57 protein-coding genes, 1 tRNA gene and 2 pseudogenes are annotated in these 56,757 nt (G+C 53.7%); 27 read left to right on the top strand and 33 right to left on the bottom strand.

The window, feature by feature from the left end; all coding sequences use genetic code 11:
• The first annotated feature begins 82 nt into the window (after positions 1–82).
• The 5 genes from RSDT_RS03860 to RSDT_RS07870 all read left to right on the top strand — a co-directional run bounded on the left by RSDT_RS03860 (position 83) and on the right by RSDT_RS07870 (position 2,742).
• A complete protein-coding gene (locus tag RSDT_RS03860; protein ID WP_096399634.1) occupies positions 83–559 on the top strand; it encodes a tyrosine-type recombinase/integrase in 477 nt (158 codons plus the stop codon).
• An 84-nt stretch (positions 560–643) separates the two neighbouring features.
• Entirely contained in the window at positions 644–853 is a 210-nt protein-coding gene (locus RSDT_RS03855) for a helix-turn-helix transcriptional regulator (protein WP_096399633.1), read from the top strand.
• Between the two features lie 378 nt (positions 854–1,231).
• Positions 1,232–1,828: a very short patch repair endonuclease gene (locus tag RSDT_RS03850; protein WP_231941763.1), complete on the top strand. Its 597-nt coding sequence runs from the start codon at positions 1,232–1,234 to the stop codon at positions 1,826–1,828.
• A gap of 249 nt (positions 1,829–2,077) precedes the next feature.
• Positions 2,078–2,401, top strand: coding sequence for a hypothetical protein (locus RSDT_RS07170; RefSeq protein ID WP_197702087.1), 324 nt, complete (start codon positions 2,078–2,080; stop codon positions 2,399–2,401).
• The gene (locus RSDT_RS07870) at positions 2,398–2,742 is read left to right on the top strand and encodes an HNH endonuclease (RefSeq protein WP_197702086.1); all 345 of its coding nucleotides are present in this window, start codon (positions 2,398–2,400) and stop codon (positions 2,740–2,742) included. The genes RSDT_RS07170 and RSDT_RS07870 overlap by 4 nt, the downstream gene beginning before the upstream one ends.
• Here the strand turns inward: RSDT_RS07870 and RSDT_RS03840 are convergent.
• From RSDT_RS03840 to RSDT_RS03825, 3 genes are all read right to left on the bottom strand, one after another.
• Entirely contained in the window at positions 2,674–2,943 is a 270-nt protein-coding gene (locus RSDT_RS03840) for a DNA cytosine methyltransferase (RefSeq protein ID WP_096399632.1), read from the bottom strand. The genes RSDT_RS07870 and RSDT_RS03840 overlap by 69 nt on opposite strands.
• Before the next feature lie 1,038 nt (positions 2,944–3,981).
• Positions 3,982–5,079, bottom strand: a complete 1,098-nt coding sequence (locus RSDT_RS03830) for a type II toxin-antitoxin system HipA family toxin (protein ID WP_096399630.1) — start codon at positions 5,077–5,079, stop codon at positions 3,982–3,984.
• Positions 5,069–5,329, bottom strand: a complete 261-nt coding sequence (locus RSDT_RS03825) for a helix-turn-helix domain-containing protein (protein WP_096399629.1) — start codon at positions 5,327–5,329, stop codon at positions 5,069–5,071. Before RSDT_RS03825 ends, RSDT_RS03830 begins: the two co-directional genes overlap by 11 nt.
• Before the next feature lie 1,416 nt (positions 5,330–6,745).
• Here RSDT_RS03825 and RSDT_RS03820 point away from each other — a divergent pair.
• From RSDT_RS03820 to RSDT_RS03805, 5 genes are all read left to right on the top strand, one after another.
• Positions 6,746–7,030 carry a hypothetical protein gene (locus tag RSDT_RS03820; protein ID WP_096399628.1) on the top strand — a complete coding sequence of 95 codons (285 nt, stop codon included), beginning with the start codon at positions 6,746–6,748 and terminating at the stop codon, positions 7,028–7,030.
• Positions 7,031–7,065: 35 nt separating this feature from the next.
• Positions 7,066–8,934, top strand: a complete 1,869-nt coding sequence (gene uvrC / locus RSDT_RS03815) for an excinuclease ABC subunit UvrC (RefSeq protein ID WP_096399627.1) — start codon at positions 7,066–7,068, stop codon at positions 8,932–8,934.
• 507 nt (positions 8,935–9,441) lie between these two features.
• A complete protein-coding gene (locus tag RSDT_RS03810; protein WP_096399626.1) occupies positions 9,442–10,485 on the top strand; it encodes a molybdopterin-binding protein in 1,044 nt (347 codons plus the stop codon).
• Between the two features lie 437 nt (positions 10,486–10,922).
• The gene (locus tag RSDT_RS07685; RefSeq protein ID WP_269457524.1) at positions 10,923–11,051 is read left to right on the top strand and encodes a hypothetical protein; all 129 of its coding nucleotides are present in this window, start codon (positions 10,923–10,925) and stop codon (positions 11,049–11,051) included.
• 46 nt (positions 11,052–11,097) lie between these two features.
• A complete protein-coding gene (locus RSDT_RS03805) occupies positions 11,098–11,877 on the top strand; it encodes a hypothetical protein (RefSeq protein WP_145954807.1) in 780 nt (259 codons plus the stop codon).
• A 173-nt stretch (positions 11,878–12,050) separates the two neighbouring features.
• Here RSDT_RS03805 and RSDT_RS03800 read toward each other — a convergent pair.
• Positions 12,051–12,616: pseudogene (locus tag RSDT_RS03800) on the bottom strand (carbon starvation CstA family protein); the annotation flags it as partial.
• Positions 12,617–12,692: 76 nt separating this feature from the next.
• Here RSDT_RS03800 and RSDT_RS06935 point away from each other — a divergent pair.
• Positions 12,693–12,899, top strand: coding sequence for a hypothetical protein (locus RSDT_RS06935; protein WP_145954806.1), 207 nt, complete (start codon positions 12,693–12,695; stop codon positions 12,897–12,899).
• 295 nt (positions 12,900–13,194) lie between these two features.
• Here the strand turns inward: RSDT_RS06935 and RSDT_RS03790 are convergent, their stop codons facing one another.
• From RSDT_RS03790 to RSDT_RS03760, 7 genes are all read right to left on the bottom strand, one after another.
• Complete coding sequence (locus RSDT_RS03790; RefSeq protein WP_096399623.1) at positions 13,195–14,163, bottom strand: hypothetical protein; 969 nt, start codon at positions 14,161–14,163, stop codon at positions 13,195–13,197.
• Positions 14,163–14,798: an HAD family hydrolase gene (locus RSDT_RS03785; RefSeq protein WP_096399622.1), complete on the bottom strand. Its 636-nt coding sequence runs from the start codon at positions 14,796–14,798 to the stop codon at positions 14,163–14,165. Before RSDT_RS03785 ends, RSDT_RS03790 begins: the two co-directional genes overlap by 1 nt.
• 8 nt (positions 14,799–14,806) lie before the next feature.
• Positions 14,807–15,406, bottom strand: a complete 600-nt coding sequence (locus tag RSDT_RS03780; protein WP_231941761.1) for an acyltransferase — start codon at positions 15,404–15,406, stop codon at positions 14,807–14,809.
• A gap of 8 nt (positions 15,407–15,414) precedes the next feature.
• Positions 15,415–16,185, bottom strand: coding sequence for a 3-deoxy-manno-octulosonate cytidylyltransferase (locus tag RSDT_RS03775; protein WP_096399621.1), 771 nt, complete (start codon positions 16,183–16,185; stop codon positions 15,415–15,417).
• Between the two features lie 139 nt (positions 16,186–16,324).
• Positions 16,325–17,239, bottom strand: coding sequence for an NAD-dependent epimerase/dehydratase family protein (locus RSDT_RS03770; protein ID WP_096399620.1), 915 nt, complete (start codon positions 17,237–17,239; stop codon positions 16,325–16,327).
• A 3-nt stretch (positions 17,240–17,242) separates the two neighbouring features.
• Positions 17,243–18,034 (bottom strand): HpcH/HpaI aldolase family protein, encoded by a 792-nt coding sequence (locus RSDT_RS03765; protein ID WP_096399619.1) that lies wholly within the window; start codon positions 18,032–18,034, stop codon positions 17,243–17,245.
• A gap of 51 nt (positions 18,035–18,085) precedes the next feature.
• On the bottom strand, positions 18,086–18,598 hold the full coding sequence (locus tag RSDT_RS03760) for a nitroreductase family protein (RefSeq protein ID WP_096400494.1): 513 nt from the start codon (positions 18,596–18,598) through the stop codon (positions 18,086–18,088).
• Positions 18,599–18,834: 236 nt separating this feature from the next.
• On the opposite strand from RSDT_RS03760, the gene RSDT_RS03755 reads away from it, so the two are divergent.
• Positions 18,835–19,395: a nitroreductase family protein gene (locus RSDT_RS03755; RefSeq protein WP_096399618.1), complete on the top strand. Its 561-nt coding sequence runs from the start codon at positions 18,835–18,837 to the stop codon at positions 19,393–19,395.
• A gap of 284 nt (positions 19,396–19,679) precedes the next feature.
• Positions 19,680–20,156 (top strand): annotated as a pseudogene (locus RSDT_RS07865) (hypothetical protein); the annotation flags it as partial.
• 9 nt (positions 20,157–20,165) lie between these two features.
• On the opposite strand, the gene RSDT_RS07160 reads toward RSDT_RS07865, so the two are convergent.
• The 7 genes from RSDT_RS07160 to RSDT_RS06930 form a co-directional block, all read right to left on the bottom strand.
• A complete protein-coding gene (locus RSDT_RS07160) occupies positions 20,166–20,702 on the bottom strand; it encodes a tyrosine-type recombinase/integrase (protein WP_096399617.1) in 537 nt (178 codons plus the stop codon).
• Between the two features lie 175 nt (positions 20,703–20,877).
• Positions 20,878–20,969: transfer RNA gene (locus RSDT_RS03740), tRNA-Ser, on the bottom strand.
• A 290-nt stretch (positions 20,970–21,259) separates the two neighbouring features.
• Positions 21,260–21,406 (bottom strand): hypothetical protein, encoded by a 147-nt coding sequence (locus RSDT_RS07050; protein WP_172414409.1) that lies wholly within the window; start codon positions 21,404–21,406, stop codon positions 21,260–21,262.
• 8 nt (positions 21,407–21,414) lie between these two features.
• Positions 21,415–22,179 carry an enoyl-ACP reductase FabI gene (locus RSDT_RS03735; protein WP_096399616.1) on the bottom strand — a complete coding sequence of 255 codons (765 nt, stop codon included), beginning with the start codon at positions 22,177–22,179 and terminating at the stop codon, positions 21,415–21,417.
• Positions 22,130–23,092: a phosphoribosylaminoimidazolesuccinocarboxamide synthase gene (locus RSDT_RS03730; protein ID WP_096399615.1), complete on the bottom strand. Its 963-nt coding sequence runs from the start codon at positions 23,090–23,092 to the stop codon at positions 22,130–22,132. The genes RSDT_RS03735 and RSDT_RS03730 overlap by 50 nt, the downstream gene beginning before the upstream one ends.
• Before the next feature lie 2 nt (positions 23,093–23,094).
• Complete coding sequence (gene hisD, locus RSDT_RS03725; RefSeq protein WP_096399614.1) at positions 23,095–24,426, bottom strand: histidinol dehydrogenase; 1,332 nt, start codon at positions 24,424–24,426, stop codon at positions 23,095–23,097.
• 27 nt (positions 24,427–24,453) lie between these two features.
• Entirely contained in the window at positions 24,454–24,927 is a 474-nt protein-coding gene (locus RSDT_RS06930; protein ID WP_145954805.1) for a hypothetical protein, read from the bottom strand.
• A 100-nt stretch (positions 24,928–25,027) separates the two neighbouring features.
• On the opposite strand from RSDT_RS06930, the gene RSDT_RS03715 reads away from it, so the two are divergent.
• The 10 genes from RSDT_RS03715 (at position 25,028) to frr (ending at position 34,816) form a co-directional block, all read left to right on the top strand.
• The gene (locus RSDT_RS03715; protein ID WP_096400492.1) at positions 25,028–25,657 is read left to right on the top strand and encodes a DUF47 domain-containing protein; all 630 of its coding nucleotides are present in this window, start codon (positions 25,028–25,030) and stop codon (positions 25,655–25,657) included.
• Positions 25,650–26,654, top strand: coding sequence for an inorganic phosphate transporter (locus tag RSDT_RS03710; protein ID WP_096399612.1), 1,005 nt, complete (start codon positions 25,650–25,652; stop codon positions 26,652–26,654). The genes RSDT_RS03715 and RSDT_RS03710 overlap by 8 nt, the downstream gene beginning before the upstream one ends.
• A gap of 50 nt (positions 26,655–26,704) precedes the next feature.
• Positions 26,705–27,310 (top strand): hypothetical protein, encoded by a 606-nt coding sequence (locus RSDT_RS03705; protein ID WP_145954804.1) that lies wholly within the window; start codon positions 26,705–26,707, stop codon positions 27,308–27,310.
• 297 nt (positions 27,311–27,607) lie between these two features.
• On the top strand, positions 27,608–28,921 hold the full coding sequence (dsrA, locus tag RSDT_RS03700) for a dissimilatory-type sulfite reductase subunit alpha (protein ID WP_096399610.1): 1,314 nt from the start codon (positions 27,608–27,610) through the stop codon (positions 28,919–28,921).
• An 18-nt stretch (positions 28,922–28,939) separates the two neighbouring features.
• Positions 28,940–30,085, top strand: coding sequence for a dissimilatory-type sulfite reductase subunit beta (gene dsrB / locus RSDT_RS03695; protein ID WP_096399609.1), 1,146 nt, complete (start codon positions 28,940–28,942; stop codon positions 30,083–30,085).
• Positions 30,086–30,142: 57 nt separating this feature from the next.
• Positions 30,143–30,379, top strand: a complete 237-nt coding sequence (locus tag RSDT_RS07400; protein WP_096399608.1) for a dissimilatory sulfite reductase D family protein — start codon at positions 30,143–30,145, stop codon at positions 30,377–30,379.
• 672 nt (positions 30,380–31,051) lie between these two features.
• Positions 31,052–32,968 (top strand): biosynthetic arginine decarboxylase, encoded by a 1,917-nt coding sequence (gene speA / locus RSDT_RS03680; RefSeq protein WP_096399606.1) that lies wholly within the window; start codon positions 31,052–31,054, stop codon positions 32,966–32,968.
• Between the two features lie 228 nt (positions 32,969–33,196).
• Positions 33,197–33,439: a hypothetical protein gene (locus RSDT_RS03675; protein WP_096399605.1), complete on the top strand. Its 243-nt coding sequence runs from the start codon at positions 33,197–33,199 to the stop codon at positions 33,437–33,439.
• Positions 33,440–33,517: 78 nt separating this feature from the next.
• A complete protein-coding gene (gene pyrH, locus RSDT_RS03670) occupies positions 33,518–34,234 on the top strand; it encodes a UMP kinase (RefSeq protein WP_096399604.1) in 717 nt (238 codons plus the stop codon).
• A 21-nt stretch (positions 34,235–34,255) separates the two neighbouring features.
• Positions 34,256–34,816, top strand: a complete 561-nt coding sequence (gene frr / locus RSDT_RS03665; RefSeq protein WP_096399603.1) for a ribosome recycling factor — start codon at positions 34,256–34,258, stop codon at positions 34,814–34,816.
• Positions 34,817–35,238: 422 nt separating this feature from the next.
• On the opposite strand, the gene RSDT_RS07680 is transcribed toward frr, so the two are convergent.
• Entirely contained in the window at positions 35,239–35,364 is a 126-nt protein-coding gene (locus tag RSDT_RS07680; protein ID WP_269457522.1) for a hypothetical protein, read from the bottom strand.
• On the opposite strand from RSDT_RS07680, the gene RSDT_RS03655 reads away from it, so the two are divergent.
• The 3 genes from RSDT_RS03655 (at position 35,363) to RSDT_RS03640 (ending at position 39,102) form a co-directional block, all read left to right on the top strand.
• Positions 35,363–37,525, top strand: coding sequence for a RelA/SpoT family protein (locus RSDT_RS03655; RefSeq protein ID WP_096399601.1), 2,163 nt, complete (start codon positions 35,363–35,365; stop codon positions 37,523–37,525). The genes RSDT_RS07680 and RSDT_RS03655 overlap by 2 nt on opposite strands.
• Before the next feature lie 200 nt (positions 37,526–37,725).
• Entirely contained in the window at positions 37,726–38,046 is a 321-nt protein-coding gene (locus tag RSDT_RS03650) for a chemotaxis protein (RefSeq protein ID WP_096400490.1), read from the top strand.
• A 201-nt stretch (positions 38,047–38,247) separates the two neighbouring features.
• A complete protein-coding gene (locus tag RSDT_RS03640) occupies positions 38,248–39,102 on the top strand; it encodes a tetratricopeptide repeat protein (protein WP_096399599.1) in 855 nt (284 codons plus the stop codon).
• 45 nt (positions 39,103–39,147) lie between these two features.
• On the opposite strand, the gene RSDT_RS03635 is transcribed toward RSDT_RS03640, so the two are convergent.
• The 10 genes from RSDT_RS03635 to RSDT_RS03590 form a co-directional block, all read right to left on the bottom strand.
• Complete coding sequence (locus RSDT_RS03635; RefSeq protein WP_096399598.1) at positions 39,148–39,666, bottom strand: hypothetical protein; 519 nt, start codon at positions 39,664–39,666, stop codon at positions 39,148–39,150.
• A 16-nt stretch (positions 39,667–39,682) separates the two neighbouring features.
• The gene (locus RSDT_RS03630; protein ID WP_096400488.1) at positions 39,683–40,516 is read right to left on the bottom strand and encodes an FAD/NAD(P)-binding protein; all 834 of its coding nucleotides are present in this window, start codon (positions 40,514–40,516) and stop codon (positions 39,683–39,685) included.
• Between the two features lie 124 nt (positions 40,517–40,640).
• Positions 40,641–41,702 (bottom strand): 4Fe-4S dicluster domain-containing protein, encoded by a 1,062-nt coding sequence (locus tag RSDT_RS03625; protein ID WP_096399597.1) that lies wholly within the window; start codon positions 41,700–41,702, stop codon positions 40,641–40,643.
• A complete protein-coding gene (locus RSDT_RS03620; RefSeq protein ID WP_096399596.1) occupies positions 41,699–43,147 on the bottom strand; it encodes a hydrogenase iron-sulfur subunit in 1,449 nt (482 codons plus the stop codon). Before RSDT_RS03620 ends, RSDT_RS03625 begins: the two co-directional genes overlap by 4 nt.
• Positions 43,135–45,096 (bottom strand): CoB--CoM heterodisulfide reductase iron-sulfur subunit A family protein, encoded by a 1,962-nt coding sequence (locus RSDT_RS03615; RefSeq protein WP_096399595.1) that lies wholly within the window; start codon positions 45,094–45,096, stop codon positions 43,135–43,137. Before RSDT_RS03615 ends, RSDT_RS03620 begins: the two co-directional genes overlap by 13 nt.
• Positions 45,093–45,977: a CoB--CoM heterodisulfide reductase iron-sulfur subunit B family protein gene (locus RSDT_RS03610; protein WP_096399594.1), complete on the bottom strand. Its 885-nt coding sequence runs from the start codon at positions 45,975–45,977 to the stop codon at positions 45,093–45,095. Before RSDT_RS03610 ends, RSDT_RS03615 begins: the two co-directional genes overlap by 4 nt.
• The gene (locus RSDT_RS03605) at positions 45,974–46,558 is read right to left on the bottom strand and encodes a 4Fe-4S dicluster domain-containing protein (RefSeq protein ID WP_096399593.1); all 585 of its coding nucleotides are present in this window, start codon (positions 46,556–46,558) and stop codon (positions 45,974–45,976) included. The genes RSDT_RS03610 and RSDT_RS03605 overlap by 4 nt, the downstream gene beginning before the upstream one ends.
• Before the next feature lie 230 nt (positions 46,559–46,788).
• Complete coding sequence (gene aroQ, locus RSDT_RS03600; protein ID WP_096399592.1) at positions 46,789–47,238, bottom strand: type II 3-dehydroquinate dehydratase; 450 nt, start codon at positions 47,236–47,238, stop codon at positions 46,789–46,791.
• Positions 47,226–48,164, bottom strand: a complete 939-nt coding sequence (locus tag RSDT_RS03595) for a shikimate dehydrogenase family protein (RefSeq protein ID WP_096399591.1) — start codon at positions 48,162–48,164, stop codon at positions 47,226–47,228. The genes aroQ and RSDT_RS03595 overlap by 13 nt, the downstream gene beginning before the upstream one ends.
• Positions 48,165–48,593: 429 nt before the next feature.
• The gene (locus tag RSDT_RS03590) at positions 48,594–49,787 is read right to left on the bottom strand and encodes a pyridoxal phosphate-dependent aminotransferase (protein ID WP_096399590.1); all 1,194 of its coding nucleotides are present in this window, start codon (positions 49,785–49,787) and stop codon (positions 48,594–48,596) included.
• 208 nt (positions 49,788–49,995) lie between these two features.
• On the opposite strand from RSDT_RS03590, the gene RSDT_RS03585 reads away from it, so the two are divergent.
• Complete coding sequence (locus tag RSDT_RS03585; protein WP_096399589.1) at positions 49,996–50,424, top strand: YbhB/YbcL family Raf kinase inhibitor-like protein; 429 nt, start codon at positions 49,996–49,998, stop codon at positions 50,422–50,424.
• Between the two features lie 32 nt (positions 50,425–50,456).
• Here the strand turns inward: RSDT_RS03585 and queD are convergent, their stop codons facing one another.
• The 4 genes from queD to RSDT_RS03570 are packed head-to-tail and all read right to left on the bottom strand — an operon-like array spanning position 50,457 to position 56,631.
• Complete coding sequence (queD, locus tag RSDT_RS03580; RefSeq protein ID WP_096399588.1) at positions 50,457–50,900, bottom strand: 6-carboxytetrahydropterin synthase QueD; 444 nt, start codon at positions 50,898–50,900, stop codon at positions 50,457–50,459.
• Positions 50,900–51,067 carry a hypothetical protein gene (locus tag RSDT_RS07045; protein ID WP_172414408.1) on the bottom strand — a complete coding sequence of 56 codons (168 nt, stop codon included), beginning with the start codon at positions 51,065–51,067 and terminating at the stop codon, positions 50,900–50,902. Before RSDT_RS07045 ends, queD begins: the two co-directional genes overlap by 1 nt.
• Before the next feature lie 19 nt (positions 51,068–51,086).
• Entirely contained in the window at positions 51,087–54,572 is a 3,486-nt protein-coding gene (gene dnaE, locus RSDT_RS03575; RefSeq protein ID WP_096399587.1) for a DNA polymerase III subunit alpha, read from the bottom strand.
• A gap of 31 nt (positions 54,573–54,603) precedes the next feature.
• Positions 54,604–56,631 (bottom strand): cation:proton antiporter domain-containing protein, encoded by a 2,028-nt coding sequence (locus tag RSDT_RS03570; protein WP_096400486.1) that lies wholly within the window; start codon positions 56,629–56,631, stop codon positions 54,604–54,606.
• Between the last annotated feature and the right edge of the window lie 126 nt (positions 56,632–56,757).

Below are 56,757 nucleotides of genomic sequence, written 5' to 3'. Positions count from 1 at the left end.
TACTCTATCAAGCTCTATAAATAACAGGAAAAGATTGCAATGTAGGTATCGCCGGCGCATGACCTTCAAGGGAGGAGCAACCATGCTGAACGATACCCTCATTAAAAGTCTGAAAGCCGCTGAAACGCCCGAAAAGTATTTTGACGGCGGCGGGCTTTTCCTTTTCGTGCCTGTCACCGGCAGCAAACTGTGGCGAATGGCATACAGGTATAACAAAAAAAGCAAGCTGCTCAGTTTTGGGGAATACCCCACAGTATCCCTGAAATCAGCGCGGGAACGGCGCGACGAGGCCAAGAAACTGCTTGCCGATGACATTGACCCAAGATTGCACAAAAAGAATCTCCGCGCCGCCAGACTTGCGGATGAAGCCAATTCTTTCCAGAATATAGCTATGGAATGGTATGAAAATCAGACCCTCAACCACACGGAGAAACACAGAGGGCATATCATATTCCGATTCAACACCATCAAACAATTTTTCAAAAACTTTTCCCCAAAAAAATCAACCATTCAAGTATATTCCGGTCAAACCGGTCCAAATGACAGCGTAACTATTTGATATGCCGGTCATAAAGACATTCTCAGGGCTGTAGAAACTGATATCCTTCCGATAGTCCATACTTTTATCGGAAGGAGATTTTTTATGTCCACAGTCATACCCGCGACCGGTTTTCTCCGCTTGCGGCAAATCCTGGACATTCTCCCCATCAGCAAAAGCTCATGGTGGGAAGGATGCAAAACAGGTCGCTACCCTGAACCGGTCAAACTCGGCCTGCGCACCACCGCTTGGAGAGCGGAGGACATCGCGGCTTTGGTACAAACTCTTGGCAACCGTAACAACAAGGAGAAATGATATGAATATTATTGCTCAGCCCAACATTTTTTAACCAGCCAAGCAAATAGGCGCACTTGAAAACAGCAAGGCAGGAATTACGGCATATATTCCGTAATGTTCTGCCCTTTTTTATGAACCCATCAGGACGGGCAGCCTAATTCAGGAATAAATTTTTTGTATCTGCCTGCAACACGCATTAGCATGTATTGATATACAGCAAGCATATTTTATCATCTTATAGTATCGCGATAATAGAGCGATACAAAATAATAAAATTTACTCGCATATTTTGTGCATCCGCTAACGCATCTTAACATTCTCCATGCTTGTGCGTTTCTATGAATATTTCCCAATGCTGCTATATATGTTGGATTGAGAGGACAGGACAGAGGAAACATGCCCACTTTTATGGCCGTTTCCTATCCTGCCCTACGGGGTAGCTTCTTCGCCAAGGCTCAACGCGCAAGAAAAAAACTCAAGACCCAAGGAAAGCCCTCAACGGTTTGTGCTTTATTTTTCTCGGCGCAGAAAGCTGTTGGCAATCGACCAGAGGTGGATTATTTTTATCATATGGACAAAATAAGCAGGGAAACACGCAGCCGCAATATGGCCAACATCAAAGGCAAAAACACCAAGCCTGAAAAACTGGTGCGCAGTGTATTGCATGGGATGGGATTTCGATTTCGACTGCATGTGAAAAAGCTCCCTGGTAGCCCGGACATCGTGTTGCCGCGCTATAAAAGCCTTATCTTTGTACATGGTTGTTTTTGGCATGGGCATGAAGGGTGCAAGCGGGCGACAATCCCAACAACCAGAGCGGATTTCTGGCGTACAAAAATAAGCAGCAACAAAGAGCGTGACGCTCAAAACCTTGCCGATTTGGCGAAGTTAGGCTATCGTTGTCTGATAATTTGGCAGTGTGAAATGAAGGATACAGCAATATTGAAACAACGACTGTCGACATTTTTGCACGATACTGCGAGCCTATCATAATGGCAAAGCATCCGAGGCCGGGAAATCCGGAGAAATACCGCTTACAGCTTATTGAGCTTCTTGAAAATTTTGAAGAACATTTGAAAAGTAGTGAATTACGGGAACAAGTACTGCAACTTGTTCCTGCTATCGATTTATTGCAAAATATTGGCAGCTCATTAATCCAAGGATCAGACGGTAACAGTGCGCAGAGCCGTATTCTCGCTTATTTGAGAAAATATCCCGGACTTAATCATTACTGGCGAAGAATTGATGGTCGTAGCCGGGATTTCAGAATATGCAAGACGTATCAGAGAATTGAGAGTTCAATGTGGTGTTACAGTTAAAAATATGGATCAAGAGGATATTTCCGCTCTGTTCGGCGAGGATCATCCACGCATCAAACTGGATCAATACATTTTGCTGTCCGATAAAGAAGATCGGGATGCCGCTTTCCGTTGGAATCTCGCCAACGGGATACGAAAAGAGCGTATGGGCATGCGTGATAAAATTCTAAAATTCCTTCGCCAAAACGTCGGCCAGGAAATCACCGGAGAAGAATTGCGATATGTGGCCGGTAATCAGACTGAATGACGGAAATGGGCTGGCCCATCGTAACGCATACCAACGGCCGACCGGATCTGCCTGTAGGCATTTATGTCTTGGAAGAAGATAGACAAGCGCCACAAGCGTCGGAACATGACAGGCAAATTCCTGATGCTGTGCGCCGTGCTGTATTGGTGCGGGATCATTATATCTGTAAAGATTGCGGATGGACGCACGATCAATGGAACTCGTCAGATTCGCGCCATTTGGAAGCCCACTACTTGGAAGCCCACCACATAACAGCTCACGCCGATGGCGGTTCAAACACCGAGAGCAACTTGGTCACGCTTTGCAATATCTGCCATGATGTTCGGCACAGAAAGACGTAATCCGCTCCATGAATCAAGCAATTTGCGTACATGCCGCGCCACGGCTCTGGCCAACGGCGGAGGTACGGCATTACCTATCTGCTTGGCTATTTCAATTTTAGTTCCGGTAAATTGGAAATCATCAGGGAAGCCCATCAATCTGGCAGCTTCTCTGTGTGTTATGGGCCGGTATTGAAAAGCAATCCTAGAAACGCAAAGCATAGAGTATGCTAATATGTGCTGTCGGATGCACAAAATATGCTGATGTATGCTATGCTGTTGTAGCGTTATATTATCGCGAGACTATAGAGTTCTTGCGTGTGTTGACGGCATATCAACAGGATGCTGACGGTGGGTTGCAGGCAAATTTAGGAAATTTGCGCTGGCTTGGGGGCATGGCAATGGAAAGGGCTCTGGCGCAAGCGGTAGCCTTGACAATGATGTGAATTGATATAGCTATTTCCCATAGATATTTGCAAAGTTGGGCAGGCAGCAGGGGTTTCCTGCCTTAGATAACACCGTCTATGGCTCCTGCATGGGGCCATAGTTATCCTCTATGAACGGGATGCCTCGCCTAACTAGTATGAAATACATGCCTTGGTGGGGCGGGCACGGATAAATCATAATCTTGAGCAAGTAATCCTGCTGCAAGTTTTTTACTTGATGGCTACTTGGCTGGCACAAGGCAAATCCATTATGCTTCAAGCAGGTTAATGAAAAAGGTCCATAACTATGGCAACCAGATAGGCTTTTTGTCTATGTATGTCTGTAGGGGCTGTAATCTGCGGGCAAACTAAGTTCCGCGTTGGCTCGTCTTCGGCACCCATCCGAGCTAAGCCCAGCCAGCATGTATTTTAAGCATGTTGTTTCCAGTGCCGGGCCTCATTTCCCCTGCTTTCCCGATTTTTTGGGGAAGGTGACCGGGGAGGTGTGAACGCCGTGTATGCCTTGAGACACCCGCCTCATCATGTCCATTTGGGGATGGCGATACCATGCCTTTGCCCTTTCCGCCGCCAGAGAAAGAGTACGCGGCAGGTCCGCCCTAGTCCTTACGGGTGGGCTGGACTTAGACAGGGCTGTGAGGCATTATGCCCGCAACGATTGCTCGACATTGGTCAATTTTGTCGGGTGAAAGCTGAAAACAAGGGTTTTTAAGCCGTGAACCTTTTTTCTTGATGAAGGAAACAAACAGAAAAGTCTGGAATTTTTATAGAGATTAAACATTTTGATTATGAGATGGCTTGTAGTAGTAAAATTCTTCTACAAATTTGTTAATTTCGCCTTCTTAACCGCAGTTTTAACTTCTTTCATTATTTCCTTTGCTTTGCACTGGTCAAGGCCGGATTTGGTAGCAACGGATAGGATATTTCCCTCTGTCGGATTGCGGCCTTCACCGTCTATTGTTGTGGCATGTTCACCGCCCATCCCTTCGGCATAAACCAAGTCATAGGCTGGCGATACCTGCCAACGCCCATCATCATACAGGAACGAAAAGTTTTTGGCGTGGTCATCGCGATTATGCGCAAACACATTAAAACACATCAGGCGGAACATTTTCTCGGCCTCGCGATAATCGCGCGTCAATTTTAATGTTGCGTGCATGAGATTGTTATAGTCCAGCGTTGGCAAGCGATGACTGGTGTCCAACAAACCGCTGGCAGACATCATAAAGACTTTTCCGCCATTTTTACGTCGGTCAAACCGTTTCACGCCGAAATACTTGCCCTCAAACAACTGCGTTTCTGGTATGATAAGCACCGCCGCTTTTGCCGCCTGCATATAGTCAAACTCCTGCTTACCAATATTCTTTGGGTCGGCACTGGCACGGAATTTTATCAACCAATCTTCGTCTTGTATTTTGATGAGAACTTTCGGGCGCGCACCACCAGAACTGCCGCCGATACGCACCAGCTCTTCCAACTTGCCATCATATTTTTCATTTAATATCGCCTCGGCTTCTCGTGCCAAAGTATCCAAATCGTCTATTGCCATGTTGCTGGTTAGTTGCTCTTCCGGCTTGTATTCCAGTGCGCCCATACCGTTTGTGCCGACTATCGCCAGTCTGTCAAGTGTAGAGGTAGCAAACGGGTCAATATGCTTCTTAATAAGCATTCTATCAATCAACAATCGCCCCCAGCCGTCCGGCAGACTATCATTAAATACCCCAAAATTACCATCAAATGGGTCTCGCGATGCTATAAACACCCGTTTTTCCAGTGGAAGTTTAAATGGTGATATTGAAAATCCATCAGCCAACCAACCCGCCTCATATTCAAACGCAAGCAACTTATCTGGCGTTTCTGCCAGCCGTCCGACTTTCCGTCCATTATATAAAATATTCAATACCTTATTTTGCATTTATCACCTCATCTAAACTCTGATAATTTTTACGTTCAAAGAGTTTTTCAAAATCTGCCTCATAACCAAGCACGACTGCAATTCGCAAAAGCGAGGAAAGCGCAATCTCCCCTGTTCCCTCAAATCGTTTGATAGACCCTAATGATACGCCAGAGCGTTCAGCCAACACCGACTGCGAGATCTTACCCTCTCGTCGCCGTGCCCGCATCCGCTTCATTAAATTTTGTTTTATATCTAATATATTAGCCATAATGTGACTTTAAAAATCTATTATATATAATATAATAGATTTTTATTAAAAAGTCCAGCGTTTTTTATCTATTATGATAAATGGCCTACTAAAATTACGCTATTTGCAACATTTATAAAATAAAGGATGATTTATGTTTTATCCACTATCTCTTTAATTTAATTGCTTTATCTCGCGAATTAATGTCAAGCCGATAGAGATTTCTGAACGCTGAAACAAATTTATGTGAATTTATTTTATTTAAAAAAATGCAAAGGACTTGCGGCGGATGTTTTGGTGGGCGCTGGAACAGGCGGGACTACCGCCATTCATTCGCCTCGCTGGCGACTGGAATCGGGGAAGCCAATGGGACGTGGATCATTAGTGACTGACCTGCCTTGCCCTCTTCGGACCCTTTGGTGTGGTGGGAAGCAAAGGTGCGAGTAACCCCCACTGTTCATTGGTAATATCCATTCCTTCTTTTTAATGAAGGAATCAAACAGAAAAGTCTAGAGTTTTTATAGAGATTAAACCTTTTGATTATTGAGATAGCTTCTAGTAGACTTCATACCTTACGGCGCAATCTTTCGGTCGTCCTTGCCCGTTCTCTATGGAGCGGGGCAAGCCAAGAAACTCAAAAAAACGTACGGTTACAACCAAGATTGCCCGCAAGCCTATATAGTCGCCGTGTTCATTGAGCCTGCGCGGTTGCTTTACTTTCATCAGCCCGGCTTCTTGAGATCGGCAATGGCGCGTTTGCAACGCGCTGACTTATGCCTACCGCCGCAACAAGAGTTTTCATTGTCCACATCCACAAAATCATTGTCCAGGGTGGAGTGCCAAAGTGCAGAAAAGCCAAGTCCAGAAAAGACAAACCGTTTCAATGACAACCTGATAGGCTTCTCGACCTTCGGAACGTGTCTGTCGATTGCCACTATTCAAAGTATGACATTTTTAAGGGTGGGCGACACCATGCCTTTGCCCTTTCTGCCGGCCGAGAGAGAATACGCGACATGTCCGCCCTAATCCTTACGGGTGGGCTGGACTTAGACAAGGCTGCGAGGCATTATGCCCGCAACGATTGCTCGACATTGGTCAATTTTGTCGTGTGAAGGCTGAAAACAACGGTTTTTAAGCCGTGAACTTTTTTTCTTGATGAAGGAAACAAACAGGAAAGTCTGGAATTTTTATAGAGATCAAACATTTTGATTATGAGATGACTTGTAGTAATTAATTGTTTTTACATGATAAAAATATCAAAAACATCATAAAGGTAAAACTTTTTGCTTTTACCCTGTCTTGCATGATAAAAAAAATTCTTATAGTAATATTTCCACCAAAGGAGAGGCGGACAGGTCCGATCAGCCCTATGTCGCTCAACGAGTACGGATCGTGTGCTGGCCATTCACCGCTGTGTAAGCGCCTTGCGAGGACACCTTGTTTGAAACGATAGACGACATTACGGTGCGGTATGAAGAAAACGGCCAGATTCTTGTTAACGAGCTTGACAAGGCTGTTTTGAGCAAAGGCGCATGGACGACCATTCTCTTTCGTTATCAGGAATGGTGTCCGGACAGCGGCAGTTTCGGGCCGGACAAATATGTCATACAGCGCTATAAAAGATCGGGCAGCGAATACCGCAGACAGTCAAAATTCGCTATTTCAAGCGCTGATCAGGCGCGCAAGATCGTGGACGCGTTGCTCATCTGGCTTGAAAAATAACATTTCCTGCAAGGGCGTCCGCCTTGGGCGTTCCCATGAACAGGCCCGACCCGCACAGTCTTCCCCTTTCCCCCGGCGTCTATCTGTATAAAGACGTTCGCGGCCGCGTTATTTATGTGGGCAAGGCCCGTGTGCTGCGTCGGCGCGTGCTTTCCTATTTTCGCGCCGACGGCCTGTCAGCCAAAACGCGCGCGCTCCTGAGCCACGCGCACAGCCTTGACTGGCTCACCACCACCACAGAAAAGGAAGCCCTGCTCCTCGAAGCAGGCCTCATCAAAAAACACCGTCCGCGTTACAATATTGTGCTGCGCGACGACAAACAGTATGTCATGTTCCGGATTGACGTAAAACAGCCCTTTCCGCGTCTGGAAATTGTGCGGCGCGTCCGGCGCGACGGCACCCGCTGCTTCGGCCCTTTTACGTCGGCGCTTTCAGCCCGTGAAACCTGGAAGCTGCTGCACAGGGCATTTCCCCTGCGCCGCTGCTCTGACCGCAGCATGAAAAACCGCGTGCGGCCCTGCCTGTACCACCATATCGGCCAGTGCCCCGCGCCCTGTATGGGTCTTGTGACGCCCGAGGCCTATCATGACGCCGTACACAAAGTCTGTGAATTGCTGCAGGGTCGCTCAGAGCCCTTGCTGTGCACGCTGCGGGAAGAAATGGCGCAGGCGGCCGACGCCCTAGAATTTGAAAAAGCCGCCGTCCTGCGCGACCAGATTCAGGCTGTGGCGCGTACTGTGGAACGTCAGGCCGCCGTGCTGCCCGGCGGCGGAGACATGGACGCGGTCGGCCTATTCCCGGCGGATGCGGGGCTGGCTGTCGGCATTGTTTTTGTGCGCGGCGGCGCCGTGACGGACGGCAGGAGCTTTTACTGGGCCGGTCTCACTTTTGAAGACGCCCCGGAACTGCTCTGGTCTTTTGTAGGCCAATATTATAGCACGCTCATGCCGCCGCCGCGCGTGCTCCTGCCTTGGCTGCCGCCGGACAGGGAAAACGACTGCTTTGGTACTGAAGGCGTTTCCACACCGGCTGAGGAGAAATTTTTCGAACGCGGGCTTATGGAGCAGAGCCTGAGCGAAAAGCGTGGAAGCCCGGTGCGCATTGTTCCCCCGCAAAACACCAGAGACAATCAGCTTGTGGATATTGCCGCCTCAAACGCGCGGGAAGAAGCCCGTCGCCATCAAAAACAGCCTGTGACAGAACGTCTTGCGAGGGCACTACGTCTACCCGAAACGCCGCGGCGTATTGAATGCGCGGACGTCTCCCACACTGCCGGCCGTGAAACCAGAGTTGGTCTGGTTGTCTTTGAATACGGCAGTCCGGCAAGGTCGCAATACCGAAGCTACGCCATGCCCGATAGTGCCGACGATTGCGCCACCCTGCACGCGTGGGCGGCGCGCCGTCTCGCCAGCGGCCCCCCTTGGCCTGACCTGCTTCTGATTGACGGCGGGCGCGGGCAGCTGGCCGCTGTGCAACGCGCTTTGGCAGAGGCTGGACTGGATGCCCTTTTCCCCCTCGCGGCCATTGTCAAAGCTCGCGACGAGCACGGTCGGGCTGACCGCCGGGCCGGAAATGTGCGCGACAGAATTTTTATTCCAGGCCGCGCAAATCCCCTGTCCTTGCGAGACGGCGCGCCGGAGCTACTTTTTTTGCAGCATGTCCGCGACACAGCGCACAGCTTTGCCGTTGGCCGACATCGGCGCGCGCGCAGCGCCGCCGCCCTGTCAAGCGAGCTCATGCGGCTGCCCGGCATAGGCCCGGTCACAGCGCGGCTGCTCTGGAAAAAATTTGCCAGCGTGGAGGCCATGCGTTCAGCCACACTGGACGATTTGCAAGGTCTGCCCAGCATAGGCAGGGTGAAGGCGACGGAACTTTTGCAGAAACTCCAGACATTGCACTGGTAACACTCATCTTTTGAACGCATGCTGCTTATTCTGGCGGCGCTGGCCGTTATCCAGGGCATTGGCCGACGTAGGACAGGCGAAGATGGGCAGCCGATCAGATCGTGCTCACCACCGGACAGGTGGATTTCAGTCTTAGTGGACAAAGTGAAGGCAAGATTTTGAACTTCATCGAGCTGTCACTGCCCTTGCATCCCGGAGATATTTCCTTCCGGTGTCCGGCCGCAAGGCCCGCACACCCCCGGTTCTTAAACCAGCGGAGCGATTTTACGCCCATATAAAGCGAATCTGGGTTTGATGAACTACGGTCGGACCGTCCATGGGGCATCACGGCTAAGGACAAAGATCTTTAGGATCGGTCGATTGATTGGGAGGCATAGCGCGGATTAGATCAGTTCAAAAATCCTTGACTCGGAGGGCAGGTCTATATATGCTCTGTTTTTAAGTCTTGGAAGTGTTGCGGTGTAATGTCGCCTTTGATATTATCATATTAAAATTTTTTGAGAAATCATGTCCGGACAGGCTGCTATAAAAACAATCCGTGTCGGGGACGCCGTGGGCAGCGTCATCTGCCACGACATTACCAGAATTGTGCCCGGCGAGAGCAAAGGGCCCGTGTTCCGCAAAGGGCATGTCGTGCGCGAGGAGGACATCCCCGTGCTGCTCAGCGTGGGCAAGGAACATCTGTATGTGTTTGAGCCGCAGCCGGGCTATGTGCACGAGGATGAAGCGGCGCAGCGCATAGCAGCCGCCGTGGCCGGGCAAAATATTTCCCTCGGCGCGCCGAGGGAAGGCCGTATCAATTTTTCCGCCGCATGCAGGGGCCTTTTACGGGTGGACGCGGCGGCGCTCGCCCGTGTGAACGGCGTCAGTGAAATCACTGTGGCGACGCTGCATTCTTTGCAGATGGCAGATGCGGGGCAGAACGTCGCCGGCGCGCACGTTGTGCCGCTGCTCATCGCCGAGGAAAAGCTGTGTCAGGTGGAAACTGCGGCGACAGGGCCGATTGTCGAGGTGCTGCCCTTGCGGGTGGCGCGTGTGGGCATGGTGATCACAGGCAGCGAAATTTTTCACGGCAGAATCAGGGACGGCTTCGGCCCCGTGCTGCGCGAAAAGTTCGCGGAACTCGGCAGCGAGATAACGGAGCAGACCATGGCAGGCGACGACGTGTCCACGATTTCAGCCGCCATTGATAATTTCATCCGTAGCGGTGCGGACATGGTCGTGGTGACGGGCGGCATGTCGGTGGACCCGGACGACCGTAGCCCCGCAGCCATACGTGCAGCAGGTGCGCGCATTGTCGTTTACGGCGCGCCCGTGTATCCAGGGGCCATGTTTTTGTTCGGGCTTGTGGCGACCCCCAAGGGCGATGTGCCGGTGCTCGGACTGCCCGGTTGCGTCATGTATCACAAGACCAGCATATTTGACCTTGTTGTTCCGCGTCTTCTGGCCGGGCTTGCTGTCACGGCCGGGGACGTGGCGGCGTTGGGGCACGGCGGTTTTTGCGCGCAGTGCGCACAGTGCCGCTACCCTGTCTGCCCTTTCGGTAAATAGGGTACCTGTGTCGGAAGCCGCGATTGTCGCCTGCGTCATTGGACCAGTCGCTCTCGAAGTCAGCGACAATGTTGATAGACTGTGAGAAAATCTGCCATATGTGCGCCCCCAAATTTTGGGGAAGCCTAGCATGGCATTTTTTATGCCGCAACAGTGCACACTTGGGATCAGCAGGGCATAGGCTTTGCACGGGATGGCATACTTTTGACAGGTTTTCTGGATTTTGAATTTTTGGAGTAAAATTATAGACTATGGAGCACGTTGCACTAACTGCAGTCTGTTGTTGTGCTATTGGCGGGGGAATTATAATAATACAACGAGGAAGGAAATATGGATTTTGCAGAGGAAATTAAATCTCTTGCTGACAGGGCTCAAAAAGTTAAGGGCACTCAACTACTGAGGAAGCCACAAAAACAGCTCTGATTTTGCCGTTTATCATGGCGCTGGGCTATGACGTATTTAACCCGCTTGAAGTCATGCCTGAATTTATAGCTGACGTTGCCGGCAGGAGGGGAGAGAAAGTTGACTACGCCATCATGCAGGATGGCAAGCCTTATTATAATTGAGTGCAAATGCTGCGGAGCGGCACTTGACAGCTCTACATGCGCACAGTTGCACCGCTACTTTCTCACTCTGGACTCCAGCGTTGGCATCCTGACTGACGGAGTGCGGTATCTGTTTTATTCCAACACCAATGACGGCAAAAAAATGGATTCTGTGCCATTTATGGAGTTCAATCTGGAGAATATAGACCCGATCCTCATTCCTGAGCTGCGCAAAATCTGCAAAGGAAAATTTGACCGGAAAACGACACTGGATACTGTCAACGAGTTACGCTTTAACAGGCAAATCAAGCGGCTGTTGGCGCAGCAGATGGATGACCCAAGTGAAGGCTTTGTGGATTATTTCATTCGTGAGACGTATGAGAGACGGAAGACACCAAAGGTGCGGAATCTATTTTTCGGATATGTAAAGCGTGCTTTCAGCGAATTTGTGACAGAGCAGATTGACGAACGCCTGAAAAGCGCTCTCGCGGCAACGTCCAAAAAGGAAGGTCCAACTTGCGTGCAGGAGCAGGAAGAAATAAAAAGATTGGCCACTACTACAGAGGAAGAATGGCAGGCGTATTACCTTGTCAAATCGTTGCTTATGGGCACTATTGACACAGGGCGCGTCTATCTTCGGGATAACCTCAATTTTTGCAATATCCTGCTTAACAACAGCCTGCGAAACCCTATTATCAAGCTGTTTTTCAATGACCCTGAAAAAATGTCTATTGAACTGATAGGCCCAAACAGGGAAAAAATATCATATCCCATCAGCAAGGTTGAAGACATTCTTGCTTACGCGGAAGCCATCCGCGCGACGGTAAAGATGTATGACGAAGGCTAAAGAAAATTCCGCGTAAAAAAATATAAATTTTCTCTTGACAGCCTCCGTATTGAACTATTGTCCGAGGACGCGACTGCGGACGTCGGTAAAACTTTTCCCGCTCAGCGGACAGAAACAAGCCATATCATCCCGTTGGCATATTAGGGGAAGGCCGCACTCCACTTCTTGGGCTTTCTGTCAATGTCCAGCCAGCCGAACAGTTCGGGATGCGCCGTCGCCCAAGGGCCGGAAAGGATGCACAGGAACAGCAGCACAATGCCGATAACAGAGGCGCCCATGACGTCGCCCTTGCGCCATATCTGCATGTACAAACCCATGATGACAGCGATGGGAATGGTGGCCGCCACCGTGTAGGTGGTTTTGTCAATCTCCTGCGTGGCGATATACGCGAGACTTTGCCCGCGATGGCGCACAGAGGCGAAGAGCACGACCATATCGTGCACGCCGCCGGCCAGTACGCAGCCGATGAGAATCCACAGCAGCCCGGGAAGATAACCGAACTGCGCCGCCAGCACGGGCGCCCCAGCAGAGGTCCGGCTGCGGCAATGGCCGCGAAATGGTGGCCGAAGAGCACAACTTTGTTTGTTTGCACATAGTCGTGTCCGTCCGCGAATTTGACGGCGGGCGTCTCCCGCGCGTCCCATATGTTCAGGACTTTGTTGGCAATAAAGAGAGCATAAAAACGGTATCCTATGGCAAACACGCATAAAGCCACAAAAATCACCGTTAAGGCATTTATGACATTCTCCGTGAAGGTATGATTATGAGGCCTTTCTTTCTAAAAATAATTAATAGATAGCGGCTGACTCCATTACATGTCAATCAAATTGTCCATACGCGCTCAACAAAGTCTTTTCGGCTACAGCACGCAATCCAGCCCGAAATCACCGGACAAGCCGCGCGGCAAGAGCGCGCTTGCTCAAGACGTTCGGCAATGGCCGAACAGGACGGCGCGTCAACATTCTGCCACAGGCAGACCAGCCAAGAGCGGCACGCAAGCCCCCTTTCCCCGTGCGCTGTAACGGCATTTTGCAAGCTGACGGGCAGCAGCACGGAGCGAGGCCCGACCGCGTCAGCTCAAAGCAGCCGGGCTGCGCAGTCGACCGCAAGTTTCGTGTTTAAAGATGCCTTGACGAATGTCGCCTGCAGGCGTGCCAGCGCTTCCAATCAGCCGCATTCGACAGTGCAGCAGGCTTCAATTTCGTGCAGATGCGCCTGATCAAGTCATATACCCCGGCTTTACCGGGGTATATGACTTGAGTATGTTATAAGTATTCCTGCGCGTGATGTCAGCGCATTGACGCATGCCGTCCGGGTTTATTCCCGGTTGGCCGTCCGGACAAAAGCGTTGTATGTCTTGCGGCTGTTATGTGAGGCCGTGTTCAGATTGTGCCTGATCCGGCTGTGAAAGCCCTCGGAAAAGCCTTGCGCCAGCTCTTTAGGGAATATCGCCGCTTCTTTGAGAAAAGTGCGAAACCCCCGCTCTGTTTTTGTATCTCCTTGAAAAGGCGATCTCCCCGCCGCGGTCAGGGCCGTTTCTATATCTTCATGCACACGCAGCAGGGCCCCCTTGTCAGGTGGCTCCTGCTTCAGCAGGGCGGCGGCTGTTTTGAATAGGGAAAAAATTTTTCTGCTTTCAACAATCTGGCGTTTTAAGGGGTTATTGCGCAAAAGAGTTGCTTCTGCCTGTGCGGCCATGCCGGCCGTGGTGGTCAAAAAAGCGTCACGGGCATTTATAAAGGCTGTGTGCGTCATCTCAAGACGTGTGATAATTTTGTTGCCTCTGGCGTTGTCATCCCGGATGCTGTCGTTCCTCACATATTTTTCAAGAAGGCGGTAGTCCGCCGGCATTGTTTCCAGCGCCGCGCCCATGAGATTAACATATTGTAAAAGCTGGCGGCGCACGTCAGCCGTAAACATCTCCGGCGGCGGAGCAAGCCGTCCGGCGGCAGTCTCCCGTGCGGAAGCGTATACTCTTGGCGCCGGTTCAAGCCGCCATGTTTGCAGATACGCATGGGCGTTATTCAGCAATGCATCCGGCAGGGTATAAGGTTCTTCCGCCAGCAGCGAGGCGGCAGTGTTGTAAAAGTCCACCAGTGCCGCTGCCTGTGCCTTTTCTGCGGGCGAGAGCAGCGGCTCAGCTTCCGGCGCGGGCGCGTGCGGCGATGACTGAACATGCGCCGGCTGCCAAGTTTGCTGTTGCGCACGGTCGTCTTCGTTGTCAGGGCGACAAGCCGCCAGAAAGAGGAGAACAGACAGGCAGATGGGCAAGAGTAGTGTTTTCATCAGACGTGGGCCAGAATCCAGTCATTCAGGGCCGTGAGATCCTGGCCCCAGGGAAAATTTCCGCCTTTGAGCATATCTCCTACGCCATAAAACTGTGTTTCCGCGTATTCTGCGGCATCACGGTCTGTTGTCGCGTCGCCGACCATCAAGATATCTTCCGGCGGCAATCCCGCTATGCCGACGATCTCGGCAAGCAGCTGCGCCTTGGCCGGCGGCGAACCGTAAATATCTGTAAAAAAGTGTTCAAGCTCCCGCTCGCGCAGGATCATGCGTACTTCTTTCCGCGGCGCGCCGGAACAGACAAACAAGGGCAGTTTGTCACGCCAGGCGTCCAGTACGGCCTGCATGCCGGGAATCAGCGGGCAATGCCGGATTTCGTCAAGGGCATATTCAGCAAAGCGACGGCCCCATTCGGCCGATGTCTCCGGCGCTATTTCACGGCCAAGCACTTCACGAAAAAACCACTCGAATTTTTTATAACGGCTGACTCCGCCGTGCGCCATGTGGTACATGACAAAGCGCTCCTCCGCTTCCTGTCCGTAAGGACGCGCCAGGCGGGCAATGGTCTTGGTCTTGACAGGCACGCTGTCAAGAATCACGCCGTCACAGTCAAAAACAAGACATTTCAGAGCCATGGCTACCCTCAAATATTTTCGCCGCGTCGTCCGATCATTTTTGCCGGCACGCCGGCGACAATAGCAAAGGGTTCCACATCTCGCGTCACTACAGCGCCCGCGCCCACCACCGCGCCCCGGCCGATGCGCACGTCGGGCGTTATCACGCAGTTTGCGGCAATCCAGACGTCTTCTTCAATGATTATTTTCCCCGGCTCGTGCCCCTGATGCATGATCGGCGTTTGCTGCCGGCTGAAACGGTGATTGGCGGCGCGCAGCACCGTGCCGGGGCCGATTGCCGTATATGCCCCGATTTCGATAACGCCGTCGTCCGCGCCAAGGTGCACGCACGGAGAAACAGCCACATTTTCGCCTAAAATCAGAAGGCCGTTGTTGGCTGTGATAAAAGAACCGCGCCCGAGGCGCACGCCATCGGAGAGACGCATATTGCGGCAGGCTGCCAGCGTCAGGGCGGTGCCGAAGCGAACTGAACCGCAAACGCCGAAAAGCGGCCGCCAGGCGGCAAGGCGCGCCGCGAGACCAAGCGACGTTGGCAGCCAGGCAAAGCAGGCGATCCAGAGCTCTTCCAGAACTGCCGCGATGCGTGTTTTACGGGGCGGCGCCTGCAAAACTCCGTCTACCGCGTGTATTGTTCCATCAGCTTGTCCCCTTCCATAAGCCGTTGCACGCGAGCCAGATCTTCAGGCGTATCCACGCTGAAGGTTCGACAGGCTGTGGGCACCATGCGCACTTTTTCGCCGTATTCAAGAATACGCATCATATCCACCGATTCATAAATTTCCAGCGGGCTTTCCTCCATCCCGTTAAAACGCAACAGATAGTTGCGCCTGAAGGGAATAATGCAGACCTGTTTGCGCATGGGCACTTTTCCCGAACTTTTTTTACGCGATGGCACAGGTTCGCGCGAGAAATACAGCGCGTTGCTGTTACGGTCAATCACCACCTTGACTTCATTGGGATCTTCAAATTCTTCAAGCGTTTCCATCTCGGCCATCAGATTGACGACATTGATGGAATCGTCGTCAAGCATGGGAGCGACGGCAGCGTCAATTATCTCGGGCGTAACCATGGGCTCGTCGCCCTGCACCATAACGACAATATCCGTTTTTTTGCCGGTTGTTGCCTCAATTTTGAGCAGCGCCTCAGCGGTGCGCGTGGAGCAGCGCACATGATGGTCGCCTGTCATCACGCATTTGAGGCCGGCGTTTTTACAATAGTCCACTATGATGTCGTCACATGTGGCCACATAGGTGTCCGAGAGCATTTTGCTCATGGCTGTGCGAAAAGCCACATGCCCGACCATGGGCACATTGTGGATGAGAGCGAGCGGTTTGCCTGGATACCTGCTTGATCCCATACGCGCCGGAATGACAGCGACAATGTTCATGGAAGACACCTCTTTGTTATTTATTGTCCCGCTCTGGAGGGTTAAAACCCGCCTTCATGCGGCAGCTTCAGCATTTCTCTTTCTTGGGCTGTGGCGTCAAACAAAGTGTGCATGGGGAGTATTCATTTATAAATAAACCCTAAACGTCAGTGGGCAGCAAATAGCCTCCCTCTGCCTGAAGTTCAGGGTGCAGGGCTCTGTGCGCGTCTTCCATGACCCGCAGAATTCCCTGTCCAAGATCCACGCTGAGCAGCGGCGTCAGTTTGCGCCCTATTTTTGGCATGAACGAGTAAGGCGTGATCTGATAGTGCCCGCTGTTGGGATCGTCCTGATAGTTGACGGTCAAATTTTTGTTGAGCATTTCGCCTATCATCTTGAACAGATTCTCGACGCGCATGGGCTGATTGCCGGCAACAATGATGTTCTGATTTTCAAATTCCCAGGCCAGTACCGCCAGTGTGGCTGCGGAGGCGTCGTCAACGTGCACGTATTCACGCAGGGCTGTGGGGGAGCCGTAATATGTAATGCAGCCGGTTGTCAGCGCCTCGTGGACAAAGCGGTGGATGGCGTTGCGTTTGTCCGCGCGCGGGCCGTACAGGGAGCCGTAACGTAATATGGTATACGGCAGATTGTGCATGGCCTGATAATTTTCAATATAGATTTCACACGCCTGTTTGCTGCAACGATAAAATCCCCCGGATTTCCCATAAACATAGAGTGTACTTGCAAACACATAGCGTTTTACCTTCGCGTTGCGGCAGGCCTCCAACAGCATGGCATTGCCGAGCACATTGATTTTCGTCGTGTCCACAGGGCGTGTGTTCGCTTCTCCAATATCGGCTATCCCGGCGTAGTTAAAAACTATATCAGCGCCGTCCACGCCGGAGGACACGGTTTTCTCGTCCAGAATATTGCCCGTGAGCATGATCTGATCCGGCCGCAGCCAAGGCGAGGGGCGCAGATCAACGATTGTCACCGTATGCCCTGCTGCGGAAAGTTTATCGCAGATATGCGAGCCCAGAAAGCCGGAACCGCCGAATACAGTAATTTTCACTGGCTACGCTCCAGATTGTGGCCGTTCAGCCGCTTGCCATAAAAACACGCCGTCAATGCCGTAAGAGATGAAGCGCACGCCTGCGGCCGTCTGCCGCGCCAATTCCTTTGGGTCCGGCTGAACGATATGCAGCCCCATGTTCGTCTTGTGTCGTTTGCACGCCTCATGAATACGCGTCATGGCGGTCTGAAAGTCAGGGTGGTCAAAGCGTCCCGTAAGCCCCATGCTGCCGGAGAGATCATATGGGCCGACCATGACAGCGTCCAGACGGGGATGCGTCAGAATGGCGTCAAGCTGTTCCATCGCCCGTATGTGCTCAATCTGGGCCACCAGAAAAATTTCCGGAGCGCGGTCATTCATGTATCCGTCAAAATGCCTGCCGAAGACATTGGCCCGGCAAAAACCCACGCCCCTGTATTCCTGTACGGTTTCACCAAGCTTACGCCAGTTGTCCTGACCGGGGTATGTGGCCCAGCCCACCGCCTGATCAAGTTGCGCGCGGCTTTCAATCATGGGAAAGATGAGCCCCTGCGCGCCTGCTTCCAGCGCGTTTTTGACGGCTGTTCTTCCTGCTTGTGGCAGCCGGACGAAGGGCACCGCGCCGCCGCACTCTATGGCGCGGAAAATATCCGGCAGGCTGCCCCGACTGAAGGAGCCGTGCTCCATATCCACCGCCACCCAGTCATAGCCGGCGCGCGCCATAAGCTCGGCCACATCCGCTGAAGGCAGTTGCAGCCATGTTCCTACGGTTGGCGTGTCCGCCGCAAGCAATGCGCGAATGTCGTGTATGTTCATAAAATCAGCTCGCAGTTTTGGCGTCCGGTGGCTGATGCGGCTTATGCCTCGTTATTGCCAGCGGTCATAGTGGATTTTTTCCGCGTTGTAGCGGTTCGCTTCGGAAAACGCTTCTGCCGGATGCCCGATAACCACTATGCTCAACGGCATGATGTTGGACGGCAGGTTGAGAGTTTCACGTATGACCTTGGCGCGATCCTTCATGGGATGCAGCCCGCACCAGACAGTGCCGAGGTTTTTGCCGCGCGCGGCCAGCATGATGTTCTCCGTGGCGGCGGAGCAGTCCTGCACCCAAAAGCCGGGTTCTTTTTCCTCATTCAAATTTGCGCAGACAACGATCACAACCGGCGCTTCAGCCGCCATTTTGGCATAGGGGTGACGTTCGGCAATGGATTTGCGCACGGCCGCGTCCCGCACCACCACAAAATGCCAGGGCCGGCAATTGTGCGCGCTCGGCGCCAGCATGGCCGCCTTGAGCAGAAGCGTGACATCTTCATCACTGACTGGTTCCGTCGTGTATTTGCGTATGCTGCGGCGGGTGAAAATCGCTTCAAACATATCCATTTCTTTGCTCCTTTTCAAAAAACACATCTTGGGACGGGAGTAGTATACCCCAATTCCGCAGAAAATAAAAGAGCAGTCTCCTGCCCGGATTCGATCCTGATCCCGCGCATGTTGCAACACATTTTTGGGACTAAACATCTAACCAAATACCACCCTTGCGAACTCACCTGCATCATGCTGTATCATTAGCGTGCAAACACTGCCTGTTGCCGACAAAGGAGACAGCTAAAGAACACGTGAAAACGGCCCGCACCTGCCGCCGTTTTGCGGAAAACCAGCCTTTGAACATGGCGGATATGGACTGGCTTGTCGATTGCGCGCGACTTGCGCCTTCGGCAAAAAACGCCCAATCCTTGCGGTTTACGCTGGTAGGCCCCGGAGAAACCTGCAAAAAACTTTTTTCGCTGACAAAATGGGCCGGCGCGCTCAAAGACTGGGGCGGCCCGCATGAAGGCGAACAGCCCACAGCCTTCATCGCCGTTCTGATGCCGGCAGACGCAGGGCAACTGGTCTGCTTTGACGTGGGCATAGCGGCCCAGACCATGCAGCTTGCGGCATGCAGCCGGGGGTGGGGCTGCTGCATGATCCAGTCTTTTGATCATTCCGCAGCGTCCGCGCTCTTACATGTGCCGACAGGGATGAAAATCGCGCTGCTCATCGGCTTTGGCGTGGCCAAAGAAACACGGGTAGTGGTCCCCATGCCTGCTGACGGCGCCTTCGCTTACTGGCGCGACGCCCAAGGCGTGCACTATGTGCCCAAACGCGATCTGAAAGAACTGGTGGCCGCGCGGTATTGACATTGGTTTGCATGCGTTCGTCATACGAAGCGGGGCATTGGTGGTTATTTTTGCATTACCAACCAGACGATGGCAACGACATGCATATGATTAACATGTTGATTTTTCCACTAAAAGAGAAATAATCTTTGCCGCGTCAATGAGAGTTTTTGGGCATTGTCAGTGGATTTTACAACGGCAGGGCGGTAGCGGTCGATCTTCATTTTTCGGAGAGGTCGGTGCGCCAGCGATTATTATTTCAACGCCTCCTCGTGCCGGTTGAGAATCAGAATAATAGGCCTGAGATGTACTTTGAACTCCCCAACATTGTTGAGGTCAGTACAGCAAACGAACTGACAATTCCTCGTGCAAGAGAGTTGCACGAGGCAATTCTGCATGGGCGCGACTATACACTCATCCAGATTCTTCGATGCGAGGTCGATGGCAGCACTGCGCAGGAGTGTTTTGTCATAGAGATCGAGTGCGATGGTGTGCCGCCCAGAAATTCCGTAGGTATCCACTATCGGGAGCGCTTGGCGTTGTGTGTTCCAAGAGATGCCAAGCGGCTTGTTGAAGTTTTTGCGCTACGCAAAGACTTTCCCGTCCTGATACACCAGAATCAAGTGTCGCCAGATGCGCCAGCAAATCTCTGCCTATATTTCGAACTGCCAACGGCAGTCTTCCGTAATTGGACACCACAAAATTTTTTTCGTCGTATTCAGTGGTGGTTAGAAAAAAGCTCTCGTGGGGAATTGCATCCATCAAATCTACCAGTTGAGCAACTGTTTTTTTCAAGCCCAGCGGAAAATCAGGGAGCAAATGCTGCGTACCCGATGGGCTTGGTCAACGGCTCCGCGTGTTTCGATCTTCCGCAGCACGGCGAGAAGTTCAGGCGGGGTTATTTCACCAACAGGCCGGTTGCCAAGTAGCGGGAACACATTTTTGTCGATGCGCTCCATAACGTCTTTGGCGTAACCTTCCGTCCAAGTGAGCTTCTGGTTTTCGTGCCATTCTCGCGCAACGAACTCAAAGGAGGTCTGAACGCTCCGCGCCTTAACCTTCTTTTCCATTGAGGGATCAATACCCCCGCTCAACTTTTTTTTGGCGTCAGCACAGGCTTCCCGTGCTTCTTTCAAGGAAAGTTGGGGGTATGTGCCAAGGGTCAACAACTTTTCACGGCCCTGAAAGCGGTACTTCAAGCGCCAGCTTTTCGCGCCGCTTGGAGCGACGAAAAGAAAGAGACCGTTGCCGTCAAAGAGTTTCTGGGGTTTGTCTGTAGGCTTTGCACCGCGAATAGCGGTGTCTGTGAGAGCATTAGACCGAGACATGGGGGTATCACTCCTGGCAAGGGGTTTCATACCTCCAGAAGTACCCCCGAAAAGGTGGGCTGTCTAAGGTGGGCTGTCTATGGAATTTTTCAGCCGAACCCGGACAAGACGTTTCGATAAATCTCTTGCCAGGAAACACTTTCCAGCTTGTCCGGGGTTCAGCTGAATTAAAATCTGGCGGAGAGGGAGAGATTCGAACTCTCGGTTGGCTGTTAACCAACACACGATTTCCAATCGTGCTCCTTAGGCCAGCTCGGACACCTCTCCGTGCGGCAAACAAGCGCGTCAGGTCAACAGTAAATAAGCTAAAAGCGTATAAGGCGCAAGAAAAAAGCGTACAAAAGTTCAGCTCTTTTCCCTCTCGCGGAGGTGGTTGATGTTGGGCACTCAGGGGAGCACAATCACTTGGTGGCATAATAGGCCGGAGCAGGTAACGCGCAAGCACAAAGCACAGATTGTCGCCTTGTTGCGTAACTGTTCGCGCAATCGGCCTTTGCCGGGATTGCATTGATGCCGAACGGTCAAGGGCGGGCAATGGCCGCGTCCCCGTTCATGCGTCAGGGCCGGGCAGGCGGATCTTTATTGTCGTTCTTTTGTCCGTGCGGTGGCTGTTTGTCGACCCTGCCGCCCACGCAGTAATATACCAGCAGTCCAAAGGCGGACACGGCAAAAATGCCCAGAACGTTCAACAGCATATAATTCACAACGGCACTCAAATACCGAGCTTGCTGAACCCGCTGTCTACATAGACAATTTCGCCTGTAACGCCATGGGCAAGGTCGGAAGCCAGAAATGTGGCCACGCCGCCGACATCTGTTGTTGTTACGTTGCGGTGCAGGGGGGCGGCTTCCTCCACACGGGTAAAGATGTTTTTGAGGCCGGAAACCGCGGACGATGCCAGTGTTTTTATGGGGCCGGCGCTGATGGCGTTGACGCGCACGCCGTTTTTGCCGAGGTCAAGCGCCAGATAACGCACAGAGGCCTCCAGCGCTGCCTTGGCGACGCCCATGACGTTATAGCCCGGTATAATCTTTGTGGAACCGTGGTAGGTCATGGAGATCACTGACACGCCGTCGTGCAGCAGCGGCTCAAAAGCGCGGCACAGCGCGGTCAGCGAATAGACGGAAACCTCCAGCGCGAGCTTGAAGCCGTCGCGGGAGACGTTGAGATAGCGGCCCGTCAAATCGTCACGATTGGCGAAGGCGACTGAATGTACAAGCACATCCACAGTGCCCCATTGCTGTTTGACTGTTTTCACGGCGGCTTCAATCTGCGCGTCATCGCACACGTCGCACGGAAAAGTAAATTCTCCGCCGATTTTTTCGTTCAAGGGGTCCACCCGTTTTTTTATGGCGTCCCCCACATAATTGAAGGCAAGGCGTGCGCCTTGTGCCTTGAAACAGGATGCTATGCCCCAAGCAATGCTTTTATTGTTGGCAAGGCCTATAATCAGAGCCTTTTTCCCTTGCAGCAGCATGTATTTTCTCCTTCCTTAAAGCAGGGTCTGTTCCGCCGGCCAGAACAGCAAAGGCTTCTTTATAACGTTCTGCTGTGGCGGCTATTACATCATCCGGCAGCGGCGGCGGCGGGGGACGCATATCCCAAGGCTGTTTTTTCAGCCAGTTGCGCAGATATTGTTTGTCAAAACTCGGCTGACTCTGCCCAAGTTTGTACGTTGCCGCGGGCCAGAAGCGGGAAGAGTCCGGCGTCAACACCTCGTCAATAAGGTGTAGTTTGCCGTCAATAAAGCCGAACTCAAACTTTGTATCCGCCACAATAATACCGCGTTCTGCGGCGTAAGCCCGTCCGGCTTCATAAATTCCGAGAGAAAGCTGTTCGGCTTCGCCGGCTGCGGCTTCGCCGAGCAGACGCCCGGCTTCGGCAACGTTGATATTCTCATCGTGTTCACCGAGCGTGGCCTTGGTGGAGGGGGTAAAGAGCGCCGGCTCCAGTTCGTCTGATTCGCGCAGACCGGCGGGGAGCTTGTGGCCGCACACCGTGCCCCTTGTCTTATAGTCTTTCCAGCCTGAGCCGGTGATATAACCGCGAACAATACATTCCACCGGCAGCGGTTTTGCCTTGCGCACCAGCACGGCACGGCCTTCAAGCATGCCCGCCCAGGGGGCCAGCGCGGTCGGAAAGCTGGCGACATCGCTTTCCAGCAGATGGTTGGGGACAACATTTTTAAATTTTTCCATCCAGAACAGGGTGATTTTATTCAATATCACCCCCTTGTAGGGGATGGGCTCGCTCATGATGACGTCAAAGGCCGACATGCGGTCTGTGGTGACAATCAACAGCGTATTGTCGTCCACTTCATAAATATCACGCACTTTGCCCCGCGAACGCAAGGGATAGGCTGTAATATCTGTTTTTATAACGACTTGCATAATTATCCCCCGTTCGCTGCTTCGGCTTTTTCCCGAGGGAGGCGCGCTTCCACAGACCTGGCGTGGGCCTCCAGTCCTTCCAGTCGGGCTAGATCGGCAATAGCCGCGGCGTGTTCTCGCACAAAAGAGGGCGATACTGCTACTATGCTGGTTTTTTTGCAGAAAGTTTGTACGGAAAGCGCGGAGGCAAAACGTGCCGTGCCCATGGTGGGCAGGACATGGTTTGGCCCGGCGTAGTAGTCTCCAACAGCTTCCGGGCTGTGTTGGCCCAAAAAAACAGCACCCGCATGGCGTATGCGCGGCAGCAGGGCCCACGGGTCACGTGTGCAGAGTTCCAGATGTTCCGGGGCGACGAGGTTGGCTATGGCAATGGCCGTGTTCATATCAGAAGTCACAACAATGGCGCCCCAGTCGCGCAGCGCGCGCGCGGCTGTCTGGGATCTGGGCAGGGTGGCGCACTGTTTTTGCAGTTCCTGCTGAAGCGTTTCGGCAAGGCGGTCATCGTCGGTAATGCACAGCGCTGACGCCAGAGGGTCGTGTTCCGCCTGCGAGAGCATATCCGCCGCCACAAAGGCGGGATTGGCAGAGGAATCTGCCAGAATCAGCACTTCGCTCGGTCCGGCGATCATGTCAATGCCCACTGTTCCCCGGCAAAGGCGTTTTGCGGTTGTCACCCAGATATTGCCCGGCCCCGCGATGATATCCACAGGGGGCAGGCTCTCCGTGCCGAAGGTCATGGCCGCTATGGCCCATGCTCCGCCCACGCGGTAGATTTCGCCTATGCCCAGCAGATGCGCAGCCGCAAGAATGTGCGGGTTGATGCTGCCGTCCTGACGCGGCGGGGTGCAAACGGCAATGCGCGGCACGCCGGCGGTCTGCGCCGGTATGGCGTTCATAAGCAGGGTGGAGACAAGCGGCGTGTTGCCGCCCTGACCGCCCGGCACATACAGGCCGGCCGCGTCAACAGGCGTTATTTTTTGCCCCAGGATGCCGCCGTCCGGACGGGTCATAAACCAGGATTTCTCCATCTGTGCTTCGTGAAAATCGCGAATATTGGCTGCCGCTCCACTGATTTGTTCTCTGTGTTTCACAGAAATTTGGGCAGCGGCGCGGGCGATGTCCCGCCCGCTCACGCGCAGGGGCGGGGCGAAATCCGGGCAGTCAAAGCGTCGCGTATAACTGACAAGCGCTTCATCGCCATTGACGCGCACAGCGGCGAGCATTCCCCGCACGGTGTTTTCCATGCTTTCGTCAGGGGCGCAACGGCCCTTGAGCCATTGGGAGGCACCAGGCCATTCCTGCTCATTGCGCAGTGTCAGAATGCGGCATGTCATAATTCTCCTCACAGTGAGGAGAAAAATCTATAAAATTTTTAGACAAATGTCGAGCGCATAACCAAGAAGGCAATTTGCAGCCGGCTTACGCAAGACAGCTGGGCGCAAGCCGCTGGTGCGGACATACAGTTTTTGCAGCCTTATTGTTATCCGACAACAGAGCCTTTCGGCCGATAATCCGGGGTTTTTTAATTTAAAGACAAAAGGCGACAGCACAACAGTTTTAATTCCGTCAAAATACGTTCTGATATTGTTCTGCAACAGGAGGGAGTTGTGCAGCATCGAACGCATCAAGGATGCCACACCGGACGAAGCGGAAGACCTTGGGCAGATATGTTCCGGCAGCCGTCGTTTTGTAAAAGCGGTAATTGTGGATAGCAAAAACGGACACCGTTCCTTGGCGTGACTTGCCGCCGGAATGTGGGAAATGGAAAAATCATATTTTCTCACGGTGTTGCCGCTGATTGCAGGGGAAAAGGCAGATGCGGTATTGGTGGACAAAGGATACGATGCCAGTGTAAAAAATGTCTTGAAAAGACTGCCCTTGAGGTATACACTGCAAGAAGAGTCAAAAAGTTACTATAATCCGATGGAAAAACATATGTTTGCCTTTCTATTGCCGAAATCAGCGCCTTTTTTCGCCATGCTGCTGGAACAGAACGGCCTGCTGCGCAGCACGGCCGAACTGCTGGTGGAAATGCTGGAAGACTCCGTGGGCAAGGGGCATGTCCATAAAGAAATAACCTTTCTTGAAGATGAAGCTGACAAGCTCTACGGCCGCATTGTACTCGATCTTTCCCAAATCTTCATCACGCCTATTGACCGTGAGGACATCCTGCGCATCAGTCATGCGCAGGAAGAAAGCATTGACTGTCTGCACGGCCTGAGCACGCGTCTGCATATTTTTGAATTTTCGAGTGTGCGTTTTCCCGCTTTGCAGATGGGGCGCACCATTGCGGCCATGCTTGACTTGACGCGCCTGATGCTGGAAGGCCTGAGCAAGCGGCGGGACTGCCACAAGACCCGCGAATTCAGGAAGTTGCGCGGTGAATGTGACATGCTGCTTCCCGTCGCCCTGGCAGAGCTGATGGACGAACAGCAAGAAATCACGCCGGTTCGCATTATGCAGATATTGAAATGGAGTCAGGCTTACGACCGCATCAACATGCTGCTGGAACAGGTCAATGCGCTTGCTGAAACTATTGAAGAAGCAGTGCTGAAAAATGTGTGAAGCGCCCCTGCTTCTCATTGTCATTATACTGATGGCGCTGGTTTTTGACTTTACAAACGGCGCCCATGATTGCGCAAACGCCATTGCAACGGTAGTTTCCACAAAGGTTGTTACGCCGCGTTTTGCCGTGGGTGCGGCGGCATTGCTCAATTTATGCGGGGCGCTTATGGGAACGGAGGTCGCCAAAACGCTTGGCGGCGGCATTGTGCTGCCCCAAGTTGTGGAAGGCAGCCATCTGCTTGTGCTGGCCGCGCTGTTGGGGGCCATCGCATGGAATTGCATCACCTGGTATTACGGCATCCCTTCTTCTTCCTCGCACGCCCTGATCGGCGGGCTCATCGGCGCGGCTGTGTGCGAGGCGGGATTCTGGGCGCTAAACGTCAAGAGTATTGTCGTCAAGGTCTTGATTCCGCTTGTCGTTTCGCCTGTAGCTGGCTATACGACGGGCATTTTTTTAATGTGGCTTGTTTATTGGATATGCGCGCGCATCCACCGCAAGAAGGTCAATACGATTTTTCGGCGTATGCAGCTTGTGTCTTCCGGGTGTATGGCGTTCAGCCACGGGCTGAATGACGCCCAGAAAACCATGGGCATTATCACGTTGGCTCTGGTGATTTTCGGCGAAATTGACTCCATCGAAGTGCCGTTTTGGGTCAAAATAGCCTGCGCCTGCGCCATGGCGCTTGGCACGGCGCTCGGCGGCTGGAAGATTGTGAAGACCATGGGAAGCCGCATCTTCAAACTGGAGCCGCAGCACGGTTTTACTGCAGAGACTTCCGCTGCCATGGTCATCGCGGGAGCCTCGCTCATCGGCGCACCGGTCAGCACCACGCACACCATTTCCGCCTGTATTTTCGGCGTGGGCTCCACCAAGCGGCTTTCCGCGGTGCGCTGGCCTGTTGCCGCCAATCTGGTGACGGCATGGGTGTTGACTTTGCCGGCGGCGGCTCTTATGGGTTTTATTGCCTGCAAGCTTTTGCAGTGGGCTTTGGGGTAGGGGAAGGCATGCGACATTGTGTATGGATATCCGCTTTGCTGGGCGTGTGCATGTTTGCTCTTTCATTTACGATTGCCGGGGCGGAACAGGGAGCAGGCATTAATGCCAAGGGATTTTTTGCCCTGCTGCCGCCCAGTATTTTTGAAAACACGGTCGAGGGCCTGTCCGAAACTGAAAAACAGCGTCTGCTCGTCGACGGCCAGGCAGAATTCTGGCAGCTGGCCGACGAGACGGACGACGTGCTTGTTTTTTCATCACTGCCCTTTCACGACAGCACGGTGGCGTTGCGTCTTTTTCGCAATACGGCTGACAACTTCTGCATTGCGGCCATAGGTACAACGGACGGTCCGCTTTGCACCATGGAGCTGTGGCGGATGGACAATTCCGGAAGAATTGTGCCCATCGACGCGCCGGCTGAACCGGACATCAGGGAATTTCTGGAGCCGGGCCGGCTCCTGCCGGATGGAATTAATCCATCCGCGCTGATATGTCTGGACACTGACGGCGTCAGGGCGCAGCCCCTGTTCTGGAGCAGCAGGGGCCTTGCAGATATGTCTGTTGCCAATGACATACGTTATCAATGGACCGGCACCGCTTTTGAAAAACAGATTCTGCCGAAAAATCCGGCCGCGCCGCGCTATTCCATTTCTAAGTAAGGATGGTGTTAATAATCCATGTCCATGAGAAAATTGACCTGGCGATCTCCATGGGGCCCGACAGATTTAATGTTTATACAGCCCATTTCACTTTGGGACTAACTACCTAGAAATTCATTCGATTGTCCTGTAAACTTTGCCGGGAGGACTTGCCGTTGCAATAAAAAAGGGATATACTAAAAAAAGTATTACATGTGTAACACCACGTTATGCGCCTTTTCCCATACGGCGTATACGATTCGGGACGACACGTCTTGTGACTTCCATGATACAACAAAACCATATGGAGGTAAGGCAATGGCGAAACATGCAACTCCCCAGTTGGATCAGCTTGAGTCCGGCCCTTGGCCGAGCTTTGTGTCCGACATTAAACAAGAAGCAGCCATGCGGGCAAAAAATCCCAAAGGGCTCGACTACCAAATCCCGCAGGACTGCCCTGATGATCTGCTGGGTGTGCTGGAACTTTCCTATGCGGAAAAAGAAACACACTGGAAACACGGTGGGATCGTTGGTGTGTTCGGTTACGGCGGCGGAGTTATCGGCAGGTATTGCGACCAGCCGGAACAGTTTTCCGGCGTGGCGCATTTTCACACCATGCGTGTGGCGCAGCCATCCGGCAAATACTATAACACCAAATTTCTGCGCGATCTGTGCGACATCTGGGATCTGCGCGGTTCCGGCCTGACCAACATGCACGGTTCCACCGGCGATATTGTGCTTTTAGGCACACAGACCCATCAGCTGGAAGAAATTTTCTTTGAGCTGACCCACAACATGCATGTGGATCTCGGCGGTTCCGGCTCCAACCTGCGCACGCCCGAGGCCTGTCTTGGCCAGTCACGCTGTGAGTACGCCTGCTATAATACCCAGGATATGTGCTACCAGCTGACCCAGGACTATCAGGACGAATTGCACCGCCCGGCCTTTCCCTACAAGTTCAAGTTCAAATTTGACGGCTGTCCGAACGGCTGTGTCTGCGCAATGGCCCGTTCGGATTTTGCTGTTGTGGGCACATGGAAAGACGACATCAAAATTGATCAGGACAAAGTCAAGGCCTATGTGGGCGGCGCTATCAGACCGAACGCCGGTGCGCATGCCGGCCGCGACTGGGGCAAATTCGACATTCAGGCTGAAATGATTGACCGCTGCCCCAGCCGCTGCATGAAGTGGGACGGAGCGAAGCTTTCCATCAAAACTGCGGACTGCGTGCGCTGCATGCACTGTATCAACACCATGCCCCAGGCGCTGCGCATCGGCGACGAACGTGGCGCGAGCATTCTTGTGGGTGCCAAAGCCCCGGTGGTGGACGGCGCGCAGATGGGTTCGCTGCTTATGCCCTTTATTTCCTGTGAAGCCCCGTATGATGACGTCAAAGAAGTCATTGAAAAAATCTGGGACTGGTGGATGGAAGAAGGCAAGAACCGTGAGCGCGTAGGCGAAACCATGAAACGCCTGTCTTTCCAGAAGCTTCTGGAAGTCACGAAAATTCCTGCAACCGCCTGTCATGTAAAGGAACCTCGCTCCAACCCGTACATCTTCTTCAAAGAGGAAGAAGTTCCCGGCGGCTGGCAGCGTGATCTTGTCGCTTACCGTAAGCGTCATCAACGCTAGCAGAAGAGGGAGAAGAACATGGTTTTTATTTCTTCCGGGTACAATCCCGAAAAACCGATGGAAAACCGTATCACCGACATCGGGCCCCATAAGTATGACGAATATTTTCCGCCGGTCATCAAAAAGAATCTCGGCAAATGGCTGTACCACGAAATTCTGGAGCCGGGCGTTCTCATGCATGTGGCCGAAAACGGCGATAAAGTCTATACCGTTCGTGTGGGCGGCACCCGCACCATGTCCATCACGCATATCCGCGAGCTGTGCGACATCGCCGACCAGTACTGCGGCGGTTATCTGCGCTGGACAACCCGCAACAACGTTGAATTCATGGTGACGAACGAAGCCGCCATGAAAAAACTGCGCGACGAGTTGGACAGCCGCAAATTCGAAGGCGGCTCCTATAAATTCCCTGTGGGCGGCACGGGCGCGGGCATCAGCAATATGGTTCACACCCAAGGGTGGGTGCACTGCCATACACCGGCCACCGACGCCTCCGGCCCGGTGAAATGCGTGATGGACGCCATATTTGACGATTTTAAAAACATGCGCATGCCTGCCCCGGTGCGCATCGCGCTGGCCTGCTGCATCAATATGTGCGGCGCTGTGCACTGCTCGGACATCGGCCTTGTGGGCATCCACCGCAAACCGCCTATGATAGACCATCAGTGGGCTGATCAGCTTTGCGAAATTCCTCTGGCCGTGGCCGCCTGCCCTACCGCAGCCGTGCGGCCCATCAAGGTGGAGTACAATGGCGAAAAAGTGAACTCGATCGCCGTAAAACAAGAGCGCTGTATGTACTGCGGCAACTGCTACACCATGTGTCCGGCCCTGCCCATTTCTGATGGTGAGGGCGACGGCATTGCCATTATGGTGGGAGGGAAAGTTTCCAACCGCATTTCCATGCCCAAGTTTTCCAAGGTTGTCGTGGGCTACATACCGAACGAGCCTCCGCGCTGGCCTACACTGACCAACACCGTGAAGCATATTGTGGAAGTTTACGCGGCAAACGCCAGAAAATATGAACGGCTGGGCGACTGGGCTGAACGTATAGGATGGGAGAGCTTCTTCAAACTCACCGGCCTTGAGTTCACCCATCACCTGATTGACGACTTCCGCGACCCCGCTTACTATACATGGCGGCAGAGCACACAGTTCAAATTCTAGGAAGTTGTTTAGCCCCGTCGGCGCGTCGGCGCCGCCGGGATGATGGAGAGAACGCACATGGCTGACGACAAAGACATTGTTGTTGATTTTCTGAACAGCAAATCCGCCTCCAAATCCAAGTTTTATTTCAAGGATTTTACGGAACTGTTTCCGGACAAAGGCCCCCGCGACGTCAAAAAAATTCTCACCAAGCTGGTTAATGAAGAAGTGCTGGAATTCTGGTCCTCCGGTTCCACCACCATGTACGGCCTGAAGGGTGCGGGCAAGCAGTCGCATGCCGAAGGTGAGGATTAGGGCAAACCAGCATTAAAATGCGGATTTGCTCTACAAAGATTCGGTGACCGTCGGCGCGCTCGCGGGCTTTACGAACAGTGACAGCATCCCTATGAAGCAACCTTCATGATTTCAAGATGTGCCGCAACCATGTTGTGGCATTTTTTGTTTGTACCTTTCCCCCCTCGCGTTCAAGCTCCGGCGCAGGACGGCATTGTGCATCCAGCCAGTTTCATCACTTTCTCGCAATCTCTTTGAATTGTTTGATTTTCAAAAACATTCTTTCGATAATATTGCGCTCTTTATACAAAAAATTGTCATATGGTAAATCTCTCCAGGGCGTACCTATTTCAGCAATCCACATAACACCTTATAACACCTTCTATAACTAAGCGATTATCGGGAGATGTTCTAGCCGGATCTGCGATTGTACCAAGCAATGCGTCCTTTTCCTCTCCCATTGGTCATCCATGGCCGCGCCGCAAGGCGCGTGTTTTTTGCCCTGGATGCCTGCACCGGCTTCGCGCCGTTCCCTATCCGCTATGGGGGTGAACTGTTTTTATATCATGCTGTTCCTCTGTGCCGCCGTGGAAGGGCAACGCATCACTGCGGCGTGCATTGACTTTCGATGTTTTTACGGCATAATGCCATAATGTGGGGTGGTTGTTTGCGACAACGGCAGGGGAGAGTGTAGTGGCCAAAAATCGTGCATTGCAGCAATGGCGCGTGGAAGATTCCATTGAACTGTACGGCATCCGTAACTGGGGCGCCGGGTATTTCAATGTTTCCGATGAAGGCGAGGTTGTCATCTGTCCGCAGGGCACTAGGGGGCCGCACATTCCCATTCCTGAGATTATTGCCGGTCTGCACGAGCGCGGTTACGACATGCCTGTGCTGTTGCGCGTGGAAAATATTCTGGATTCGCGCATTGCGAATATCCATGAGTCATTCTGCAGGGCCATCAAAAACCTCTCCTACAAGGGAGCCTATCGCGGCGTTTTTCCCATCAAGGTGAATCAGCAGCAGCAGGTGGTGGAAAAAATTGCCCAGTTCGGCACGAGATATCATCATGGCATGGAAGTAGGCTCCAAGGCGGAACTTATCGCGGCCGTCTCGCTGATGCGTGATGCGGAGGCCTGCATTGTCTGCAACGGCTATAAAGATGAAGAGTTTATTGACCTTGGCCTGCTGGCCCAGCGTCTTGGTTTTAATGTGTTTTTCGTCATGGAAATGCCGAGTGAGCTTGAAGTTCTGCTGGAACGCAGCAAGGCGCTCAACGTGCGGCCCAATATCGGCGTCCGAGCAAAACTGGCTGTTAAGGCGGGGGGCCATTGGACGGATTCCGGCGGCGAACGTTCCACGTTCGGCCTGTCGCCGGCGCAGATAGTGGACGTGGTGGACACGCTCAAGACTTGCGGCATGTTGGATTGCTTCCGCCTGCTGCACTATCATCTGGGTTCCCAGGTCTCCAATATTCGCGATATCCGCACCGGCGTTATGGAGAGCGCGCGTCTGTATGTCGGGCTTGCGCAGGAAGGAGCGCCCATGGGCTATCTGGATCTCGGCGGCGGTCTTGCCGTGGACTATGACGGATCGCACACCAACTATATTTCTTCGCGTAACTACAGCCTGGATGAATACTGCGCGGACGTGGTGGAAACGATTATGAGCATCCTGGACGAGCAGGACGTGCCGCATCCGCATATCATCACTGAATCGGGCCGGGCTACCGTAGCCTATTATTCTGTTTTGCTTTTCAATATCCTGGACGTGAGCGCTGTGGCGGAGGTGCAGCTGCCGGACACGCTGTCCGAAGACGCGCCGGAGCCTGTGCGCAACCTGCAGGAGGCGCTTGCCGGCATTTCTTTGCGCAATCTGCAGGAATGCTATAACGACGCCATTTATTACCGTGATGAAATACGCCAGCTTTTCTTTACCGGTCGGGTCACGCTACGCCAGCGCACGCTGGCAGAGCGTTTTTTCTGGGCCATCATCATGCGCATAGCAAGGGAAAAGAGCAAGCTGAAAAATGTGCCGCGTGACCTTGAAGACATTGACGTGAGTCTTGCCGATATTTATTATGGCAATTTTAGTGTATTTCAGTCTCTGCCGGATTCCTGGGCCATAGATCAGCTTTTCCCTATCATGCCTGTGCACAGACTCAGAGAATTTCCTTCGCGTCAGGGCATTATTTCCGATATTACCTGTGATTCCGACGGCCGCATTGACCATTTTATTGATCCGCAAGGCATGAAACCAACGCTGGATCTGCACCCGTTGCGCGACGGAGAAGAGTATTATCTGGGCGTATTTCTGGTGGGCGCATATCAGGAAACATTGGGCGATCTGCACAACCTTATGGGCGATACAAATGTGGTGTCCATCCGTGCGGCGGATGACGGCAGCTATGAATACGTACGTGAAATCCGTGGTGATTCTGTGGCTGACATCCTGACTTATGTGGAATATGAGCCGCACCGCATACTGGAAGACCTGCGCGGCACGGCGGAGTTTGCCGTACGCCAGGGGCGCATCTCGCCAAGCGAACGTTTTGCCATTATGCAGGCATTTGAGGACGGCTTGCGCGGGTACACGTATTTTGAAAGATAAACCAGAGCAGTTCATACCCACCACAGGCGTTGAACCGGCCCTTGGCGTCTTCCGACGTAATCATGTTCATGACAGTCCCGACGGAGGTAAATAAGTCTGCATTGCTTCTTGCCTTGATTCCACACAATAGTTGCCTGACCTTGCTCCACATTGTTTCAACAGGATTCAAACGACGTTATCAGTCCTCGCTTCATCGACGGTAGAGCAGGCGCGGAAAGCAAGCAAGGCATGACGGCAAAAGTGCAGCAAGGAATTGATACGTCCCAGGCAATCCGCCAGGGAAAAATCGTTATTCTGATGAACGATGCGCTGGAGCCAAAAACGGCTTTGCTGAAACTGGCCTTTTCGCCCCATCAGCACCCGGCCTTGTTGCACATGCTGGAAAAGATGGCGCAAAGCGTACTTTTATTGTGGAAGAATGGCCGTTCGCGCGCAATTCTTCAAAATAACACGCACAAAAAAGGCTTTTAGCCGGACGCGATTTGCGTTAAGGTTGTGTTTGCGAGTATTGTATACATAACCGCATAACTCTTGGGAACAGGCGTGGTCATGCCGACACTCAAATACAGACGGGTGCTGCTTAAACTGAGCGGCGAAGCCCTTGCCGGTGAAACGAAAACCGGCATTGCCCCGGAAACCGTGGCCGCCATCTGCGGTGAAATTGGCATGGTGCTCGACATGGGCGTGGCTATGGCCATTGTGATCGGCGGCGGCAATATTTTTCGCGGTCTCTCCGCCTCGACAAAGGGCATGGAGCGTTCTTCGGCCGATTATATGGGCATGCTGGCTACAGTGCTCAACGCGCTGGCGGTGCAGGACATGCTGGAAAAACAGGGCCATCCCACGCGTGTGCTTTCGGCCATCACCATGCAGGAGGTCTGTGAGCCCTTTGTCCGCCGCCGCGCCCTGAGACATCTGGAAAAGGGGAGGGTTGTGATATGTGCGGCCGGTACAGGCAACCCCTATTTTACTACCGACACCACTGCCGCCCTGCGCGGCATGGAACTTAAATGCGAGGCCATCATCAAGGCTACCAAGGTAGACGGCATTTATGACAGAGATCCGGCAACCCACAGCGACGCCGTTAAATTTGACAGTATAAGCTACGATGACACTCTCTTCCGCCGTCTGGGCGTCATGGACGCCACGGCGTTTGCTCTGGTGCGGGACAACAATATGCCCATTATCGTCTGCCGCATGTTCGGCGGCGATATACGCCGGGCTGTGCTGGGCGAAAAAGTGGGCACAGTTGTGCATGATCGCTAACCATAGCGTAAAGGAACCGTCATGGACACGGATACTACACTGCTCGACGCCGAAGAACGCATGGAAAAAGCCTTGACAGCGCTCACGCGCGATTTTGGAAAATTGCGCACCGGCCGGGCTTCAACAACTCTTGTGGAAGGCATCAAGGCCGATTATTACGGAACTCCGACCCTCATAGGACAAATGGCTTCCATAGCCGTTCCCGACAGCCGCACCCTGACCATACAGCCTTGGGACAAGGGCGGTATGGCGGCTGTGGAAAAAGCCGTCCTGCAGTCAGATCTGGGGCTGACCCCGGTCAATGACGGCAAGATCATACGCATTGTTATTCCGCCACTCACCGAAGAACGCCGCAAAGAGCTTGTCAAAGTTGCCCGTAAATACAGCGAAGACGCCAAGGTGGCCGTGCGCAACGTGCGCCGCGACGCCAACGACAGCCTGAAAAAACTTGAAAAAGATAAAATGATCACGGAAGACGATCTCAAAAAGGCAACAGACGACGTACAGAAACTCACAGACAAATTTGTGGCTGAAGTGGACAAAAAATGCGCGGCCAAAGAAAAGGAAATTATGGATATTTAGGATCTGTCGTGAGTTAAACAGGATAAGATATAAGGTATGGCAGGAGGACTGCTGTGCAATGTAGACATGCTTTGAGGAATGACCAACGGGAGAGGATAAAGAACGCATTGCCCGGTAAAATCGAAGATCCGGAAGGACATCTCCCGATAATCGCTTAGAGCATAGCACATCCGCGCGAAGACTGCTCTATTTTATGCCTGTTTTCGGGTTTTTGAAAAGCACGTCTGGGGAATATTTTCGTCGGTGCCGGCTGTAAAGATATGGCGAAAATGTCTTCTTGAAACCCGGTGCCCGCGCCTTGTGTGTGGTGAAAACGCACCGCATTTTCGGCTTCCGTGGTCTTTAGGTTGTCCTGATTGAACATCGCAGGATGCAGTGTTGAGCCGGAATTTCAATATGACCCAACAAGACGCTGTGATAAATCAATAAGACATGTTCCAATAAATCAGGTAGGTTGTTTTGTCATTGACAAGCGCGGCCTGTACACCTACATAGTGGCGTCGTGCGCCATATTCATTATTGCGTGGCGTGCGGCGGAGATGCAGCATGGTCCGCATTCAGGAAATCCTTGACGCGGTGGAATCCGCCCATCAGAAGGCCGATCTGGATATGATACGGCGCGCCTATGTTTTTGCCGCAGCCGCCCATGGCGGGCAAACGCGCCTTTCCGGCGAGATCTACCTCTCTCATCCTCTGGCGGTGGCGTACTCCCTTGCGGAAATGGGTTTTGACGAGTCCACTGTGGCCGCCGGTCTTTTGCACGACACAGTGGAAGACACAAAAGTCGACATTGAAGGGATCGACGAGAAATTTGGTGAAGATGTGGCCGACATTGTTGACGGCGTTACCAAGATCAGTCTTATCCCCTTTGAGAATAAAGAAGAAGCCCAGGCCGAGAACATACGCAAGATGATTCTGGCCATGAGTCATGACATGCGTGTGCTCATGGTCAAGCTGGCGGATCGTCTGCACAACATGCGCACGCTCAATTATCAGAAGGCCCTTAAACAACGAAGCATTGCCCAGGAAACTATGGATGTTTACGCTCCGTTGGCCAACCGTCTCGGTCTGTACAGCATGAAGCGCGATCTGGAGGAGTTGAGTTTCAGATATCTGTGGCCGGATATCTATAATCAGATTGACCACTGGCTTGACAGCCATCAGGTAGTGGAAAGGCAGATTATTGACAAGGTGACGGAGCTCATCTGCGGGCTGCTTGTTGCAAACGGCATTCAGGGGCGCGTGTATGGACGCGTCAAGCACATGTTCAGCATATACAAAAAAATGCAGTCCCAATCTCTGACGCTGGATGAAATGCACGACATCATGGCGTTCCGGGTACTCGTTTCCGATATCAAAGACTGCTATGCTGTGCTTGGCCTTGTGCATTCCCCGTGGCGGCCGGTTCACGGGCGCTTCAAGGACTACATTTCCATGCCCAAGGCCAACGGTTACCAGAGTTTGCACACCACGGTCATAGGGCCGGAAGGCGAGCGCATTGAAATTCAGATACGCACGGAAGACATGCACAGACGGGCCGAGCATGGTGTGGCGGCGCACTGGCTTTACAAGGAAAAAGGCCGTATCAATACTAGGGATCTGGAACAGTTTGCTTGGTTGCGGGAAATTTTTGAGCGTCAGAGCGAAGAAACGGATTCACGCGAATTCATGCATTCACTTAAGATGGATCTTTTCAAGGACGAAGTTTACGTCTACACCCCGGCGGGCGACGTCAAGGAACTGCCCGAAGGAGCGACGCCGCTGGACTTCGCTTTTTTTATCCACACCAAGGTGGGTCAGCACTGCGCCGGCATCAAGGTCAACGGTCGTCTTGTTCCGCTGGGCACAAAGCTTAGAAACGGCGATACGGTGGAGGTTATTACAGATCAGGCGCGCAACCCCAACAGGGATTGGCTGAAACTTGTCAAAACAGCCAAAGCGCGCAGCCGCATTCAGCGGTATCTGCGCACGGAGGAACGCGCGCGGGCCATGTCCCTTGGCCGTGAAATGCTGGAGAAAGAGGGACGAAAGGTCAGCCTGAATGTGGGCAAAGCCACGAAGGCCGGGCATCTTGCCCTTGTGGCGCAGGAATTGAATTTTGAGAACGTCTATGAAATGATCGCGGCCATCGGCTACGCCCATCTGACGCCGCGCCGTGTGTTGAACCGGCTTTATGCCGTGCTGCACCCCGACGAGGTTGCGCCTGCGCAGTTTTTGCCCGAAGCCGTCGCCAAAGAATCAAAGAAAGAAATCCGCAAAAATGAGGGCGTGGATATTGCCGGCGTGGACGGCGTGCTGATGCGTTTTGCAAAGTGTTGCAATCCCGTACCCGGCGACCCCATTATCGGCTATATTTCCAGAGGCATGGGCGTGAGCGTTCACCGGGCGGACTGTCCCAATGTGGTCAATATGGAGCCGGAGAGGCTTATTTCTGTCCACTGGAGCGGCGCGGAAGAAAAACCCTACGAAGCCGGCATTTTTATTATTGCGAAAGATGTGCACGGCGTGTTGGCCGATGTGACACTGATTTTTGCCAAAAACAGCGTCAATATCACAGGTCTCAAAATGGACAGGACAGTGGACGGGCGCGCAACCTTGTATTTTACTGTGGAGGTGCGCGACGCAACGCAACTGTATGATCTTATAGAAGTTATACGCGCTGTACCGTCCATTCTGGAGGTGGTGCGCGACGCAGGAGACATGGGTTGATTTATTGTGCTTGCAGCCATGCCGTAGACTAAGCATTGAGCATATGAAGAGCCGAGCATTTTCACTTCCGGTGCGGAAGATGTGTTTCGCCGTTAAAAGCTGCTGCTCATCCAGTCTATAGACTTTTTTAGATGCGTCTGCCCTGTGCAAAAGCAGCCCTGACCTCTTGCGCAATGTCGCGTTTTTGTGTATGCTGCGCCATGTACAATTTTTTCAGACTTTTTTGCCTTGTGCTCGCGTTTCTTTCGCCGGCTGGTTGCGGCCCAAAAGAGATGGGCTCAAGCTTGTCCTCCGATCAGGCAGAAGTCGGCTCCGGCATCATGTCGGAAGATCAGTTGCGTTATCCCGTCATCGGCGCGGGCAACATCGAGCGCACTCTCTACTACTATAACCGTCCAGAAGTCATGGCGCAGCAGCAATTGCGGCGCGCCCAGTTTAACAGGTTGACCGGCAACGCGCCTGATCCTGAAATTCCGGAGTACCGCGCCAAGCCAAAACAACGCAGTCCGTTCAGGCAGTAATATCTGTATGTATCCGTCCATGTAGCCCCATAAACAGAAAGGCAACGGACAGGTGGGCAGGGAAAAGACAAATTTCCCTTGTGCGAATGTGGGGAGTTGCGGGCAAAATTGACAGTTTCGGCCGATTTTTGAGCAGCAGGCGAAGATTTTTTGCTTTTTTTGTTATGAACAGGCACTTTTCCATTCATTTGAGGAGTCATTATGCGTAACATCATGCTTGCGGGTTTTATAGCGGTTGTTCTTTTGCTGGTGTTCGGCCGCCCAAGCTTTGCCGCTGAAAACGCCAAAGATCAACCCGTAACTGTATCGCCGGAAGCCTTATTCGCCACCATGCTGGCGAACGCGGAAAAGGGGCAATCACAGGCCATGCTGAATGTGGGCATGTTCTATGAACAGGGCATAGGTGTGTCCCGCAACTTTTCAAAGGCCCTGGAGTGGTATCAAAACGCCGCCCTTGCCGGAGCGAAGGAAGGCTACCTGCGTGTCGGAGTCTGCTGGGAGATAGGTATGGGGGCCGCCGCGGATATGGATAAAGCTGTCGCCAATTACGACAAGGCCGCGCAGATGGGCATGCCCCAAGCTCAGTATAAGATGGCCTCGTTTTATCTGATGGGACGGGGCGTGCCCAAAAACGGAGCCGCGGGCTTTAATCTGCTCAAGAAAGCCGCTGAGGGCGGCGACGGCGCGGCCGCCAACGAGCTGGCCGTGGCCTACCTAAAAGGCATGTTCGGTCAAAAGGAGGATGCGGCCAAAGCCCGCGAATGGTTTTTGAAAAGCGCGAAGGCCGGCAACTTGGAAGGTGTGAAAAATTTTGCAGTTGCGCTGAAGGACGGCCTGGGCCAAAAACCTGACCCCGCAGCGGCCTTGTGCTGGTATCTGATTGCGCAAAAAGGCGGTCTGCGATCCCCGGACATGAAAGGTATTACGGACGCCCTTAAAAAGAAATTACAGCCGGCCCAGATTATAAAAGCGGAAGAAGAGGCGGACAAATGGCTGGCTGATTTCGCCGCCAGCGCCCGTCAGAAGAGCGCTCAACAGCAAGGGCAGGTCCGCTGAAAAAAAGGATAAAAATTAACTTTGGTCTTACATTTGTTGCAGAAGTTATTTCGCGTTTTTTCCCAACACGTCGAGCAGCAGTGTTTTCGGCTGGTCCGCGCAGCTTTTCAAAAAAGCATTGAGAGTTGCGTCACTCTCAAGCACAGAGGCCGGCTTGCCGCTCTTTTGGCGATTGTAGCCGTCAAGCCATATCACAAAGCCGCTGCCGTCCTCTTCATTGGCGCTGTAGTCCCCACAGGTGGTTTTGTCCGCTCTCCATGGGCTTTCATCAGTGTTGGGCATAGTCTTGCGAATCTCTTGCCAGAACGTGAGCACTTTTTCCGTGGGTTCCGTCTGGCAGGCAAGATACACCTGCTCCAGAAGCAGTGCCATAATTTGCGGATCTGCCACAGTATTGCCTATGGCGGCACTTGCATAGCCATCTATCTGCAGAGCTTCAAACGGTGTTGTCGGCAGGGCCACAAGCTCCGCGCAAATGAAAGCGGCGGGATCAATTTTTTCATCCGCGAGGGCCGGCCCGGTCAGGCTGAAGGCCAGAAAGCAGAGAAGCAGCAGTTTTTTCATCACCTTGCCTTTGTAATTAGAGTTCTTGCGGCAATGCCTGCAACTGATTGAGGGTAAAAACCGGCCCGTCAACACAGATGTAACGGCCTCCAATATTGCAGCGTCCGCATATGCCTATACCGCATTTCATGCGTTTTTCCAGTGTAGTGACAATGTTCTCGGGCGTAAAGCCGAGTTTCTCCAGCGCCTGCAAGGTGAACTTTATCATGACCGGCGGGCCGCAGAGCACGGCGACGCAATTTGTCGAGTCCGGCGCAAGTTTCAGCAGCACATTGGGTATAAGGCCGACTTTGTGCGTCCACCCTTCAAAAGGCGCGTCAATGCACAGGGTGCAGTCAAGATCGGGGTTGTGGAGCCAACCCTCGATTTCACAGCTGTACGCCATGTCGCGCGGTGAGCGCGCGCCGTAGAGCAGGCTTATTTTACCATAGTCCGCCTTGCGTTCCAGCAGATGCAACATGATAACGCGCAACGGCGCTATGCCTATGCCGCCGCCCACAAAAAAAATGTTTTTGCCCCTCCAGTCGCGCCAAGGGAAAAAATTGCCGAGAGGCGCACGCACGCCCACCTTATCACCTGTCGCAAGGCGGTGAATGGCGGCAGTGACCTCGCCAGCCTGCATGACGGAAAATTGCAGATATTCTTTTTGCGAGGGGGGGGAGTTGATTACAAAGGTGGATTCGCCGACGCCAAAGACTGAAAGCTGTCCCACCTGTCCTGGTTCATAATGAAAAGATGCCATGACGGCCGGGTCATCCAGTACAACGCGCAATGTTTTAATAGCGGTCGTCTCGTGAATGACTTCCGTCACTGTGGCGACAGCCGGCTTATACGGGTTGCCGCCCGGCATGGGTCTGTCGGAGCAGTTGCGGACAGCGTTCTTGGGCAGAGGCTCGGCGGCTCCGGCGCTTTTTATTTTTTTTGTAGCCACGTAGTGCTCCTCTTGCTGTTTGAGGCGTAAGACGACTCACCCGTCACCCGGCATTGTTAAGCGCGGTAAGAACTATGGCGCGAATGTCCAGGCTGACGGGGCAGTTGCTGATGCATCTTCCGCAGCCGCTGCAGGAAAATGTTCCCCAGTTTTCGGGATATGTTGAAAATTTGTGTGAAATGCGGTTGCGCATGCGCGGCATTTTGCGCATGCGCGGGTTGTGTCCGCTCGCCTCGTGCGTAAAAAGAGAAGACATGCAGTTGTCCCAACTGCGCAGACGGCGGCCGCCGTGCACGCCAAAGCCGTCGCCTTCGTCAGTAATGTTGAAGCAATAACAGGCCGGGCAAAAATAGGTGCATGCTCCGCAGGCAAGGCAGGCGGACGTCTGTCTCTGCCAGAAATCATCGTTGCCGAACAACGCCGCAATTTTTTGCGGCACCTGCTTGAGATCAGGGGCAGGCGCAAGGCTGGCCCATGCGGCTTTACGCACCGCTTCCGCCCTGGGAAAGACATCTTTGCCGTCAGGGAGGTCGCAGTCCTTCAAGAGCGTTTCCCCTGCAGGGCTTATGGCTTGCAGCATAAGGGCCTCTTCAATTTTCGTCATCAGAACGTCCGAGCCTTCAGGCGAGGAAGGGCCGCCGCCAACCCAGTGGCAAAAACAGGTGTTGCAGCCGCTGGAACAGGTTATGGTGAAGACGGTGAGGCTTTCTCTTCTGGCTTTATAGTAAGGGTCTGCAAAGAGGCCGTTGAGAAAAGGGCGGTCCAGCACGCGGAAGCCGCGTGCGTCGCAAGGGCGGCAGGCAAAAATCACAGTGGACAATGCTTCAGGCGTATCGTCAAGGCTGACTGTGATATCGCCCAGGTCTTCCTGATTTTTGCTTTTTTTATAGGTCAGCAGGGTTTCGCACTGGGGCAGCACAGCCTCTTTGGGCGGCACTGTGGCTTTTTCCAGAACAACAGGCATGCCCGCGCGCCAAGGTTCAAAGATCACCGAGCGCTTGTTGGCCGATTTCACAACAGGAACCAGCACGCGATGGTGTTTTTGGGAGAGAAAAGAGAGAAAGGCGGGTAGACCGTCTGACGTCAGAATGCGTAAGGTGCTCATTTCCAGTCCCTTTCATGGATATTTTTTTCATGTGCTTCGTAACCCAGCAGGGGCGGCAAGGCGGCAGGATCAAGACCTGCCTTGTAGTCGTCAAAAAGCTGAGCGACGGCGCGGGCTATCTGCTGGCGTAGAGCAAGAATGGGAATGCCCACAGGGCAGGCCCGCTGGCATTCGCCACAGCCGGTGCATCGCCCGGACAGATGCAGGGCGTGGATGGTCTGGAAAAAGAGTTTCTGCTTGATATCGGCATCCTGGCTCATCCAATGCGGGTCACGGCTGTCCGAAACGCAGTAGTCGCGGCAGACGCACATGGGGCAGGCGTTGCGGCAGGCGTAACAGCGCAGACAGCGCTCCATTTGCCCGCGCCAGAAGGCCATGCGTTCGGAAAGCGCCATATCGTCCAGCATGGCCAGTTCCGGCGGTACAGACGAGCCGGGATTCACCTTATGCGGCTCGCCAAGGCGGGTGTCTGCCAGTACGGCCATCGGCGTCGCGCACCCGTAGCACTTGCCTTGGGCAAAGTCATTCATGCAGAAACGGTGTTCCTTTCCGTCGGCCGTGATGGTGACGCCGGCCTCGTCATAGGCGACAGCGTTTATTCGGGTATAGCGACCGAGTTTTTCGTTGACGCGCGCTATGTCAAGCGTGCCTTCACACGGCAGGGCAAAAATGAGCACATCCTCACGTTTGATCAGATTTTCCTGCAATAGTTCCACGACAGAGCGGGAATCGCAGCCCTTGACGACAACGCCTGTTTTTTTCCCTTTGAACAGGGGCAGATATACAGCGGGGTTCATGACGTTGAAGGGGCCCCAAGACAATTTATCCACATCTTCTGGAGTTTTCATGAAAAGCGGCGTCGCATGCGCGCCGTCATAGCCCTGTTGCCAGCCTATCACGCAGTTAAGTTCCGGCAGCTTGTCTTTAATAGCCTGTTTCAGTTCGTTGACAGCGGCATTTTGAGCTGTGCCGAGCGGCCGCAGAGCTGTCAGCGCCATATCGGCAACCCTGAGCAGCGGCTTGGCGTCATTAAAATGGGGTGCCGGGCCCATCGCGTGGATGCGCTTTGTAAAGCTGGTGACAACATGCTGCCAGCGCTGTCCTTCAGAAGCTGAAACCCAGGCGTACTCAAAGCGCGCGTTATCAATGCCGAGTACGGGAAGAAAGCGCTTGAGCACCTCTAGGCGGCGGCGTGCGTAAAAATTGCCGGCGGCATAATGGCAGTCACGGGGGTGGCAGCCTGAGACCAGCACGCCGTCCGCGCCTTCAAGCAGCGCTTTGACAACAAAAAGCGGGTTAACGCGGCCGGAACAGGGGACGCGGATGATGCGCAAATCTGTCGGCTGCCCGGCGCGGGCCACACCGGCAGTATCCGCGCCGCCGTAAGAACACCAGTTGCAGAGGAAACCCACAAGCCGCAATTCTTTGCTGTTCAGCACCGGCATAGCGCGTTCACCTCCGCAAGAATCTGGTTGTCAGTGGCATGTGAAAGCTGCACAGCGCCTTGGGGACAGGTTGATGTGCACAGACCACAGCCTTGGCAGACAGTTTCAATGACATCCGTTTTGATCTCTCCCCGTATGGTCGTTTCCTTGAGGGCGCCGAAGGGGCAGCAGCGAATGCACTTGCCGCATCCGACGCAACGGCGTGTGTCAACCTGGGCTGTCTGCGGGTCATTCTCCAGACGGTCGCGTGCAAAGAGGGCAAGCACTTTGGCTGCTGTTGCGGAACCTTGGGCCACCGAGGCCGGGATGTCTTTCGCGCCCTGACACACGCCGGCCAGAAACACTCCGGCTGTGTTGGTTTCCACCGGTTTGAGCTTAACGTGACTTTCCATAAAAAAGCCGTAATTGTCGTAGGAGATGCGCAGTTTTTCCGCAAGTGCCGCCGCGCCCCGGCTGGCCTCTATACCGACGGCCAGAACTACAATGTCCGCTTTTATTTCAACAGGACGACCGAGCAGCGTATCAACGCCCATGACGACGTAGGCGCCCTCTCCGTCAGGGTAAACGGCGGATACGCGCCCGCGTATGTACTCAACGCCGTATTCCTCAACAGCGCGGCGGGTAAATTCGTCATAGAGCTTGCCAGGCGCGCGTATGTCCATATAAAAGACGTACGATTGGGAAAGCGGCAGGTGATCCTTTGTCAGCACCGCCTGCTTTGCCGTGTACATGCAGCAGAAGCCGGAACAGTAGGGGCGGCCGACAGATTTGTCGCGTGAACCCACGCATTGGATAAAAACGACGTGTTTCGGCTCCAGACCGTCAGAGGGGCGTCTGATATGCCCGCCGGTGGGGCCAGAGGTTGAAAGAAGTCGCTCGTACTGCAGAGAAGTTATCACGTCCGGGTATTGTCCGCCGCCGTATTCTCGGTACACTGTCCAGTCCATAAGGTCATAGCCCGTGGCCGCGATAATGCAGCCCACTTCTTCAGTGACGACGTCGTCCTGCATGTCGTAGACAACAGCGCCGGTAGGGCAGGTTTTGGCGCAGATGCCACACTTGCCTTTGGTAAGCTGACGGCAGTGTTCGGCACTGATGACGGCCTTTTTGGGAATGGCTTGCGGAAAGGGAATGTTGATGGCTGTTGTGACGCCGGTCAATTCATTAAAAGCGTCCGGCGTTTTTTTACTGGGGCATTTTTCGCTGCACACCCCGCAGCCTGTGCATTTCTCCCAGTTGACATAGGTGGCGCGCTTGTGGATTTTGACTGTAAAATTGCCTATATATCCTGAAATATCTTCAAGTTCGGAATATGTGTACAGGGTGATGTTGGGGTGCTGAGCCACATCCACCATTTTTGGGCCAAGAATGCAGGCTGAACAGTCCACTGTGGGAAAGGTTTTGTCGAGTTTTGCCATCTTGCCGCCGATGGTTGACTCCCGCTCCAGCAGAATAACAGGAACGCCTCCGTCAGCGCAGTCGAGCGCCGCCTGAATGCCGGCGACGCCGCCGCCTACAATCAACACTTTTTTGTTGGCTTCAAAGGACTTCGCCACAAGAGGCCGGTTGTTGCGCAGCTTGGCAAGGGCCATTTTCACCAGTTCCGCGGCCTTGTTGGTGTTGGCGTCCCTGTCTTTGCCGATCCAGGAAACATGCTCGCGAATGTTAGCCATTTCAAACATATAACGGTTCAGACCAGCCCGTTCCACCGTGTGGCGGAATGTGGGCTCATGTATGCGCGGACTGCATGATGCCACAACAACGCCGTCGAGCCTGTGGTCATGGATGGCGGCCTCAATGGCTACCTGACCAGGTTCGGCGCAGGTATACATGGGGTCTGTCGCGTAGACGACATCGGGAAAGCCTGTGGATATTTCGGCCACTCTGGCGCAGTCAACAGTACCGGCGATATTGCTGCCGCAGTGGCAGATAAAAACGCCTATTCTCATGATCTGCCTCCTTCAGCCTCAAGTTTGCGCAGCAGGCTGTCAGCGCTGACGCGGAGTTTTTCCAGACCGAGCGCCGTAGGGGACAGGCCGAACGCGAGGCCCATTATCTGTGTAAAATAGAGTACGGGCATGTTGAAGAAGGCATCGACAGCCTTTGCGGCCTGCGGCTGGCGCAGATCCAGATTCATCTGGCAGAGCGGACAAGCCACAGCGACGGCGTCAGCCTGCATACAGGCGGCGAGCTTGAGAATACGGCCGGAAAGGCGTGCCGTCACAGCCCGTTCAGGTATGCCGTACGATGCGCCGCAACAGACTGTTTTGAGTGGAAAATTTAACATTTCCGCGCCACATGCCGTAAGCAGGTTCTCCATGAGAGACGGGTTTTCCGGGTCGCCGAAATCCATGAGCTTGGCAGGGCGGCTCATCAGACAGCCGTAATAGGCGGCCAGCTTCAGTCCCTTGAGGTTTTTACGAATGTGTTTTGCAATGCCGTTTACATCACAGTGCGCGGCTATGCCCTGCATGACAGATGTGACGGCAGGGAAATTGCCGGCTGCGGGGTTGTCCAGCAGCGCGTCAACACGGGCGCGAAATTCAGGTTTTTCCAAGCGATTTGCCGCGTGCTTCAGGTTGGAAAGACAGCTCGGACAGGGCGTCAGCAGCATTTTCGCCCCCTGCCGCGCAGCGATGTCCAGATTGCGGGCGCAAAGCGCGGCTGACAGTTCCGTGTCGACAGCATGGGCCGGCGTTGAACCGCAGCAGTTCCAGTCCGACATTTCAACAAGAGTCAAGCCAAGAACATCGCACACGGCCTGCGTGGATTTTTCGTAGTCCGCTGACGAGCCCTTGGCCGAGCAACCGGGATAGTAGGCATATGTCATGGGCGCACCCCCTCATGCACGGCGCGCTCTTTATAGCGTCGCATGATGCGGGCTACAGCGGCGGCGCCGCCGTGAGGGACGACATGAGGCCTAAAGCCGAGTTTTTTCTTTTTAAGGGCGACCGGCACGAGGTCAAGGTCTGTGAAAACGCGCAATGAACGCAGCATATACAGCGCCATGGTGCCGATTTCATAGGCGCGTCCGAAGGCGCGCACGGTGTCGAGAAAGGAAAGCCAGAAATTTTCCACTTTGGGTGCCGTCACCCTATTTCCCCTGCGGGCCATATGCCTGAGTGTCTCCATAACCGCCGCAACATCAATGTCGTTTGGACAGCGCAACGAGCATGTGGAACAGGACAGACACATCCAGACAGAGCGCGAGCCAAGCGCTTCATCTTTCAGGCCAAGCTGCACGGCGCGCATGATCTGGTTGACCTGACGGTCATAAACAAATCCGGCGGGGCAGCCTGCGGTGCAGTTGCCGCACTGGTAGCAGTCTGACATTTTCTGGCCGCTTTGCGCCTCCACATCCTTTGTAAAAGCCGCATCGCGCATTCGGCTCAGGTTGTTGGCGTCGTTCATGGCAACTTTCCGGTTGGAGGCTGAGGGTTCTTTACTGTATGATTCTTAAAAATCAGGGTGAGTACTTGATAACGTATAGTAAAAATTCAAAGGTGACGTAAAGTCAAAATTGTATGAAAATTAAAAAATGCCGATAGTTGTGTTTCCCTGTCCGCCACGGAAGACAGGAAGCAGATCGTACTGGTTGCGGTGTCAAACTATTTTTATATTCAGCGGGGTTACGGCTTTTTTTATGCCGGGCGGGTGGTTGCCGCTATTTCCGCAACGGCCCGCAGGGCAAGAAGATAGCTTGCAACGCCGAAACCGGCTATGCTGCCTGAACAGACGGGTGCAAGAACAGACCGCCGTCTGAACGGCTCTCGCGCGTGTATGTTGGACATGTGCACTTCCACCACGGGCACGCGAAGAATGCCGAGAGCGTCCATAATGGCATAGCTGTAGTGCGTCCACGCGCCGGCGTTGAACACCGCGCCGTCAATGTCGCCCGCTGACGCCAGATGTATGCGCTCCACCATCTCGCCTTCATGATTTGTCTGAAAAAAACTGATTTCGACGTCAAGTTCATTGGCCAGTGCGGCGAGCCGCGCGTTGATTTCTTCTAGGGTGACTGTGCCGTAGTGGGCCGGGTCGCGTTTGCCGAGCATGTTCAGGTTGACGCCATGCAGTATCAGGATATGCATACAGGTCTCGCGGAGTAAGAAGTGGGGTTCGGCGGATCAGTGTTGTCTTGTCGGCGCGCTTCAGCCGGGATCGCGCCGCCGAGTGCCGCCCTGAGCCTGTCAAAGGCAAGCGGTGGCAGAGGCCGGCCTGTCCAGAGCTGGAACTGCGCATCTGCCTGACCAGCAAACATGGCAAGCCCGGAAACACAAAGCCGCCCTGCCAGCCGGGCTTCGCGCAGGAAGCGCGTTTCAAGTGGGTTGTATACAATATCGTAGGCTATGACAGGCATGCCGTCGGCGGGCCGCCCAGCCAAGGTGAAGTCAAAGGGCGTTTCTTTTTCATACTTGCCGCGCATGCCGAGAGGCGTGGCGTTGATAACCAGATGTGTCAGCAGATCGTGCCGGTCCTTCCAGAGCACGGGGGTGCAGGCAAAGCGTTCTGTCAGGGGCAGGTGGGAACGATCTGACGGTGTCGCTGCGAAAACGCGGCGTGCGCGCCGCAGCGAGAGAGCCGCCGCCGCCGCGTGGGCCGCGCCTCCGGCACCCAGAATCAGCGCGTTCATATTTTCAAGAGGGCTGTCGGCCAGCGGCTGCAGAAAGCCGGCAATGTCCGTATTCTCGCCGCACAGAACCTTGCCTTGCCGGTAAATGGTGTTGACGGAGCCTGTCAGGCGGGCCTGCTCGCTGACGCTGTCAAGCATGGGAAGCAGCGCCATTTTGTGCGGAATAGTTATCGAACAGCCTTGAACGTCAATCAACCGCACGCTCTCCACAAAATGACACAGGCGATCAGGCGGTATTTCCCACCGCATGTATGCAGCGGGAATTCCCAGCTCCTGAAAGCCGGTATTATGCAGCAGGGGGGAAAAGCTCTGGGCCAGAGGCCAGCCGGCAACGCCGTAGAGCGTCGCGGGCATGAACAATGCCGGTTGTCTGGCAGGGGGCATAGACACTCCGGGGTGGTGTGGTAAGGACAGCGGCGTCTGTCTGAATATCTAAAAATTCTGTCATGGGCAAGTGGTCGGCAAATTATGCCTGCCTACAGTGTTTTCCGCCGTCAGGAGCGCTTCAGCTGAATCCAAGCTGAAGCGGACTGGTCCGCTGCTGTCATAATCTCGCTGTTTGACTGGCATCCGTCTGATTCAGCCACCATTCGCCCAAGTGCGCCTGTGTGGTGCAGATCAGAATACTGGATATCCTGATGCTTGAAGGCGCGTGTTGATGTTGTCCACGTTGTTTGTGATCACCTGTGTGCCTTCGCTTATGCCCTTCATGTTTGTGGGCCGATATAGAGTGCGGGATTCATGGTGCGCTCTCCGGAACCTGCCTGTCAGTGACGGACAGACCTGCAAAAAGTGCAGATCGTGCCAGAACGCTCAGCCCTCGACGCGTTCGCGTGCTTTTGTAAAACTACCGCCTGCCTTGCGGATGACCCTTTCATCCACACAAAAGGCCAGTCTGAAGTAACCGGAGCAGCCGAAACCGGTGCCCGGCACGGCCAGCACGCGTTCCTCCTGCAGCATGTTGACAAAGGCCACGTCATCGCCGCCCGGCGCTTTTGGGAAAAAGTAGAAGGCGCCAGCCGGCATTTGAAATTCGTATCCGGCATTTTCCAGAATTTCGGCCATGGCCTTGCGTCGTGCGGCATAGACGGAAATGTCCACCTGACTGCCCAGAGTGGCGGCCGTGATATGCTGCCCTATGACCGGAGGGTTCACAAAGCCGAGAATGCGATTTGTCAGCGTCAGCGCTGCTATGAGTACGCCCCTTTCCTCAAGCAGGGGCGAGACGGCCACATAGCCCACGCGTTCCCCCGGCAGCGAGAGATTTTTTGAAAAGGAGCTTATGCACACTGCGTGCGGGTAGAGCGGCAGGATTGAGACGGGTGTTGTTCCGTCATAGGCCAGAAAGCGGTAAGGTTCGTCCGAGACAAGCCATACGGGCCGGCCGTATTCCTGGCTTTTTCTTTCCAGCAGGCGTATCAGGGCGGCGATGTCGTCACGGCTGTAGATGACGCCTGTGGGGTTGTTCGGCGAGTTGATCAGTACAACGCGCGTATCGGGGCTGACGGCCTGTTCAAGCGCCTGGACATTCGGCGCGAATGTGTCTTGCTGGCTCATGACGGCCCTGAATTTTCCGCCGTGATTTGAGGTATAAAAGCAATATTCCACAAAATATGGAGCAAAACAAAGCACCTCATCTCCGGGGTTCAGCACCGCTCGAAAAAAAGCGTTCAGACCCCCTGCTGCGCCGCAGCTTAAAATTACATCGTCGGCCGTCAGGGTGAGGCCGTGTTCCCCGCTCAGGTGCGCGGCCAGTTTTTCGCGCGCCCAGTCAAAACCGCCGTTGGGCATGTACCCGAAGGCAAAAGGTTCTTCCGCGTGTGCGGCGAGGTCGCGCAGCGCACGGGCTACGGCGGGCGGCGCGGGAAGATCGGGGTTGCCCAGACTGAAGTCATACACATTGTCCGCGCCGAAACGCGCCTTGAGCTTCCCGCCCGCTTCAAACATGCGGCGTATCCAGGATGCGTTTTTGAGCAATGTATTTACGTTGTTTGCAAGTATGGACATAATGTCTCCTGTGCAACCGAATAAAAAATTGTAACATACTAAAATAACATGGCTTTCTAAAAAGTTTTTAAATTTATCTTGCTATTGCAATATGTTGTCGAGTTCATTCGATTGCCCTATAATGTCTCCCGGTTCTTGTTGTGTTCACGATGCCTATGGGGTATACTTCTGAAATGCTGCAGAGCGCAATTGTTACTGGAGGTTCCGGATGTGGGTAAAAAATATCAGGCACAATATACGGATGCTGGCACCGCTGCTGATTGTTCTTTTTTTGCAGGCCTGCGCTGCCAGAGATGCCGACGACAGCACTGCAGGCATGACTGTTTCTGTTTCGTTGCAGAATGTGCACCGCTGTTCGCGGATTTCCCCTGAAATTGTTATCGCTGATGCGCCGCGCGATACGGATCATTTTGATGTGCGTCTGGTGGAATACGGGGAGGAAGAGCGTTTTTTCGGCGGCGGCTCCTGGCCGGATGACGGTTCGGGCGTCATCCCGGAAGGCGCGCTGACGAAGCATTATCGCGGGCCTTGTCCGCCGGCCGGCAAGGACAGAAAGTACGCCTTTATCATCTCGGCGATGAGTAAGGACAGCGTTCAGCCCACAGCAGTGCGCCTGTATCATTTTACGCAGGAATAACCACTGTTGCAGTCTGCCCGGACCGAGCTGTATTAACTGGGCATGGACGGCGTGTCGGATTCTCCGTTCTCTTGAATCTCCATATAAGTGGCGCTCTGTGCGCTTTTTTCCGATACGCTCACGCTAACGAGGCGCACTGCCGCCGCTTGCCGGTCAGGATGACCGGCAAGATGCGCGGCAACAGTTTGCCAGATATAACGGGAAAGATTTTCGGAAGAAGGATTGACAGCATCAAATGGCGGCGTCTGATTGAGAGTATGATGATCAAGATCTTCCAAAACGTCTTTCAACACGTTTTTGAGCGTTTTGAAATCCAGAAGCAGGCTTGTGTCCGGAGTGAGACATCGGCCCTCCACAGTCACCTCCACCGCAAAATTATGACCGTGAAGATTTTCACACTTGCCTTCATATCCGCGCAACGCATGCCCCGCCGAAAATTCATCGCGCACGGTAAGACGCCAGAGTGAGCGAGCCATCAGGACACAATCCGGTAGACGACAAAAGCCGAAAGAACCACTGCAATAATCGCAAGCACAGTACACGCGTTCTGATTCCAAGCAAAACCGGAGCGTTTCTCATTTTGAAGAACATCGTCCGTGGAAGGGACGGCGAAAAAATCTTTCAGCCCGGAGTTCCAGGACATGACCGCTCCAATGCGCCCGTTATAATGCCCAGTCCGCCAGCGCCTTTTCCAGTTCTGGTCCGGGACGAACTTTCAATGTGTCGTCAAGGCGCAACAGGCATTGACAACTCTCCAGAACAACAGTGGCTTTTGTCTCAACCGTCCCCGGGTGACTGACAAGAATGTTTTTCAAAGCCAGCATATCCTCACCGTCCATACGATGGGGCGGTATCTGAATACAAACGGGTTCCTCACTCTGACGGCAGAAATCGTCCAGCAGACACGCGCCCTGCCCCATGAGCCTGAGTTCAAGGGGCGCGGCTTCCGAGTCCTCTTCCGCAGACGGCTCTCCGCCCGGCGTGTCCGGCCGGTTCTTCAGTCTGGCCGTGAGACACAGCAACTGCCCTTCCTGCACAATATCCCTGACCCGCGCGTACACGTCAGAATAAAAAACTACTTCGGCATGGCCGGTCATGTCTTCGACCTGCACAATGGCCATTGTCTCGCCCCGTGATTTTGTCACAGTCTTTCTTACGCCGACAACCAGCACGGCGCAGGAAAATGCCGCACCGGGGAATTTTTCCCGCGCGTCGTCAAGCGTCGTCAACCTGAGCCTGCGCAGATCACGGTAATACGGCTGCAGAGGATGCCCGGTCAAAAAAAAGCCCAGCGATTCCTTCTCGCCTTTCAGCTTACTGTCGTCGTCCATTTCCGGCAGCGCTTCCTCGGGGCAGTCAAAACCGACGCCTGATTGCCGAACGGCCTCCGTGACCGGCGCCATACTGAGCAGGGACACCTGATTGGACTGCTTCTCCCTGTTTTTTTTCTGCGCACGGGCTGTTGCGGTCTCCAGCACGGCCAGCAGGCCTGCCCTCGTCACGGCAAAGCAGCCGCAGGCGCCGCCTTTGATCAGAGATTCCAAAACCCTTTTCGTTACTTTGCGCAAATTGACGCGGCAGCAAAGATCAAAAAACGAGATGAATTCTCCGTCCTGCTCGCGAGCATCCACTATTTCGCGCAGGGCTTCATCCCCGGCATTCTTGATGCCGCCCAGCCCGAAGACCACCTTGCCCCCGCGCGCCGTAAACGCCCTCTGACTTTCATTGACCGAAGGCGGCAGCACGTCAATGCCCATATCTTTGCAGCAGGCGATATATTTGAGCAATTTTTCCTGATTGCCCATTTCTGAAGTGAGCAGCGCCGCCATAAATTCCACTTTATAATGCGTCTTGAGATAGGCGGTGTGGTAAGAAATCAGCGCATACGCCGCGGAATGGGATTTATTGAAACCATATTCCGCAAATGTTTCCATCAGGTTGAAAATTTCATTGGCCTTTCTCTTGTCTATGCCGTTCTTTTCTGCGCCGTCCACAAAGGTCTTGCGCTCTTTCGCCATGACCTCGACTTTTTTCTTGCCCATGGCCCGCCGCAGAATATCGGCCCCGCCCAAGGTATACCCCGCTATTATTCGGCCGATTTGCATAACCTGTTCCTGATAGACAATAACCCCGTACGTGTCGCGCAGGCATTCCTTCAGCAAATCATGCGGGTACGCCACAGCCGTCTGGCCGTGTTTGCGCTTGATAAATTCCTCCACCATGCCTGTTTTTAACGGACCCGGCCTGTACAGGGCCAGCATTGCGATAATGTCTTCAAAACAGGAGGGTTTGAGCTGGCGCAAATATTCCCGCATGCCGGAGCTTTCCACCTGGAACACTCCGTCCGTGTCTCCGCGTGAATACAATTCATATGTTGCCGCGTCGGTCAGCGGCAGATCGTCCAAATCCGGCGGCGCATTGCCTTGTAGGCGTATATTGTCCAGCGTGTCATTGATCAGCGTCATGGTCTTGAGACCAAGAAAATCAAATTTGACAAGGCCCACTTCTTCCACCATGGGCCCGTCAAACTGGGTCACCAACTCGCCCCGCTTACCCCTGTACAGCGGCAGGTATTCCTCCATGGGTTTGTCTGAAACAACAAGGCCGGCCGCATGCGTGGATGCGTGACGAGCCAGCCCTTCCAGACGCAAGGATGTATTAACAAGTTTTTGTATCCGCGGGTCGGATTCATAGAGCTTTTTCAGCTCCGGCTCTATGTCCAGCGCTTTCTGAACGGTCATTTTGAGCTCTTCGGGAATCAGCTTTGCGATGCGGTCTGTCTCGGCAAAGCTCATGCCGATCGCACGCCCCACATCCCGCACCGCCGCCCTAGCCTTCATGGTACCGAAGGTTGTTATCTGGGCGACGGCTCCTTTTCCGTATGTGTCCACCATATGGCGTATTACGTCCGAACGGCGTCGTTCACAAAAATCAACGTCGATATCCGGCAGGGAGACCCGTTCACTGTTTAAAAAACGTTCAAACAACAGACTGTATGGCAGGGGATCAATATTGGTGATGCGCAACGCCCACGCAGCGATGGAACCAGTCGCCGAGCCGCGCCCTGGGCCCACGGGCACGTCGTGTTCTTTCGCCCAGTTGATAAATTCCTGCACTATCAAAAAATACCCTGAAAAGCCCGCCTGAAGAATAACGTCAAGCTCGTGCCGCAAACGCATCCGGTATGCTTCACAGTCAATGCGGTCACGCTCCGGATGTTTTTCTAGGCGTTTTTCCAGTCCCGCGGCGGCCAGACGCTCAAGTTCCGATTCCATGCCGGCCCCTTCGGGCAGCTTGTAAACCGGAAAATAATGGCGCCCAAGATCAAGTTCAACAGAGCAAGATTCCGCGATGCGCACAGTGTTTGCCAGAGCCTCCGGAGTGTCGGCAAAATCTTTTTCCATTTCCTCCACAGATTTGTAATACAGCTCACGGGACTCAAAACGTCGGCGTTTGGGATCGTCCACAGTGGTCTGGCTCTGTATGCAGAGCAGCACGTCATGGGCTTCGACATCGTCCGCGTTCAAATAATGGCAGTCGTTCGTGGCGACAAGGGGCAAATCCGTCGTTTCGGCCAGTTCCCGCAGGCCGACATTGATCTTCTTCTGCACGGCAAGTCCGTTGGCCTGTAATTCCAGATAAAAGCGATCCGGGTAAATTTCGGCGTATTCTCTGGCCAGGCTCAAAGCTCTGTCCATATCTCCCGCTGCGACAGCGCGCGGGATTTCCCCGGCCATGCATGCGGAAAGACAGAGCATACCCTCAGAATAACGGCGCAGCAGAGCCTTATCCACACGCGGCTTGTAGTAAAAACCATCCAGAGAAGCGCGTGTTACAAGCTTGATAAGATTATGGTAGCCTGTGTCGTTCTGCGCCAAAAGAATCAAATGAAAACGTTTTCGCGCCTGTTCCGGGCTTTTGTCAGTATGGTCGCGACAAATATAGACTTCGCAGCCTATGATCGCTTTGAGTCCAAATTCGCGGCAGGCAAGGTAAAAACGGGGCACGCTGAACAAATTGCCGTGATCGGTAACGGCACATGCGGGCATTCTGAAATCTTTGGCGCGGGCGCAGAGGTCTTTGATTCTTATGGCGCCGTCCAGAAGACTGTATTCAGTATGGCAGTGTAAATGGATAAAATCTGACATGGCAAAAGCATACCTTTTTGTTGCTTCGGATTCAAGATGCGACGCTTGTCCCGATTTTCCCCGACGTCACGCGTGCGCCGCCTTTAGACCCCGCAAACAATGGCCTGACAGTGTAAAGCCTGTCTGTCTGCCCGAACAGATACACAATATCGTCCGCTTCAAAATGCGTGTCCGGTCCGGGCGAGGCATCGACAGTGCCCTGACGGTGTATTGCTATCACCGTCACGCCATATTTTTTCCGCAAGGCGCATTCCGCAAGGCTTGCCGCGCAAAGCGGCGAGTCCGCGGCAAGGCGTATGGTCTGCACGCCCATGTCCGGCAGGCGGTGAGCAACCATGTCCAGCGGGTTGACTGTGACTGCAAGACGACGAAGCAAGCGGTAATTCTCCTGCCGGAACCGGGCTGCAAAATTGTCTATATCTTGGCTTGGAACCAAATATTGCGTGAGGACGCGGCTGAAAACCTCAATGGAGGTTTCAAATTCCTCGGCAATAACGTCATTGGCCCCCAAGTTCCGCAACGGGCCGATTTCCGTCACAAAACGCGTGCGCGCCACGATATGCAGATTGGGGTTCATGCGCCGCGCCTCAATGGTAATGGCGCGCACGGCGGACGGATCTGAAATAATGATCGCTAAAACGCGGGCTTTTTCCGCACACAGATATTCCAGCACCACAGGCTGGGAGGCGTCGCCATGGGTTATAGGCTCTTTGCCTTGGTAACGATTGACGGTTTCCGGATTCATTTCCAGAATGATATATGGAATGGACAATTCACGTGCCGCCTGGGCCAAATGTTTGCCGCTCAGGCCAAAGCCAACGATAATCAGATGGTCTTCCAGAGAACAGCCGGATGTTTCTTCCGCTCCGCCTTTCCGCGCAGCCTGTGTTTTACCGCATCCGGCCGCCGCCAGGGCAGCCAGCCTGGGGGCCGCAGCAATCAGCCCGGGCGTGAGCATCATCGTCAGCACGCTTACGCCGAGAAAAAATTGGTACTCGTACATGTCAAGCAGATCCGCCTTCATGCCGGATGCGGCCAGCACAAAAGAAAATTCGCCCACCTGCGCAAGCGTAAGCGACGCGATAAGGCCTGTTCGCAGGGGGTAGCCCTGCATCAGCACGGACGGAAGCGTCAACAGCGCTTTAACTATAATAAACAGCGCCGTTATGAGGATAATGGAAAAAAAATGATCATTAAAAAAATCCAGATTCAGCATCATGCCGACGGAAATGAAAAAAAGGCTCATGAACACGTCGCGGTAAGGCAGAATGCCGGCAATAACGCTCATGCTGTATTGTGAACGGGCGAGCATGAGACCTGCCAAAAAAGCTCCCAGAGAAAGGGAAAGCCCCAAGGAGCTCGTCAGCAGCGCCATGCCCATACACAGCCCGAGCGTCGTCAGGAGCAGAATTTCCCGCGTGCGGACGCGCACCACAACTTCCATCAGTCTGTGCAAACCATAGCGGGCAAAAAGCAGCACGCCGCCCAGCACTGCCCCAACCTGCAGCACGGAAAAAAGAGCATTCTTGAAAGAAAGCTCCAGAATTCCCGCAAGCAGAGGCACGCCAAGCATCATGGGCGCCACCATAATGTCCTGAAAAACCAGGATGGCCAAGGACAATCTGCCGGCAGGCGTGCTGGTTGCGGCGCGCTCCTGCATGATGCGCAGCACAATGGCGGATGAGGAGAGAGCTGCAAGACATCCCCAGAAAACTCCCTTTTGCCAGGAAAGTCCATACAGCTTCACCAGGCCTGCCACCGCCAGCACCGTCAGGCCGAGCTGAAGCCCCCCTCCCAGAAAAACAGGTCGCTTCAGCCGATTCAGCGCGTCCCCGGACAGTTCCATGCCGATGGTAAAAAGGAGCATGGCCACGCCGATCTCCGCAACATGACCGATGCCTGTCCTGTCCTGAATAATGCCCAACAGCGAAGGGCCGCAAAGCACCCCTGTAAGTAAGAAACCCACCGTGGTCGGCAGCTTCATCTTATTGCAGGCGATGGTCACCCCAATGGAGAGCAAAAAAAGAATCACAATGTCATACAGCCAAGGGATATCCACCAGCGCCTCCATCAAAAAATAAAAATAGCATTTGGCAGTGCCCTGCGCAAGACTTCACACAGCGTTCTGAAGCGGCATTTTTGAGTATCATGCCGTATTGTGTAAGAAATTCTTTCTTTGTTTTGT

The sequence above is a fragment of the Candidatus Desulfovibrio trichonymphae genome (genome assembly GCF_002355955.1).
In the GTDB taxonomy this organism is placed as follows: domain Bacteria; phylum Desulfobacterota; class Desulfovibrionia; order Desulfovibrionales; family Desulfovibrionaceae; genus Desulfovibrio; species Desulfovibrio trichonymphae.
This window is presented reverse-complemented; position numbering and strand designations above follow the sequence as displayed.

Coding starts and splice junctions, on each gene's coding strand:
- RSDT_RS03860 (WP_096399634.1), top strand. CDS start 83: ATGCTGAACGATACCCTCATTAAAAGTCTGAAAGCCGCTGAAACGCCC.
- RSDT_RS03855 (WP_096399633.1), top strand. CDS start 644: ATGTCCACAGTCATACCCGCGACCGGTTTTCTCCGCTTGCGGCAAATC.
- RSDT_RS03850 (WP_231941763.1), top strand. CDS start 1,232: ATGCCCACTTTTATGGCCGTTTCCTATCCTGCCCTACGGGGTAGCTTC.
- RSDT_RS07870 (WP_197702086.1), top strand. CDS start 2,398: ATGACGGAAATGGGCTGGCCCATCGTAACGCATACCAACGGCCGACCG.
- RSDT_RS03840 (WP_096399632.1), bottom strand. CDS start 2,943: ATGCTTTGCGTTTCTAGGATTGCTTTTCAATACCGGCCCATAACACAC.
- RSDT_RS03830 (WP_096399630.1), bottom strand. CDS start 5,079: ATGCAAAATAAGGTATTGAATATTTTATATAATGGACGGAAAGTCGGA.
- RSDT_RS03825 (WP_096399629.1), bottom strand. CDS start 5,329: ATGGCTAATATATTAGATATAAAACAAAATTTAATGAAGCGGATGCGG.
- uvrC (WP_096399627.1), top strand. CDS start 7,066: ATGAACAGGCCCGACCCGCACAGTCTTCCCCTTTCCCCCGGCGTCTAT.
- RSDT_RS03810 (WP_096399626.1), top strand. CDS start 9,442: ATGTCCGGACAGGCTGCTATAAAAACAATCCGTGTCGGGGACGCCGTG.
- RSDT_RS07685 (WP_269457524.1), top strand. CDS start 10,923: ATGGCGCTGGGCTATGACGTATTTAACCCGCTTGAAGTCATGCCTGAA.
- RSDT_RS06935 (WP_145954806.1), top strand. CDS start 12,693: ATGTCAATCAAATTGTCCATACGCGCTCAACAAAGTCTTTTCGGCTAC.
- RSDT_RS03790 (WP_096399623.1), bottom strand. CDS start 14,163: ATGAAAACACTACTCTTGCCCATCTGCCTGTCTGTTCTCCTCTTTCTG.
- RSDT_RS03785 (WP_096399622.1), bottom strand. CDS start 14,798: ATGGCTCTGAAATGTCTTGTTTTTGACTGTGACGGCGTGATTCTTGAC.
- RSDT_RS03775 (WP_096399621.1), bottom strand. CDS start 16,185: ATGAACATTGTCGCTGTCATTCCGGCGCGTATGGGATCAAGCAGGTAT.
- RSDT_RS03765 (WP_096399619.1), bottom strand. CDS start 18,034: ATGAACATACACGACATTCGCGCATTGCTTGCGGCGGACACGCCAACC.
- RSDT_RS03760 (WP_096400494.1), bottom strand. CDS start 18,598: ATGGATATGTTTGAAGCGATTTTCACCCGCCGCAGCATACGCAAATAC.
- RSDT_RS07160 (WP_096399617.1), bottom strand. CDS start 20,702: ATGTCTCGGTCTAATGCTCTCACAGACACCGCTATTCGCGGTGCAAAG.
- RSDT_RS03735 (WP_096399616.1), bottom strand. CDS start 22,179: ATGCTGCTGCAAGGGAAAAAGGCTCTGATTATAGGCCTTGCCAACAAT.
- RSDT_RS03730 (WP_096399615.1), bottom strand. CDS start 23,092: ATGCAAGTCGTTATAAAAACAGATATTACAGCCTATCCCTTGCGTTCG.
- hisD (WP_096399614.1), bottom strand. CDS start 24,426: ATGACATGCCGCATTCTGACACTGCGCAATGAGCAGGAATGGCCTGGT.
- RSDT_RS03715 (WP_096400492.1), top strand. CDS start 25,028: ATGTTTGCCTTTCTATTGCCGAAATCAGCGCCTTTTTTCGCCATGCTG.
- RSDT_RS03710 (WP_096399612.1), top strand. CDS start 25,650: ATGTGTGAAGCGCCCCTGCTTCTCATTGTCATTATACTGATGGCGCTG.
- RSDT_RS03705 (WP_145954804.1), top strand. CDS start 26,705: ATGTTTGCTCTTTCATTTACGATTGCCGGGGCGGAACAGGGAGCAGGC.
- dsrA (WP_096399610.1), top strand. CDS start 27,608: ATGGCGAAACATGCAACTCCCCAGTTGGATCAGCTTGAGTCCGGCCCT.
- dsrB (WP_096399609.1), top strand. CDS start 28,940: ATGGTTTTTATTTCTTCCGGGTACAATCCCGAAAAACCGATGGAAAAC.
- RSDT_RS07400 (WP_096399608.1), top strand. CDS start 30,143: ATGGCTGACGACAAAGACATTGTTGTTGATTTTCTGAACAGCAAATCC.
- RSDT_RS03675 (WP_096399605.1), top strand. CDS start 33,197: ATGACGGCAAAAGTGCAGCAAGGAATTGATACGTCCCAGGCAATCCGC.
- pyrH (WP_096399604.1), top strand. CDS start 33,518: ATGCCGACACTCAAATACAGACGGGTGCTGCTTAAACTGAGCGGCGAA.
- frr (WP_096399603.1), top strand. CDS start 34,256: ATGGACACGGATACTACACTGCTCGACGCCGAAGAACGCATGGAAAAA.
- RSDT_RS03655 (WP_096399601.1), top strand. CDS start 35,363: ATGGTCCGCATTCAGGAAATCCTTGACGCGGTGGAATCCGCCCATCAG.
- RSDT_RS07680 (WP_269457522.1), bottom strand. CDS start 35,364: ATGCTGCATCTCCGCCGCACGCCACGCAATAATGAATATGGCGCACGA.
- RSDT_RS03650 (WP_096400490.1), top strand. CDS start 37,726: ATGTACAATTTTTTCAGACTTTTTTGCCTTGTGCTCGCGTTTCTTTCG.
- RSDT_RS03640 (WP_096399599.1), top strand. CDS start 38,248: ATGCGTAACATCATGCTTGCGGGTTTTATAGCGGTTGTTCTTTTGCTG.
- RSDT_RS03635 (WP_096399598.1), bottom strand. CDS start 39,666: ATGAAAAAACTGCTGCTTCTCTGCTTTCTGGCCTTCAGCCTGACCGGG.
- RSDT_RS03630 (WP_096400488.1), bottom strand. CDS start 40,516: ATGCCGGGCGGCAACCCGTATAAGCCGGCTGTCGCCACAGTGACGGAA.
- RSDT_RS03625 (WP_096399597.1), bottom strand. CDS start 41,702: ATGAGCACCTTACGCATTCTGACGTCAGACGGTCTACCCGCCTTTCTC.
- RSDT_RS03620 (WP_096399596.1), bottom strand. CDS start 43,147: ATGCCGGTGCTGAACAGCAAAGAATTGCGGCTTGTGGGTTTCCTCTGC.
- RSDT_RS03615 (WP_096399595.1), bottom strand. CDS start 45,096: ATGAGAATAGGCGTTTTTATCTGCCACTGCGGCAGCAATATCGCCGGT.
- RSDT_RS03610 (WP_096399594.1), bottom strand. CDS start 45,977: ATGACATATGCCTACTATCCCGGTTGCTCGGCCAAGGGCTCGTCAGCG.
- RSDT_RS03605 (WP_096399593.1), bottom strand. CDS start 46,558: ATGAACGACGCCAACAACCTGAGCCGAATGCGCGATGCGGCTTTTACA.
- aroQ (WP_096399592.1), bottom strand. CDS start 47,238: ATGCATATCCTGATACTGCATGGCGTCAACCTGAACATGCTCGGCAAA.
- RSDT_RS03595 (WP_096399591.1), bottom strand. CDS start 48,164: ATGCCCCCTGCCAGACAACCGGCATTGTTCATGCCCGCGACGCTCTAC.
- RSDT_RS03590 (WP_096399590.1), bottom strand. CDS start 49,787: ATGTCCATACTTGCAAACAACGTAAATACATTGCTCAAAAACGCATCC.
- RSDT_RS03585 (WP_096399589.1), top strand. CDS start 49,996: ATGTGGGTAAAAAATATCAGGCACAATATACGGATGCTGGCACCGCTG.
- queD (WP_096399588.1), bottom strand. CDS start 50,900: ATGGCTCGCTCACTCTGGCGTCTTACCGTGCGCGATGAATTTTCGGCG.
- RSDT_RS07045 (WP_172414408.1), bottom strand. CDS start 51,067: ATGTCCTGGAACTCCGGGCTGAAAGATTTTTTCGCCGTCCCTTCCACG.
- dnaE (WP_096399587.1), bottom strand. CDS start 54,572: ATGTCAGATTTTATCCATTTACACTGCCATACTGAATACAGTCTTCTG.